Below are 42,770 nucleotides of genomic sequence, written 5' to 3'. Positions count from 1 at the left end.
TTTAATACGTTCTACGCCGAAGCATCGGCGAGCGGCCATTTGAGGGAGCGCGGTTCCAGCGGCGAAACACCGCCTTTCGGACTGACGATCTGCTGCTCGTATCCCATTTTGCCGAAAACGTGCCAGGCGTGGGTTAGCTCCGATAGCCACAAACCAGTAGGCTCGGTCTGATCGGCATAATTGCCGACGTTAGTGACGACCTGCAGTATGCGTTTTGTCATGTTCAAACGTCCTTTCACTATTCCTGGGCGCACATTGCGGACGCATTGCGGCGTTGCTGCAGTCAGATACACCGGCGCCCACGATACGCTCGACTGGCTGAACGATAACCTTGAAGTAAAGTTCAAGGTCACGGTTGCCGGAGGTTGCTCACAGCCCCAAGCGGTACACCTTGTTCACTGTGCCTCGAAAGAGGGTCTCTCGTTCAGTCGGACTTGCGTTAGCTGTCAAACGCTTGAAGGCATTCCAGCCGTTGCTATACGGGTAGGAGCCTTTGTCCACAGGGAAGTTGCTTTCGAACATGCAGCGATCTGCACCGAACATTTCAATGCACGATTCCATCCACGGCTTCCACGTTTCGGCGAGTTCGACCGACGACGGCGGTCGAGCTTCCTTTTCAAAGTCAAAGCCATTGATGCGCATGCCTAGTCCGCCGACTTTGACGTAGATATTAGGCAGTTGCGATAGCTCGCGCATCGAGCGAGACCAAGTTTCGAAGACTTCCTTTCGACGATCTTGATAGGAAGCAATACGCAGCACCCCGCCGCAGTGATTGATGATGATCGGCGTGTTGGGGAATGCTTTTGCCAGATCGAGAAGCTCCGGCAGTTGCGGGAAGAACAGCCACGCATCGTAGGACAGGCCTAGCGGCGCCAATTGAGCCACTCCCTCCCGATAGCTCCGGTCGAGTAGCAGCCCGCGAGGAGCCGCAGTCAGTGGATTCGCCAGCGTCGTATCGGCATCCCAAGTCACCAGGTGCCGCACGCCACGAAAGCGTCCGTCTCCAGCTTTGAGCTCAGCTTCGAGGACTTCCCGCACCTCGGCCCCTCGACGAAGATCTACGTATCCGACCATACCACTCGCCACCTTCGGTTTGGCCTTCTGCAGTGATGCGGTAACGGTCGTCACGTAGTCGATTTCGCCTATCGGACGCATGAATTCAGGACCATCCATACGGTACCGTGTGAGCGCCTGCATATACACCGATGCAATGACGTTATGCCCCGACCGGGCGTCTTCGAGGTATTGGTCCAGCATGTATATCCAGCCGGGTCGCTCGTAGAAATGGTGATGCGCGTCGATGATAGGCATGTCGGGCTCGAGTGCCGCCTCGGTGTTGGAGGCAAGCCATTCCGCCCGAACCGGAAGATAGTTGCTGGTTGTACTCATGCTGTGGACTTCCTCTTTTGCAAATACCTTGTGTTGAGCAAGGGCAGGAATCACGATCGATGCTGCGGTCGCACTAAGAAGCTGTCGGCGCCGGGGTGAATGTCTTGATTTCAACTTTTATTTTCCCTTGTTAAAAGCGTAAAGAGACAAAGTCAGCAAGGTTGTGATGGCGAGTACCACCGACAATCCGAGCATTCCGGCCGTGTAGGTACCGAAGCTGTCCTTCAGATAGCCGACGAGGTACGGACCCGCGAAGCCGCCCAACGCACCGATCGAGTTGATGAGCGCGAGGCCACCGGCAGCTGCTTGTCCGGAAAGGAACCGAGCCGGCAATGTGAAAAAGATGGTGCGGCCCGCGATGGTGCCGATCAACGCCAGCGTGATGCCGACCATGGCCGGAACCAATTGGTTGAAGTAGGTCGACACGCCCAGTGCGATCGCACCTATGAACATACATGCGGCCAAGTTCGCAATGTGACCGCCGCGGCGATCAACCCGCTTAGCCCACCAAAGCAGAGCGATGGTGGCGAAGAAGTAAGGTATTGCGGACACCCATCCGGTCTGACTGACGGTCATCCCGTGGCTCTTCAGGATCTGCGGCAGCCAGATTCCGATACCGTAGGAGCCCATCGTGAAGCCGAAGGAAATCATCGCGAGGACGTACACACGCACGTCTTTCAATGCAGCGGCGAAGTCTTTCTTCTTGCCACTCGCTGCACCTTCACGATCAAAGGCGCTTTGCAACGCTTGTCGCTCCTCCGGCGAAAGCCACTTAGCATCGGCAGGCCTGTCAGCAAGAAGCTTCAGTACGAGGACGCCGAGCACGCATGCCGGCAGACCTTCGACGATGAACATCCATTTCCAGCCCGCGAGGCTGAGGAACCCGTCCATCTTGAGCAGCCACGTCGAAAGCGGTCCACCGATAAGCGAGGAGAGCGGCGTCGAAACGGTGAACCATGCGAGCACTCGCGTGCGATAGTTCGCAGGAAACCAGATCGCGAGGAAGAAAATTACGCCGGGAAAGAAGCCGGCTTCGCCTATGCCGAGCAGCAAGCGAATTACATAGAAGCTGGTCGGTCCAACAGCGAGCGCCGTGGCGGCGGCGAAAAAGCCCCAAGTGATCATGATGCGCGCGAGCCAACGCCGTGCGCCGAAGCGATACAGCGCCAGGTTGCTCGGAACTTCGCACAAGCAGTATCCAGCGAACATGATGCCTGCCCCCCAGCCAAACTGAGTCGCAGTCAGTCCAAGGTCGCGGTTCATGGTCAGCGCTGCAAATCCGACGCTGGTCCGATCAAGGTAGTTGAAAAAGTACGCGAGCGCGAGAAGTGGGATGAAGCGCCACGCGGCTTTCCTAACCGCCTGCTGTTCAAGCGTCGAATCGACGGACTTCTCGCCCGCCAGATTGGAGGATATGGATGTCATGGTTTGTCGTCTCCTTCGAATCACTGGCCGAACTGAGCCGTGCAGGCTCGCCCGGCACTGCAATCCGTTAGTGCTCTTGAGATTAGGCACTCGCCAGTTCGTTGGCCGAGGCGCTTGTCGCGCCCCCTGTCTGTGAGGCTTGGCACCGGACTACGCCTGCCTCGGTCAACTGTCGGAGGTCTTCATGCGAATAACCGAGCTGCATGAGCAGGGATTGCGTGTCTTGACCCAGTGAAGGCGGTGCGGCGCGCAATCGCAGGCGTTCTCCGCCGAGTGTCAGCGGCAGCAGCGCTGTCTTGGTGGTCACTGGCTGGCCGGCCCCACTCGCGTCGGGCGGCAAAGTGACGTCTGCGAGGCCGCCGGTGGAAAGCAGATGCGGGTCGTCGAACAGATCGTGGGGTTTCGTAATAGGCGCGTACGGAAGCCCGCAGCGCTCGAAGACCGCGCTGATTTCGGCCGCAGTGAAGGCTTCCAAGTGAGCGCGAAGCTGCGGCAGCAACCAGTCCCGTGCCTGCACGCGTTGATTGTTGGTGGCGATGCGCTCGTCGCTCTTCAGTTCCGATAATCCGAAGGCGTCACAGAAGAGCGCCCATTGAGTATCGGAGACAACCGCCAGAAATATCTGCTCGCCATCCTTGAGCGAGAATACGTCGTAGACAGCCCACGCCGAGATACGACCCGGCATCGGGGCCGCAGGCTTCCCCGTCACGGCGAACTGCATCATGTGCTGCGCGACGAGGAAAATGTTGTTCTCGAACAAGGCGCTCTGAACCTCCTGCCCGCGTCCAGTGCGTTCACGTTGGGCGAGCGCGGCCATTGCACCAATGGCACCGAACATACCGCCCATAATGTCGTTGACGCTCGTCCCGGCTCGTAAGGGACGGCCTTCAGGGCCGGTCATGTAAGCGAGGCCGCCCATCATCTGTACAACCTCGTCGAGCGCGGTGCGATGATCGTAAGGACCAGGCAAGAAGCCCTTGTGCGAGACGTAGACCAGACGGGGGTTGAACCTCGACAGCGTGGCGTAGCTCAGCCCCAGCTTGTCTACCGTCCCGCTCTTGAAGTTTTCACTGAACACGTCGGCGCCGGCGACCAGCTTGTGCACGATCTCGCAGCCGCGCGGGTCTTTCACATCGACGGCGATGCTCTTTTTGTTGCGATTGAATGTGCTGAAAAAGCCCGCTCCTGAGCCTCGCAGCGATCGTGTGCTGTCACCCGCGATGGGCTCGACCTTGATGACTTCAGCGCCCAGGTCCGCCAACACCATCCCACACGTCGGTCCCATCACCATGTGCGTCATCTCGACGACACGCACGCCGCTGTACGGCAGGGTTTGATTCGCTTGAACTTCGCTCATTGCGCAACTCCCAACAAACAGCCTTCCGGTTGAGGCGCGCTTGGCGCGCGCCCATCTGCATATGTGAAACCTATGGGCAATCCGGCGTCCTGTACATGCCCGTACAGCGCCTCGCCCGGCAGCGCTTCAGTCAGAATCGCCCGAGCCGCAACGAGCTTGTCGATATCCACGCCCGTGTCGTAGCCCATTGCTTCGAGCAAAAAGGCGAGGTCTTCGGTAACGATGTTGCCCGTCGCTCCAGGTGCGTACGGGCAGCCGCCGAGGCCTGCCTGGCTCGCATCGATTGTTGTCACGCCGGCGTCGAGTGCGGCGACCACGTTCGCCAGTCCTTGACCGCGCGTGTTGTGAAAATGGGCACCGCCCGCTTTTTGGCCCACTTCCGATTGCAAGCGACGAAACAGCCGACGAACCTGCGCCGGATTGGCGTAGCCGCTCGTATCAGACAGGCCAACCTCGTCTACGCCGCACTCAGTCATTGCCAAGCACATACGCATGGTCTGGTCATCGGTCACCGTGCCCGCGATCGTGCAACCGAATGCGACTGACACTCCTGCTTCGATCTGCACGTTCGGAAAGCGCTCGTTGCGCAGCCCGACCACGTTGCGAACTTCTTCGATCATCTGCGCCGTGGTTTTACGGATGTTGGCGGTGGAATGTTCGTCGGTGACCGAGACCGGCAACGTGACCTTGTGGACGCCCGCTTCGAATGCACCTTGACAGCCACGCAAGTTAGGTGCGAGGACCGCAACGTGAAGGCCGGGGATCGAGAGAGCGTGAGCCACGACCTCGCGTATGTCAGCCATTTGCGGCAGGAGCTTGGGCGGCACGAAGGAGCCGACTTCAATCTCCTTCAAGCCCGCAGCAGCCAGCGCGGAAATCCAACGCAGCTTGGCCTCGGTAGGCATGACGCTCTTGATGCTTTGCAGGCCGTCACGCGGGCCGACCTCGCTAATCAAAATTCTGGGTGTACTCACGATCGCTCCTTCGGTAAGTTCTGTTACACAGACCTGTGTTCTACTAGAAAGAACTATAGAGCAACCGACGGTCACCGTTAAGAGGGGTTAACCCACGATTTTAGAACTTGAGTTCTGTTGCGCAGAACTGTACAGTGGAGGCATATCATTTGGAGGACTAGCGTGCCTACGCAAAAAGCCGCAGCGGCCGAGCCGCCTGTTGACGCGCCTGAGTCATCTAGCGGCGTCGCCGTATTGGACCGAGCCTTCTCGATTCTCAACGCCTTCGGACCGACCGACGATCGCCTGACGCTGACCGAGTTGTCGCGGCGGACCGGCTTGTATAAGAGCACGGTACTACGCTTGCTCGGGGCTTTGGAACACGGCGGCTTTATACGTAAGCTAAGCGACGGTCAGTACGCTATCGGTCATCAACCGTTGCGCCTCGCGAGCCTCTATCAGCGATCGTTCCCGGTTGGTCCGGTTGTCGAGCCAATACTGCAGCAACTCAGCCGGGACCTCGGCGAAACTGCGTCCTTCTACGTGAGGCACGGGGATCGACGACTAGTCCTGTTTCGCGTGGAGCCGTCGAGGAGCGTACGCGTATCGATACGAGTCGGCGAGGAGTTCGATATTGGAAAGGGAGCGTCAGGTAAAGTTTTGCTCGCCTTCACCGAACCGCTGGACGAGCGTTGGAGAGAGGTGCGTAACCAACTTTGGGCAGTCTCCTACGGCGAACGCGATCCTGAAACGGCTTCAGCGTCGGTGCCGGTATTCGACGCAGTCGGTGACTTTGTAGGAGCGCTCACTCTGTCCGGACCTAAAGGAAGAATCGATGCTCCGTCCGCGATGGACGTTGCAGTTAAGGCTTTGCTGGATGGAGCCAAACAGGCAACGGCAGGGCTAGGCGGAAGAGGCGCCAGGTACGATGCAAGCATTGCCTCGTTTTCTGAGACGTCCACGGTGAGCCATATCAGAAAGGTGGGCGTATTAGCTGAGTGAGAGTCGAATGGCCGCTTCGCCATGTCGAACCGACATGTGTGCACGATCAGGAGCAAGTTCATGAATGACTGCAACTGGCCGGCCGGCTGCGGCCGCATAACACTGGTCGGGACTGGGCCACCCCATGGTCTCGATCAGTGGGCGGCGCCGTTCAACCCTCGCCAAAACCATCGTCCGGATGTAGCGCTTCGAGCGGCTCGAGGATCGTCCTCACCCGCGTGAGCTCCATGACATATTCGTCGATCAGATCGAGCGCGTCCAGCACCCGCTCGGGCAAGGTGCCTTCGCGTCGCGACGGCACCGACGGTGCACTGTTCAACACGGCGTGCGCCATGCTATGGATCTCCAGCAGATCGTCGCGTAATCCCTCGGGATCATGAAGTTGGGTGCGGATGCGATCGACGATATCGACTGCAGCCAGCAGGCGGGTTGTGTCGTAGCTCGATTCGAGCCGCTCGAGTGCGGCGGTGTCGACGTCGCCGAAATAGGTCGTCGTGATGGCCGGGCGTGCAGTCATGGGCGGGAGGCGTAAGTACGGGCAGCATGGCCGAACAGCGGGTCCCTGATCCAGGCTTCCGGCCGACGATCCAGGTGCAGTTTATAGTGACCGAAGCGTCGGATGTTGTGGGTCGGGTACGGGCTCAGAAACTCGATGTCTTCGGCGCGCACTTTCTCGCCGTTTGCCGCCATCTCGCGCAGCGCCTGCATCATGTCCACCGTGTTCTGCAGGATCACGGCCGACGCGACCAGGTCGTTGTAGCGTAGCCGCTTCTGCTGCTCCTCGGGCTCGTTCTCGGCGATCACGTCGCCACCGAACGACAGCCATTTGGAGAAACCATTGTACGACTCGATCTTGTTCGTGTTCGCGGTGACCTCCTGCCGCAATTCGAGGCTGCCGATCCACTCGAGCAGGAACACCGTGCGCACGACGTTGCCGAGTTCGCGCGCGGCCAGGTACAGCCGGTTCTTGCGGCTTTCGGAGCCGAGCCGGCGCAACAGCAGCGGCGACGAGATCGTGCCGGCCTGAATCGACAGCGCGACCTGCATTAGCTCCTGCCAGTGCTGCTCGATCAGCACCCAGTCGATGGTCGCCGTGAACAGCCTGTCGATGTGCCTGTATTTGGCCTTGCTGTCCGGCCGGTACAGGACGAGGTCCTTCCAGTTGCGAATCCGCGGCATCAGGTTGATGCCGAGCAGGTACGTGAACGCGAAAACGGCGGCCGACTGTCCCTGCGTGTCGGCATGGACGGTGTCGGCCTTGACCGACAGGCCCGCTTTCAGCAGCCCCTCGATCACATAGATCGCTTCCCAGACGCCCGGCGGAATGAAGTGCTGGAACACCGCGATATAGTTATCGGCGACGTGCCGGTACGCGACCGCGCCCATTTTCCGGTAGCGGAAGTGATAGCCAGCCAGCAGATTGTTGTCGTAGAAGTCGTACTGCGTGCCGTCGGCCGCCACCGTCTTGCCATCGCCCCAGTGTTTGGGCAGGTCCAGCCGCAGGTACAGTTCAATCAGTTCACGCTGCGCGGCCTCAAGCCTGTCCAGGCTCATATGCCGGCGGTTGACGAACGAGAGCATGTGCGCGGTGACATCCGAGTCGAGATGGCGGGCCGCCTGGGTTGGGCCGAGATTGCAGCCCATTGCGAAAATGGTCAGCAGGTAGCGCTCGGCGGCCTTGCGAATCTGGGGATCGCTCCCAGACAGCGGCCCGAAGTGCCGCGTGAAATGCGTCCAGTGTTCGATGTTCGCGAGGATGTCCAGCATGTTCCGCGTTGGCAGGCGGGCGTTCAGCCGCTCCTGCAATGCGATCGCGCTTGCCGGGATCTCTTTCGCGACGGTTTTGCGCAGGATCGGCTCGCCGTGACGGTCGATCACGACGTGCTCGCGCTTGCGCGGTAATTCAGCGTCGAGCTTGCGGGAAGCGTCTGTCAGCCATTGACGGAGATGGCGCACGAAGTCACTGCCGGTCGTTGGCATGCCGAGCTTGTCGCAATAGTCCGGCAACTGCTGCTCGCATTGCCGCCATGGCAACAGGTGGTCCCGATAACCACAAATGGAACCCGAGCGGATGCGCGCCGATGTGAACAACGCCAGGACAACTTTTGTCCACGCCGCACGCGCCGGTCTGAACGAGCGCTCGATTTTTCACGAACCGTGGTGGCTGGATATCGCGACCGGGGGCAACTGGAAGCTGGCGTCGGTTCATGAGCGCGGTCAACTGATCGCTGAAATGCCGTACACCGTGACGCGCAAGGGCATCTGGCGCCTCTCGACCTTGCCCCCGCTAACGCGCACGCTCGGTCCCGTGATTCCGGCAGCAAAAGGCAAGAGCGACGATGACTGGCGTCATTGCTTCGGTGCAACGCAAGCCCTGGTCGAGCAGTTGCCGGAGTGCGCGCTGTTTCACCAGCGGTTCGACCCGCACGTCTCGGATGCCATGGGATTTGCGTTGCTGGGCTTCGAGGTCGCCGTAAGCTATACGATGCGGATCGAGCCCGGCAGGGCCGAACCGGAGGTGTGGGCCGGACTTCGGCCGAATACCCGCAATCTGATTCGCCGTGCCGGCGAACAGCACACCGTTCGTCAGATAACGGACGCGAACCTGTTCGTCAGTTTCTACGATGCCAATTTGACGCGCCGGAATCGGGACAACGTGTACGGCACTCACGTCATGAAGCAACTCGTCGATGCCTTCATCTCGAGGGGATCCGGCATGGTGCTTGGCGCCTACCAGGCGGACGGCAGCTTGTGCTCCGCCATCGCGGTGATATGGGATCAGCACACGATGTATTACCTGCTGTCGTCGAGAAAAGAAGATGCCCATGGCGGTGTCATCGGCCTGTTGTTATGGAACGCCATGCGCAATGCCAGGGAAAAAAATCTCACTTTCGATTTCGATGGGATTTCCAATGTCGGCATTCTCAAGTTCGTCAGTGGCTTTGGGGGAACCCTGGTTCCGCGGCTTGAAGTTAAGCGGGCGAGAGCGGACTATGCCGCGATGCGAAGCATCGTGCATCTGGGGCGATCCGCATCACGGGCGGTACGCCAGCGCGTACGGCGACAGGAGCGTGGCGAGTGATGACGATTGCGACAACGCGAACACCTTCCTGAACATCGGAGCGGGAAAGCGATTGTCGTACAGCCGAGGACCTCGAGTTGTACCGGCGCAAAACGCGACGGAAACATCCGCATCGCCAGGACGGCAATTCAGGCACGTTCGGCGGCGATCAGATCGATCATCCGCAAGTTGCACGTGTGTCGAACAAACGTGGCAGCAGCGTTTGACGATGTTCCTGAACAACCCGCTTATCCCATCGTATCGCTGCCGTGGGTGATCGTAATGGACAAATCGTGTTTGAGGTAGATCGACGCTGGGATGGTCGCGCAACTGACGAAGCACGGAAAGGCATTGGCGACTGTCTGCGTCGGTACAAGCCTTGGCGGGAAGACCAGCGTACAGTCGCTGGCAAGGAAAGAGCGCGGTTGCGTGATGCCCAACTGCAGATAGTCCCACTGTACCGCTGAAGCACCGTCTTTTATCCACCCAATATCGTCATTGTCAGTTTCCAGGAAACAGGCATGCTCAGCTCACAGGGTTTCGCAATCAGGCTCGTGGAGCAGGCACCGCGTCTGGTAGGCATGAACCGCGCTGGCCTGGACGCCCTGTTTGAGCGCCAGCTTGTCGTGTTGGAAAGCCGACGTCCGGGCACGAGCACCTTTAATCTGACGGCCCGGGCTCATTCAGTTCTCGGTGCAGTGACTCGAACCAGTAGCTTCACACATCAGGCCGGATACCCGACACATTAGCCAAACGACAAGTCCGCCCGTCTCGCAAACGGCGCTCGCCGGGATCCGACAGTTGCGTGTTACGAGGATATTCACTCCATGCTGGCGTCGTTTACAACGACCACAGTTTGGCTGTTGATGTAAAGCACCGGACGCACGCCGGGCGTGACACCGCGCATGCTCCCGAAGAGCGCATCCACAGCCTGGATAAAGCTGCCCGTAAACCTGTCAGTCCGGATCGGGTAGCTGTATTCCGAGTTCCACAACAGAGTCCAGCCGGCATCCTCGCACCATTGAAGGAGAACGTCCTGGAGGCTGGCGTGATCGGGAACCATCCAGACGCGAGACGGGTCACTGCGATCTGACAAACTCGTCGCCTCCCTTCTTGCTGTTGGCTTTCATTAGCACCGCTACCTGGATACCTCAGACGGAACAAGCATAGCAGAAGGGTGAATGCGGGGGAAAGGTCGCACTTTCCCGGTGCCATTCGCATACGGCACTGGCAGCGCGTTGAGATTATTGGCAGGCGCGCTCATAGATCCGGGTCGTATCCGAGGGTCTCCTCCGGCCGATCCCAGCCTCCAGATTAAACGATCACTTACCCTATTTATTAGTTCTGGGTTTCTACGTTCGTCTATAGAATTGCTTCTAAAAATAGACCGTTTGTTGGGGTCGGGGGTTTCGATGAAAAGATTGATGTGGTACGAAGTCGAGGGTTTCGTGCGCAGGCAGTTGCGCGAACCGGCGCAGAAAATCATCACGCCCGAGACGCGGCTGGAAGATCTCCATATACGGAGCGATGACGCCGACCATTTCGTTGATCTTTTCTTTCTGAGGTTCGGAATTGAGCCGGGGGACTATGACAGGAGCCGCTACTTTCCGGTAAAGGGCCCCTGGCCTGTCCGGCTGGTGAGGAAGTTCACATCGGAGCGGCGGAACGGAAGCGTGCGCGTCCCGCTCACCCTGAGGATGCTCACGACCGCGGCCAGGCTCGGCGAATGGCGTACAGAAAGCGTTGAGCGCGCGGAAAGACGATAGCTGCCGCCACCGCTTGCCAGCGATGCCGCAAATTCCTGAAGGCGCCCGGTCCGGTTCCGAGTAGCCCGCCTAGCGAGGGGCATTGCGCGGGCGCCGGGTAGCGACCGGGCGTCGGCCCTCATTTATGCGGTACGGCTGTCCCGCCAGGCGCACCGGGCCACACCGCACGTCGGCGAAGTGCAAAGAGGTCACGGTACACATGGCAGGAGGTTCAGCCGCTGAACAATGGCCGCTACCTCCGAGGGGTGATACCCGACCTTAATGGACATGCTAATAGCGACTCTTGCGTTGAGTCGGGCCACGTCGATTTTCATCAGATAAGAATCCATACGGTGCTCCGCAGCGGCCTGGACATAGGGCGACGGCGTTTCGCGAGCGGCGTTCTGCGTGAGGAACGCCGCGACGAGCAGCACCAGGCCCACGGCTGTGGGCACAGCGCCGCTGCGCTTGCGGACATTGATATGCGCCGAAGCTGACAGCAGCAGATGATAGAACGTGCCGGCATAGGCGAGGTCGCTGAGGGCCACGCCGACGCGAGAGAGGATCGCGGCCACAGCCAGGATCTTCACCACGACGAGGATCGGTACGACATACCCGGGGTCGCCAAGGTCGGCGAGGGCCTGACGAACCGAGTCCCGTTTGCCGGTCTGACTCTTCCCATGGGGAGGTACGCGACGCGGATGGAGGCATGGACCACGCGAGAACCGCCCCGAGGCTGCGAACCAAGCGCGCGCGAAGAATGCAACTGGCGCCAGTGGCCGGAGGCGGTGAGCTGGATCAGATCGCGCTTTCGGACTTCATGCGCTGGCCAACAGCGCTGCGGTCCAGCGGCTGCTCTGTTTCCAGATATCGTGTGATCTCGGCGTTAGTCACGAAGCTCGCTGCAGAAGAGGCCGCGAGAATGTTCGCGGCCTGCTGCGGTTTCGCGATCGCGAAACCCTGCACGTAGTCGACACCCAGTTCCTTGAGCGCGCGTAAGGTCTCGAAGTCTTCGACCCATTCGGCGATGCTGCGCATGCCAAGATTGCGTGCGAGGTTGATGATCGCCTCGACGATCACGATGTCGGCCGGATGGTTACACATCGTGCGCACAAATTCGCCATCGATCTTCAGTGCATCGGCCGGCAGCTTCTTCAGGTAACGCAACGATGTGTGACCCGCACCGAAATCATCGATTGCGATCTTTGCGCCCATGTCATGCACGCGCGTGATGAAGCGCTCGGTATGCTCGAGATCGTGCAGCGCGACGCTCTCGGTGATTTCGATGCACAGGTAATGGACGACGTCCTCGTGGCGCGAGAACAGCACGAACAGCTCGTCGAGGAAGCGTTCGTCATTAAGTGACCCGCCGCTCAGGTTCACGCACACGAAGCGGGTGGTGGAGAGCGATGCGCGGTTCTCGCTGAGCCATGCTAGCGCCGTCGAAAGCACCCAGCGGTCGATCTCGACGATGGTGCCGGAGTCCTCAGCGGCGGCGATCAGCTTCGCGGCCGTCGTCACCGAGCCGTCCGGCGTGCGCAGACGCAGCAGTACCTCAAAGTCGAGCGCTTCTGCTGGCGTGCGCATCGACATGATCGGTTGCATCACGAGGAACAGCCCCTCGGGTAGTCGGCTCTGTCCCAGCGCTTCTATCAGATCGATCTCCGCGGCGCGTTCCTCGAACGCCGGCGCGCCCTTGCGCAATGCGACGAGTCGCGCATTGCCGCCGCGTTTCGCAGCGCGACATGCGCGGTCGGCATAGGCGAGGGCGTCCAGCACCCGTTCACCTTGTGAGCACTCGACTATGCCGATCGATCCCCTGACCTGGAACGCGCGCGTGTCGACATGAAACGGTGCGGAGTTCAACGCGGTCACCAGCTCACTGCAGCACGCGATGGCATCGTCGATCGCCATGCCAGCAAACACACACACGAACTCGTCACCGCCGATGCGCCCGATCGGTACGTGGGAGCCGAGACGTTCGACGAGCCGCGCGGCGACATGCCGCAGGATTTCGTCGCCCGTTCCGTGGCCGAACAGGTCGTTGAACACCTTGAACCGGTCGAGGTCGAGATAGGCAAGCGCCCATGGGCCGCTTTCGCAGCATTGCCGGCCGATTGCATGCTCGACGCCGCGCCGGTTCAGAAGGCCGGTGAGCGGATCATGCTCCGCCAGATAGTGCAGCCGCTCTACCGCTTTCGAACGGTCCGTCACGTCCTCGAGCGAGCCTTCGATGAAGCCGTTCGCGCGAATCGCCCGCAGCGAGTAGCGGCGCGCGTCGGTCCTGGTACCGGCTGCGCCATCGATTTCAATCGACGCCGAGTTGTCACGCTCCAGCAGGCCGGAAAGGACGCGCTCGGCGCCCGGCGCGAAATAGTCGGCCCAGCGATGCGTGGCATAGCCGTGATTAGACAGGCCCAGCATCGTGTGCAGCGCCGGATTGGCGCGGACGAAGCAGTTGTCCCCGTTCAGCGTGAAGAGGCCGATCGGCGTGACGTCATACGTGTTGCGCAGTTCGGTCTGCATTTGCCGGCGGCGCTCGCGCTCTTCGCGCACGCGTTCGGCGATGGCGAACGCGCACAGCATACTCGACGAGAGTGCCGTCACGACAGGGCTATGTGTACCTGCGAGCGCTTTCACACCAAGCGCGGCGGCGAGCACCTCCGACAGCGTCGCGAACAGCACGATAGCCATCGACGCGACGTACCAGAGCACGGTGCGTGAGCGCGCCTTGATAAACAACTGCACAAGGAAGTAGGTCAGCACGAGTATGCAGAAGGTGGCGCTCGCCCACAGCACGGGAATGAAGTGTGCGTAATCCATCGTGAATGCGGCGACCATCAGCACGCAGCCGCCGTATCGCACGGCGTGCAGGCTCCAGCGCAGGCCGATTGCTTTCAGCTCGCGACGAAACAGTTCCACGAAAAGCGTCGTGGTCAGCACGTAATAGGCAGCGAACGTGAATTGCCGCACAAGCGCGATATGATCGGGCGGGATGAGCCGGCCCAGCCATTCGGTGTCGAAGCCCAATGCGTTGGCCGTCAGCCGGAGGTTGCCGACGAGCCATGCGGCGAAGATTACATAAGTCCATTCGCGATTGATGATCGCCGTAACGAACACGAAGATCGCGAGCGTCAGCAGGCCACCGGTGATCAGCGAGGCACTCTGGTGGAAATCGAGGGTGGTGACCTCGAGCTTGTCGCCGCTCAATGCGGAAGCGGTGATATACGCGGGTCCGGAGAAGGTGCCGCGGCACACGATCTGCGCAGGGAGGGCGCGCCCGTCGAGCCTGAGGACGAAGCCGGCCTTGTTGGAGCGGATCCCGCCGCTCGTGCCGTGGCGGTCCCCCATGCCGAGCAGCGTCAAGGCGGGGCCCGCCCGCCAGCAGGATAGCGTCTGCGCATGCCGCGATGGCAGGTCGATGAATGTGGCGCTTTCACTGCCCGGCACAGGCGCGGTGAACATGAACCAGAAGGGCGTTTCCGCCAGATGGGTGCCGAAACGTGCCGTGGGCGCGGTATTGCGCAGGCGGGCGATGGCATCGGCGGGTGAGAATGTCGCCGACGGATCGGCAATTGCAGGGAAGCTGAGCTGGACCGTCCCCGTCGTATCGAACTGGCGTGGCGCCCAGAGCATGACGGCGAGGCTGCCAAGCACAATCACAAAGGGCGCGACGTACACGGAGAACCGCTGGAAAGCCCAGCCGGTCAACCGGTCCCGAAACGCCCACTTATTCCTTGTCATTTGCTGCCCTTCTCCGATGGCGTCCGGTTTCATTGCCATGCTGCGATAGTCGCAAAGTCAGACAGCCAGCAGCGCAGATACGTCTGCACTGATCGCCACCGGCCTGGCTGTCCGCCCGGATCCCCCGGGCGGACAGCCTGCCTTACGCTTCGCTCAACGACTGCGCATGGAGTGAATCGCTTCCCTGCGGATTGTCGCATCCAATGCCGTGGCCGGCTTCGTACTTAGTCGATGCAACGCTGATGTCGATGTCGACGTGATCTGTTTCAAAAAAGAATCCGAAGAACGGATGGTTGACCCTCGCCCAGCGCTGACGGACCCAGTCAACCGGTTTCGCCATCACCCGATGCGGCAACCCGCCAACGTGCGTCATCGACAGGAATTCGTTCTGGCCATATACGTCTTCGAACAGCATCGCTTCGTATTCCCGATCGAGCGGTGAACGGGCGGTAATCAACATCCAGTCGACCCCGTTCTCGGCGCAGTACATGAAAAACGCCTTGCACAGCGCCACCTTCACCATCCGGCCGATCGCCCCGCGCGCGACGCCGAGCCGCGTCGCTTCGGCGAGTCGCGCCTGGCGCAGCCATTCCGGCAGGCGGACCGACTGTTCGACGGCCAGCGGACCGAATGCGTTCGTCTGCACCCGCATGGTGCCGAGCGGGCCGCCATCCAGGCGCGACTGCGCGAGCAGCACGATCGTACCGGGCGCGGCATCCAGCGCTTCGACGCCCATGGTCCCGGCGAATTCCGGCAGGTGGCGCCCATAGGCGGCGCGGCGCATTTCGACGGCTCTGTCGAGTTCCGCCAGACTGCCTGCCACTTTTACCGTAAACGGCAATCTTTCCGTTTTCTTTACGATGCTCCTGTTAAGGCGTTCTCCGAGCGGTGTATAACCCGTATTTTGAGTCAGAACGACTGAATCGATGCGGTCCATTTCAAATCCCGTAGGTGAAGGAAAAAAGATGTCGCGCTCAAGGCGGCAGAGACGCCTCGATGCGACAAACAAGATTCTCATGAACGCAAATGCGGTGTCAGGTATGGCCGGGAAAATCTGGAGAGCGGGTTTGAAGAGGTGCGTTATGGAACGGAAAATGTTACTCGAGAGAATCTGAATCGCCTTTCTGATTGTGGCGGCGAACACCAACGTGAATTGGGAAGCACTGGGTCGATACAGGGCGGGCACCGAACCGCCCGGTTTGACCGACTGAAAGCCTGCGATTCCGAACCATGTACCCGTGGGTATTCCCTGGCTCGAAAGGCCGGCGCAATTCAACCGGACACTCCGGATACTTCTCACAATGCGTCGGTGATGTCCGCAACACGAGCGGCCAGGGTTATGCCTACCCGGAGGCGCATGAAAGCCGGTATTAGCGAGAGACCGTCAAGGCCTTGTTCGCCGGTATATTCTGGCAGCTTGGGCATGGTTAATTCTTCAGGGCACGGCCCAAACGCCCCCGGTCGAAGGGCCAGACGATACACGGGTCCGTACGCCAATGAACCAACGCAAGATGTCAGCTTGTGCATGTCGACGTAGCCTGATTAAACACCAACGGCGTGCGCCCCTGGGAGTCAATAAGGCACAAGCCGGCGTGATACGAAAGTCTTCAATTGCCGGGCAATAACGCCTCTGTTCAACCGATCGGAAATACGGTGCGCACGGTACGATGGAGTCTTCTCTGTTTCGGACAAGCCTAACGAAGGTCCGAACTTCAGCCGGCGCGACGCGCCGGTTTTTTTATTGTGCGCCAGGCATGCGCAACACCTTGGGCATGCAGGTTCCTGCCCGGATCAGAGCGTCCGGCGTCAAGCGGCACCAGGCGTGCATCGGTCCAGTCGGTGATAAAGACGTGGGTTGCGGGCGAAATTTGAAGGTGGAACGTTCGAAGCCTTTCCGTCGCCTGGGGAACGCTGCGACTGTGGCGACCAGCGCGCCTGTGTGGCCAACGACATATTGGGTCTCCGTCGTCATGGAAAGATCCACTGGCGCCGCAATCGGCTGCATACAATGGCGTCGCCGATGTGTTATCCATGATTGCGCGCGCGTCCAGTGCGCAATCGCCGGCGATCGCCCTCACATCCTGCGGGGCCAACAAATAGGCACGGGCGATGCCAACGGGCATGTCCATCCAGCTTTCGAAACTGCTGCAGCGGCCTACCCGGAGGCCAGGTCTCGCTGACGGCACGGGGCCAGCAAGGCGGTCCAGAAGTCCCGAGATAGCGGCAAGCAGCGTCATAATTTCCAGGCGTTTTTGCAGAAAGTGATCGCGCATCGCTGTCGCGTCACGGCGAGGATGATCGACACAGGGGCAAGCGTGGCGTCTTCGCGAAAAGCCCGACAGAGCGCGGGACCGTCCATGCCCGGCATATGCCAGTCAGTGATGAGCAGATCGGGGAGAGCGGCGTCGCCGCTTGGTGCCCACACAACTCCGCGATCGTTCATCTGCAATACGGTGGGCCATGCGTGCGCAATCTCTGCATGAATCTTTCCGGACGAACGTCGCGCGCGGATCGGGCCGCTGAACATCACGTACGGACTGCGACCGGTTAACCGGGAATCATTCCCGGCCTGGCGGGCGCTGGTACCACATGCGACACCGGCAAAGCGAAACCAGGTTTGCCTTAACAGGAAGAAGACGACTTCGAGGAGATCACCATCACCCGGTGATGATGTTTCAAGCGCAAGGCAGGGCGCCGCCGCAGGGGCGGAAGCTATCGATCTTCGCACCTGTACGGGCACTTCAGTCTCGTTCGTCTACAGGGGCCCTCGTAGTGGCTTATTGGGTACGAAGGCGTGAGGCCTGGTCCGAGAGCCCAGCTGGCAACAAGTGCGCGACCCCTGCGACCCGCCGGGTTGTCCACGCCGGTATTGCATGGCCGGGCCAGCCCGTCCTTGATCCATGTCAATCACTCTTCGATAGAAAGAATATTCAAGTACATGATATCGCTCAAGAAAACAGACCGATTGCCGATCAGACACTGGTAAGGCGGTAGAATCGCTGGCGCTGTCAGCCGTCGCATCTGGCTCGCGTGAGTCCGGCGGTACGTCGGCGCCGGCGCGTGGGATGGACTTGCGGCCGGATGTATTGCCGGAATTTTTGGGGGTAGGGTGGAGACCGCAACGAAAACGAACCGGCGGCTTGCGTCCATGGCCGTCCGCCTGTGGCACAGCCGGGTGGCGCCGCACGCGATCATCGGCGGGGGGACTTTCATCGCGCTGGTGATGATTGGTTTATGCGCGACGGTGTTGTACCAGGGACGCCTCGACGCGATGGAGCGCGCCCGCGAGACTTCCCGCAACCTTGCGTTGATCGCCGAACGGGACATTGAGCGGAATTTCGAGCTGTACGCGCTGTCGCTGCAGGCTGCCGGCGACGGCATGAACGATCCCCAGGTGCTGGCGCTGCCGCCCGAACTGCGCCGGCAGGTGCTGTTCGATCGCGCGGCCACCGCGAAAGACCTCGGCTCTATGCTGGTGCTCGATGCGGGGGGCAATATCGTGGTCGATTCCGGCAGCGACGTGCCGCGCCAGGGCAATTTCGCCGACCGCCGGTACTTCACGGTCCAGCGGGATGATCCGAACGCCGGCCTCTATATCAGCGATCCCTACCGGTCGCGGCTGCGCAATGGATTACCCAGCATTGCGCTGAGCCGACGGCTTTCCAATCCGGATGGCTCGTTCGCCGGCATTGTAATGATCGCCGTGAACCTCGAGTATTTCTGCAGGCTGTTCGCGGGACTGTCCCTCGGGCCGCACGGCGCCGTGTCCCTGATCGGCCGCAACGGGATCATGATCATGCGCCAGCCGTACGATGTGCGCACCATCGGACGCGATATCAGCCACGCCAGCACGTTCCGCCAGTTCAGTGCGGCGCCCGAAGGCAGTTTTTCCGACACCGCGTCGATCGACGGCGTGCGCCGCCTGTACCTGTTCAGGAATTTCCCGGACCTGCCGCTGATCATCATGGTGGCTGAAGCCGAGCAGGACATCTACGCGGCCTGGCGGCAGCGCGCGCTGACGATCGGCTCGTTGATGGTCGTCTTTGCACTGGGATTCATCGGGCTGGCGTTTCTGCTCGGCGCGCAGTTGCGGCGCCGGGTCCGCGCGGAATCGGAACTGGAGCTGCTCGCGCGCACAGACGGCCTGACCGGGCTGCACAACCGCCGCACGCTGGGCGAGATCCTCGACCAGGAGTGGCGCCGGGCCCGCCGCACGCGCACCATGTTCTCGCTGCTGTTTGTCGATATCGACCGCTTCAAGGCCTACAACGATGCGTATGGCCATCAGGCGGGCGATGACGCGCTGGCGGCCGTCGCGCACTGTATTGGCCGGAACATCCGGCGGCCCGCGGACAGCGCGGCACGCTATGGCGGAGAGGAGTTTGTCGTCGTACTGCCCGATACTGCGCCGGCGGGTGCCGTGAAGATCGCCGAGCAGATCCGCGCAGCGATCAGCGAACTGGCGATCGAGCACGCGGGCAGCGAATACGGGCGTGTCACCGCCAGCATCGGCACCGCGAGCTGGATGCCGGAGCGGGACGGCGACGTAAGCGCGGTCATCAAGGCCGCTGACGAGGCGCTGTATACCGCCAAGGCCACTGGCCGGAACAGGGTGTCGCCGTTCTTTCCCGGATAATCGCGTCAGCCGGCGTGCTGTTGTCGCCGCCAACGCCGCTGGGCACGTGTGAAGACACGGCAGAATCGGCAAGTGAAAACGGATCATGGCCAGCGGATGTCGGAGACGCTTTCCGATGAATCCGGCAGCCGGCGGCGGCCCACGCGTGCGTGACTGCCGGTTGGGCCCATGACCGGTGAGGACAATTGAAGTATCGGATCAAGATGATAAAAATGCTGCCGGATATCCAGCTTCTGCACGCCGGGCGGCCCAGCTGACGCAATTATGTCGGTTGGCTCAACGGTTACAACAACGGGTGGCGCGTCTGCCGGCCCGGCCGGGGAATCGCTGTGTAGACTCTTCTGGGTCGTGAGCGGGCTGTCGTCACTGTCGTGGGGCGGGCTCGCGCTCATGGCGCAGCTCGAACAGCACTTTGTCGAGCGGCGCGGACTTCTGACGCAGCCCGAGTACGCCGACCTGGTCGCGCTCGCGTGGATGACACCCGGTCCGGTGGGCTGTAACGTGGCCGTGCAGCTTGGCTACGCATTACGCGGCCGGTGCGGCGCATGGGTAGCGGGCGCTGCATGCGTACTGCCTTTCTTCGTCGTGGTGACATTTTTCGCGATCTTCTACCGGTCGCTGTGGATTCGCACGATCGCCTCGCCCGCTCTGCTTGGCCATTTCAACGTCGTTCTCGCGACGTTGATCGGCGTGACCTGGTTCAGGCAGACGCGCATGCTGGCGCGCGGCCGTCTTGAACAGAGCGCAGCCATCGCCGCCACCGCCGTACTCGCGCTCTTGCACCATCCGGCGGTCTATGTCGCGCTGCCTGCCTTCGCCTTCCTTCTCGGCTGGTGTAAAGGCGGTGCCCGCGCCGACCGTTTAAGGTTTGAGGCAGATCGGGCGCAGTGGCCGCTTGCGGCGCTCGTGGCGACGATCGGCCTTTTCGCGCTGCAGATTCCGGGTCCCTGGGAGAAGGCACTGCTATGGCCGCGCCTGGCTGGGGCTGGAATGACCCTGTTCGGCGGCGGATTCTCTGCCTTACCGGTATTGAAGAGCCTGTTCGTCACACCGGCTGTCGGGCTCACCGAAAGCGACTACCACGTCGCGTTCGCGCTGTCCCCGATCTCGCCCGGCCCGCTGCTGAACGTCGTGCCATTCCTCGGCTACCTGATTCAGGGCTGGCCGGGCGCGATCGCGGCAACTTGCGCTCTCTTCGTGCCGTCAGGTTGCCTCGTCGTGCTGGCGCAACGGCATCTGCGACGCGTGAAAACGCACGCACGCTTCGAACGGGGCATGCGCGTGCTGCGCGCAGTGACAACGGCGTTTCTCGCGGTCGCGGTGCTCCATATCGCCACGCGCGTCCCGCTGCAACCGGCCTGTGTGTTCACCGCAGGCTTCGCGCTGGTGGCGTTAGGCCGGCTGAAGCTGCCGGTCTATCTTGTCTACGGTATCGTGCTCGCTGCGTGCGTCGGCGTATCCGCCCTGCCAGGGTAGTGCCAGCAGGTCAGCTTCGGGTTCGCGAAAGAGCCGGCTCCCAACCCGGATGAAGCAACGGTCCGTGAGGTCGACGTGATACCTGCTGTTTGCAGAGCCGCGGATTGCCACAGTGGCCGGCTGTCGCCTGGACCACGTCGGCTTGCTGCGTGAAGAAACGCCTCGTCAGGCGTCAGAGGCGTGCATCGACAGTGCCATCGTAGGCAGGGCAGCCGATCAGCGGCGTGTCCCGGTCTCAGCACTCCGGCTTGACCGGGAGCTTTCGCTGGAGCGGGTCGTTGTAGCGACTTGCGTATGAAACCGACGGGGCTGGATTCGACGCGGTTTCCTGCTCGAAGTATCTGCGACTGGCGGCGCTGTCATGGCGGTCTCAAGCCGCATTTTTTCGCGGTGTCATAGCGCGGCGTTATTGCGTGGAAAGAATCGAAACGACTGACGGGGGATGGCCCCTTGTTGAAGGGCAGGGGTAAGGAGTGCGGCGACTGGGGCCGGGCACTTCGCGTCGCTTCGAGGGTGACGGCGGTTTGCGTCGAAGGCAGTTCACAGCAGTTCCGTCAGCCAACCTTGTCGCTCTCATGCAGCGATGGAGCATATGAAATCCCGATAATCGCTCCCTCGGGCGTTTGTATTCTTGCGATAGTCTGCCCCCAAGGCTCCGTGCGGACGTCATGCAGCAGCGCGTATCCGCTGGACTGCAGTTCTTTTGCGGCGGACACAACGCTTCCTTTGTCAGCGACCTCAAACTCGAAACTGGCATGTGGGACCGGTCGGTCAGAGGGCCATTCCCGTGTGCCAAAGCAAGCTTCGGCGGCTTGAGAGAGCGGCCAGACGCCAAAATGCCTGCTGCCCGGGATGTCCGCGCTGAAATAATAATCGTCGCCTTCGGGATGTTTGAGTGGCAACCCCAAGGTATCGACAAATAACCTGCGGCCCTCTGCGGGATCCGGCGTGATAACCGCTACGCTTGTGACGAACAGAATCTTCATCGGAGTCTTTTTCCAACAGCAAGTACTGGGTGGAAACAATTGAGAAGGCCGCGTACGTGATTTCCGCGCCCACCCCTTGCCAAGTGTAGTAACTGGGCCGTCGTAGTAAACCTCGGGCAAGCGGTGCAAGATCCAGGTGCTTTCAGTCATCGTCCACAATCGGGAGGATTCCCGGAACGGCGGCTGGTAGCCCGACTCGATCGCCGACGATACATGGGAAATAACCCGCCGATGCCTGCTGCATACTCGCCAGCACATCTGCCCTCGATGAAAAACAGAATGACCTCTTCATAAATTTTCGCGCGGATCTGCCGATAACACGGGGAACCGCCTTTGTCCGGGAATTGGGAGAGGCCGGCTATTTAATTTCGACCATAACAAAGAGGATGACCCCCATGCCTGTTCTGCGAAGGATCCTCCTTCTCGTCCCCATTGCCACGCTCGCCGCGTGCTCGGTCACTGCGTCGCCCTACGCCGCTTCAGTCGACAACATCCAGGTGCTCAGGAACGCGTCTCCAGTGGCGGTGCATGTCGGCACCTTCACCAACGATGAAGCCGACGGCGATCACACATCCGTGCAGCTGCGCGCGAACCGGATGCGCTCACCCGTCGGCGATTCTTTCGCCCGGTATCTGTTGAGCGCCGTCCAGCAGGAATTCGGGATCGCGGGTGTGTTGTCGCCGGACGCAAAAGTGGTACTAAGCGGAGTGCTGCTGAAGAACAACGTTGACGCCGGCATCGGTACGGCCACGGGCACGATTTCCGCGCGCTTCATCGTAAAACGGGGCGCCGACGTGCGATACGACAGCGTGAAAAGCGCGACGACGCATTGGGAGTCGTCGTTCGCCGCCGCAATTGCGATCCCGAAGGCAACGCAGGAGTACCCGCTCGTGGTGCAGAAGCTGCTCGCTTCGCTCTACGCGGATCCCGCATTCATGAAAGCCATCCAGTAGTTTCCTTCCATTACAAAGACCAAAAATCATCATGAAGCCGATACACCTTATCCGCGCGATCGTCGTCACTGGCGCACTTGCGTCACTTGCGGGCTGCGCCCACGACATCACGATCTCCGGCGACCCGACAGCATTTACCGCAACCTCGACGGCCAGCGCGGCGCCGATCAACAAGACGATCGGGCTCATCATTACCGATGAACTGCGTACGAAGGAAGTCATCACGCCTGGTGGCGGCGGCGATAAGGTGACGTATAAGCCTTACCGCGATCTCGAGCTTCCAATCTACGTGGAACTCAGCCACGTGTTCACCAACGTTGTGAAGTTGAATACAGCGCCTGATCAGGCAACCTTCCGGTCAAAGAGCCTGAACTACGTTGTAATACCGACGATCTCGACGACTTCCTCATCGCCGAGCCTGCTGACGTGGCCGCCGACCGACTTCTCGGTAACGCTCATCTGCACCGTGACCGACCCAGACGGCAAGCTCGTGACGAAGCACGAAGTGACCGGTAACGGCCATGCGGAGTTCGGCGAATTCAAGCGCAACTTCGGTCTCGCGGCGCAGCGCGCGACGCTTGACGCCGTGCAGAAGTTACAGGCAGCAATGCAGGATGCCCCGGAATTGCGCCAATAAAAGCAGGCAACAATGTTCAGCGTCCGCAGTATTTCGCGGGCGCGCCTGTCAACCGCAGACCGCCGTAATCCTGTTCCGGAACCGTTCCCTGAAAATATGCTGGCAGCTCAAAGAACTGCCGCCTCATCGGTGCGTGCAACGACGGCTACCTGGGTGGCCCGATTCCGTACTGCGCCGAATGAGGTAGACGGTGTAAACAGGAAGAGCAATCAATAAATTTAGAGAAGCGCGGCCCGCTCGGAGTGGTAATCGTACAAGTAAAAGAAAGAGCTGGAATTCCTACCGGCGTTATAGGCAGTCTGGGCGGATTCGCCCCAATGATTCGGGGCCAAATAAAGGTCAGACAGATACGGACGTTAATCCGGTAAGGCGCGGTTAAAAAAAAGCGCCCGCCGTCTCGCGGGAGTGTCCCGACAACGACGGCCGAGAGATTCCGACTTCGCTTTACCGGGAGGGGCCCGCCATGCCGTGGTTCATGAACCTTCGTCTCGCGACGAAGCTGATCGCCAGTTTTACGCTCACCGCGCTGGTCGCGGTCGTCATCGGTCTGGTCGCCGTCGGCCAGATCCATTCGCTGGGCGCCATGTCCGAAAGCGTGTATGCGGACAACCTGACGCCGGTGCGGGCGTTCGGCGCCGCCTCGACGGCCACCGCAGACCACTACCGGCGGATCTACAACCTGACGGTCGAAAGCGATCCCGCCCGCCGGCGTGAAATCGGGCAGAAAAATGCCGCGTCCGCGCAGGTGGTGCTGGATGCCGTCCGTGCCCACCGGCAAACCCGACTCACCGCCGCCGCGCGGGAGCTGCTCGACCAGTTCGATGCCCGCTGGCCCGACTACATGGCCGCCGTCGGGCGGACGACGGACGTGCTCGATGCTCGCGGCCGTGACGAAGCCATCCGGCTGCTGCTGCGCGACGTGCTGCCGGCCTACAACGAGCTCAGGCATCTCCTCGACGCGATCGGTGCGGAAAACGCCGCGACCGCGAACGCGGCCAACCAGCGCGTCCAGCAACTGGCCACGCACATCTCGCATCTGATCATCGTGCTGGCCGCGGGCGGATGCCTGCTCGCCGTCGCACTGGGGCTGGCGGTGACGCGCATGGTCGTACGCCAGATCGGGGGTGAGCCGGCCTATGCGGTCGGCGTGGCCGGCCGGGTCGCCAGTGGCGACCTCGGTATCGACGTGCGACTCAGGCCTGACGATCACGGCAGCCTGCTGCATGCGATGCGATCGATGAAAGAGCGGCTCGCCAGCATCGTGCAGGGCATCCAGTCGTCGAGCGAAACCATCTCGGTGGCCGCAGGCCAGATCGCCCAGGGCAACCTTGCGCTGTCGGAGCGCACCGGGGAGCAGGCCGCCTCGCTGGAAGAGACCGCGTCGATCATGGCGCAGCTGACTTCGACGGTCACGCAGAATGCCGGGCATGCGCGCGAAGCCGGGCAACTCGCCGGTCATGCCTGCGCGGTTGCGATGCGCGGCGGCGACATCGTCGGTCAGGTCGTGACCACCATGCACGGGATGGCTGGCGGTGCCGGACAGATCCGGAGCATCACCGGTGCGATCGACGGCATCGCGTCGCAGACCAGTATCCTGGCACTGAACGCTGCGGTCGAAGCCGCGCGTGCCGGGGACGCCGGGCGGGGCTTCGCGGTCGTGGCGGCCGAGGTGCGCGCACTCGCGCAACGCAGCGCCGCGGCGGCGAGAGAAATCAGGACGCTGATTGAAACGTCGGTCCGCCAGCTGGACGACGGCGCGCAGCTCGCCGGGCAGGCCGGCCAGACGATGGCCCAGGTCGTGCAGGCCGTCCGGCAGGTGACCGACACGATGGGCGAAATCGTGGCGGCCTCCGCCGAACAGAGCCACGGCATCGGGCAGGTGAACCGCGCGGTCGCGCAGATGGACGACGTCACGCAGCAGAACGCGGCGCTGATCGAGCAGGCGGCAGCGGCGGCTGGCTCGCTCGAGGAGCAGACGCACGGCCTGAAGGAGGCGGTGTCGGTGTTCCGGCTCGCGATACCGGCGGGCACGACGCCGACGGACACGGTGGCCCCGCGATCACGACGCACAGTTGCGTGCAATGAACCTGCACAGCTACTATCGCCGGATGCCGTCGGCAGCGAGCCGCCCCTCACGCATGCGCTGCCAGCGCGCGGCTCATGATGCGCCGCCCGGCCAGCCGTCAGGAGCACCAAACCATGCGATTCAGGATCAGTATCCGGGTCCGGCTGATGGCGATGGTCATCGCGGTCTTCCTGCTGACCGCCGCCGTCGCGGCGGTGGGCGTGGTCGAGCTGCGCAGGGCGGCGCAGACCTCTGCCGAGCAGCTGGCCAGACGTGTGGCGATGACGCTCGCCGAACTGATGAGTTACCAGGGCACGGTGGCGGGCGGTGACCGGGAATCAGCCCGGGAGTCAGGCCGGGCCGACAGTCCGCTGGCGCCTCGCCATCGCGCCGCACTGCAGGACATCGTCGACTACGTCCACCGGATCGACCAGCGCGACCTCGAAATTATTGACAGGGACCGGGTAATTGTCGCCGATGCCAAGCACGCGGATGTCGGCATCGCGCTGAAGCTGGCGCCGGACGATCCGGTCGAGCAGACGCTGCGCGATGGACAGCCGCGCACCTTTGTCGAACTGAACGAGCGGCATCCGAGCGGCCTGATGCAGGTGGTCGTGCCGGTGCACGATGCCGGTGACGCGGTTGCCGGCGCACTCGTGTTCGAGTACACGCCGCTGGCCGCGGAGATGAGCGCCCTCGCGCTGGGTTCGCTCAGGAAGGTTGGGGCGGCGGCCCTCGCTGGCTGGCTGGTCGCGGCGCTCATTGCGCTGGCCATCTGGCGATCGGTGTCGCGTCCGCTGCGCGACCTGCAGCGCGCGGCGCTGGAGATCGCGGCGGGGAGGACGGCCGCGCCGGTCTCCGTGACCTCACGCGACGAGGCCGGCCAGCTCGCCGAAGCGTTCAATACCATGACGCAGCGACTCACGCAGGCCAACGCCGAACTCAACGCGAGCAACCAGCACCTGCAAAGCGAACTCGCGGTGCGCCGCCGCGTGGAGCAGGAACTGGAACAGCTCGCGCGTTTCGATGTGCTGACGGGCCTGCCCAACCGCAAGCGCTTCCTCGACCGTCTGGAGGAGGCGACCCGGCATGCCGATCGCGCCGGCCACCAGGTCGCGCTGATGTTTCTCGATCTTGACCGGTTCAAGGAAATCAACGACACGCTGGGGCACGGCGTTGGCGACGAGGTGCTGCAGCAGGTGGCCACGCGGCTGCAGGCGACGCTGCGGCATAACGATACGGTGTCGCGCCTGGGCGGCGACGAATTCACCGTGCTGCTCGAGCAGGTGAGTGGCACTGACCACGTTTCAGAGGTCGCCCGGAAAATCCTCGAGGCCGTACGCGCGCCGGTCATCGCCGGTGGCTGCGAACTGGTGATCAGCGCGAGCATCGGCATCACGCTGTATCCGGCCGACAATCATGGCACCGACGAGCTGCTCAGGCACGCCGATCTGGCGCTGTACCAGGCGAAAGCCGCGGGTCGTAACACCTATCATTTCCATACCGAAGCGCTGAGCACCGCCGCCGCCAGGCGCCTGAAGCTCGAACGGCACCTGCGGCACGCGATCGCGCGCAATGAACTCACGCTGCACTACCAGACCCGCACCGACGCGCGTCATGGTCGGGTGACCGGCGTCGAGGCCCTGCTGCGCTGGCATAGTCCGGAACTCGGCGACATCGGTCCGGCGGAATTCATTCCGGTCGCCGAGGACAGCGGACTGATCCTGCCGGTCGGCGAATGGGTGCTGCAGCAGGCCTGCCGGCAGCAGGTGGCGTGGCAGGTGGACGGTCTCGAGCCGGTCGTGATGGCTGTGAACCTGTCCGCGCGGCAGTTCTGGCAGAACGATCTGGCCGAGACCGTCGAACGGGTGATCAGGCAGACCGGGATCGATCCCGTGTACCTCGAACTGGAGCTCACCGAGGGCATGCTGATGCACGATTCGGCCCACGTGCTGGCGATCATGGAACGGCTGCACGGACTCGGTCTGCGCCTGTCGATCGACGATTTCGGGACCGGTTACTCGAGCCTGAGCTACCTGAAGCGCTTCCCGCTGCACCGCCTGAAGATCGACCGCTCATTCGTGAAGGAGGTCGACTCCGATGCGAACGACACGGCGATCGTGGCGGCCATCCTGGCGCTCGCGAAAGGGCTCAATCTGCAGGTCACCGCGGAAGGGGTGGAGACGCCCGGGCAGGTGAGCCAGCTCGACGGGATGGGCTGCGATGAATACCAGGGTTTCTATTTCAGCCAGCCGGCCGCGCCCGAGGAGGTGCTCGCGATGCTGCGCGCGAGCCGCACGGGCCAGCAGGCGGTTGAGAAAGCGCGGTCAGCGCCGGGCTGACCGGCGCGCCTGCCGTACATGATGTTCCATTTGTGAAGCCACGCTGGATGAGCCATGCAAAAATCACTTCCGGCCGCCGGAATCAGCGGCAGTGCTGAAGCGGGGGCCGCGCTGCAGGGCAATGTCCGGCGGCCCCTGATCTATCTTGCGCGCTCGGCGGACGAGGCGCTGGTCGCGCATCTGCGCGCTGGCGGCTGGAATGTCACAGTGGCACAGACGGTCGCGAGCGCCGCAGCTGCGATCCGGAGCACTGGCCCCGCCGCCGGTCTGGTCAGTTTCGACAGTTTTCCACCGCGCGAGCATGTCGCGCTCGAAGCCTGCCTGGGCCAGCCGGCCGTTGGCTGGGTGGCGCTGACCGCCACGCATCAGGTGATGGGGCCCGCCGTACGTCGCCTGATTCGCGACTACTGTCTCGATTACGTGACGCAGCCCGTACCGCATGAGCGCATCACCCAGATCCTCGGCCATGCGCTCGGCATGGCGGCGCTTGACGGTACGGACGGCCCGGCGGCACCCGGAGCCGCCGTGGCAGGTGACGGCATGCTCGGCACCTGCGACGCAATACAGCGGCTTTTCCGCATGGTCAGCAGGGTCGCGAAGACCGACGCCAGCGTATTCATTTCAGGCGAGACGGGCACCGGCAAGGAGCTGACCGCGCTCGCCATCCATCAGCGCTCGGCGCGTCGCCACGCACCGTTTGTCGCAATCAACTGCGGCGCAATTCCGCCGCATCTGCTGCAGTCGGAGCTGTTCGGGTATGAACGGGGCGCCTTCACGGGCGCGAATGCACGCAAGACCGGCCGGGTAGAGGCCGCGAATGGCGGCACGCTGTTTCTTGACGAGATCGGGGACATGCCGTCCGAGGCCCAGGCGGGCCTGCTGCGTTTCCTGCAGGAAGGCCAGATCGAACGGCTTGGCGCACAGGTTCCGGTTTCGGTCGACGTGCGGGTGATTTCGGCCACCCACGTGAATCTCGAAGACGCGATGGGTGAGGGCAGCTTTCGTGCGGATCTGTTTCACCGTCTGTGCGTGCTGCGTATTAATGAACCACCGTTGCGCGAACGCGGCAACGACATCGAACTGCTCGCCCATCACTTCCTGCACCGGTTCGGCACCGATAGCCCGCACAGAATCCGCGGTTTTACGCCGGCGGCCATCGGGGCGATGCTCAGCTACAGCTGGCCCGGAAACGTGCGCGAGCTGATTAACCGGGTGCGGCGGGGCATTGTGATGGCCGAAGGCAGGCGGCTTACGCCCGCGGATCTCGAACTCGAGGCGCCGCCCGCCGGGCATGGGGCAACGCTGGCCGAGGTGCGGGAAGCGGCCGGACGCGACGCGATCGAAGCCGCCCTGCTGCGCCACCGTGGCCGGCTCAGGGAGGCCGCCGATGAACTTGGCATTTCGCGGGTAACGCTCTACCGCATCATGACCTCTTATGGCATGCGCGGTGTGGTATCCGCGGCCGACGAATCCGGCGGCACCTGCGGCGCCCACCTGGACGGGCCGCTGGAATAACTCCGCCAACGCGGCTCGCTTAGCCCGCCACTCCGGGCATCCGGTTGGCAAGGCTCGCCGGGATGTTGCCATTCCGGCGAGCCCTGACGGACTGACCAGCCATGCCGCCGTCACGCCGGACTGGCAGTCTGAGTCGACGGCGGAAGCTGCGAGACCCGGCATCGAAAGATGGACCGCTTCTCTCCCCGCAGATCATCGGGCCTGGCTAGCTGAAATGCTCGCTCTGTTCAACACGCATCGCGATCCGCACCAGCGTGAAACGTGAACGGACGCCGCATCGATTGCACGATGGAAACGTCATTCCGTTGACGCAGACCACCTCATGCGCCGGTACGTGTTCGTCGTCATGCATTGCAAGGTAAATGCCCGATTGCCTGACCTTCTCGCCAGGCGTGAAAATGTCACCGAATGCTGCTGTCACCTCTGATCTCCTGCAAAGAAACACATCCGCGCGGTGCGACCGGCGCCTGCCTGTCTTACTAACGGCAAACGACGGCAGATGCTGAAGGTCAGGCGCGGATGCGCTGAGCGCCAGTTCACGGCGGGCCGCTGGAACCGTACAGGCAGCCTTTTCCCGGATAGACTTCGAAAAAACTTCCACCGGAATCATCATGCAGCTTTCGGAATTCACGATCAGAGCACTGGGCGGGATGATCGCTGGCGACACCGACGGCTGGCCCTACCGCTCAGGGCCCAAGCTGGTGGCATTCTTCAACCGGTTCGGCGCCCGTGACGTGTATGCGCAGGGATTCGGCCCGCGGCGCATCTTCGCGGCAGACAAGCTGCGGGGGATGAACGGACAGGCCGTGCTGCGGGACATCATCCGGGCCGCGCTTGATCCGGGTGAATGGCTGGATCGCACTGACGGAGCGACAGTGCACGACGCGGCCGCGCAACTGGGGAGGATGCTGCACCACGACGGCTTCGGGGTTGTGCTGGACGGCAACTGGTACCGGGTCCGGGATCTGGCAGACCCGGTTGTGTCCATCGGGACACCGTTTGCCCAGGCGTCGGCGATGGGCGAACTGGTCATCGAGGAGCAGTTCGGAAAATGTCGCGAGAAGATCGACGCCGGGGACTATCCGGGCGCGGTCACGCAGGCCCATGCACTGGTCCTGGCGGTTCTGCTGGATGTCGAGGCGGCGCTTGATCCTGCGCCGCCGCCGCACGATGGCGACATCATCCGGCTATGTAACCGGGTGCGAAAGCTTCTCAACCTGGACGCGGCGCGCCAGGACATTGCGGACCCGCTGAAGCAGGTCCTCACGGGCCTGTCGTCGATTGTGGCCGGGCTGGCCGGCATGCATGACAGGTTGTCCGACGCGCGTACCGTGACGTGCAGGCCCTCACGTCACCATGCGAAGCTCGCAGTGAACGCAGCCAAGGCACTGGCCGACTTCCTGTTTGAGGCGAGGACGTCTCAGGCCCAGCGGAAGCCGGCTGTGCCCACCGCGTCAGCCGGATAGTGGGCGCACGTGCGCCTGGATCATTGGATCGCTGCGGGATCACTGACGCATCCTGGATGCGCCAGCGATCGGGCATGCCCGTGATTTCCATAACGGCGGGGGTTCTGCCAGATCGAGCGACGGCTTCGTCAATGACACGGCAACGGCTTGGAGGAGCGACAGGTGGTGTTGACGCAGGAGCGCCATGAGCGAAACGCATGTCAATCGGGACGCTTCGTTCCATCGGCAGTAGCACACCACATGGATGTGCTGTCACGAAGAGCGCCTGAGCCCGGGATTCGGCTCACCCGAGGCAGCCGCTAGGCCGGCGCTCCAGCGCGGCGTGGATTTCGCCCGTTCGCTGCCCGACACCCGATCGGCCTGCGGACGCTCTACGCGTCGGGGGCCAGCAGCCTCCGCTAACGGCCGGCACGTAGTGCGGTCGGCTCAGCCTTCAATCTGGATGACGCCAGGCGCGTGTCCAGCGTGGCGATTTTCATCGACGCGCTTCACATCGCTGGATGTCCGCGATGATACCTGCCCTCGGATTCGCCTGTCGCACCACGATCAAGATTCCATACCGTATTCCGCATTAAATAGAAATCATTTGTGAAGGTCCGGTTGCGGCCTGAATCCGAAAAGAGATGTTCCGTGAAGGAGCAGACGCTGGTCTGGTGGCGGACCCGAGCCGGATGTGCCTGAAAACTGAAAACCAGAAAATTTCATCTGGCATATTGCATTCGCGAAAACGCAGAAGCTATCATAATCCTAACAACCCATTGCGGAATTCTGATGGTAATTCAGAAAAAATTGCTGACGGTCTATCCTGTCCCGGCAATTAATTCTTTTGCAGAATTTGCGCCGCTCCGTAAACGACAATGCCAGTTCCCCCTGAAATCGGCCCTCATGTCGATCGGCAGATCGCCCCGGGCAGATCAGTTTCAATGGCATGCACACGCGATTAACTGCGCGGATTGCCTTGAGCGCCGCTCACCAGGAAAGATGCATCCGGCTGGTTTTGCCGTCCGGTGGCCAGGGGCGGTTCGACGATGTCATTGCGCGGTCCGTCCATCCGGGGATCGCGTGTGTTCAAAGAAACGCATCCAGAGTCTGCTGTCACGTCCGGCATGCGTATGTGGGACAACAATTTTGATTGCGCAATATCTGAGGTTGGATCAACCAGTAATGTGATTCGCAGTACGTATCAAGTCGATTCGGATATCGGAGGGCTGGGCGTCCGTGCATCTGGGTCCCGCCAGCTATCACGGTTCGCACGAGGCGACGCGACCCTGAGCATGTGTCGCGCCGGATCCCGTTTTTCTCCTTTAGGAGCTGTACCATGGCGCTAGACAATAGCGAGCATTTTCTGGCCGCACAGAAGGCCAACGTCGACGCATTCTTTGCCTTGAACGGCAGGATTCTTGAAGGCGTCGAAAAGCTGGTCAACCTGAACCTGCAGATCCTCGGCTCGTCGCTGGCCGCGACGCAGGAAAACGCCCGGAAGGCGCTGGACGCACGCGACCCGCCGCAGTGGCTTGCGCTGCAGGCGGGTGCCGTCGGACCCTTCGCCGACAGATGGCAGGCATACGGGCGGGAATTCATCAACATCGCCTCGTCGACCCAGGCCGGGGTCGCACAGGTTGCGCAGGAACAGTATGACCTGCATAGCCGGCGCGTGCAGACGCTCATCGGGGAGATGGCGAGAGGTGCTCCGGCTGGCTGCGAAGCGGCGATCTCGGCATGGAAGTCCGCGATCGGCGCGACCTCCGCCTGGTACGACAGCGTGCAGAAAACAGGACGGCAGGCCCTGCTGGTCGCCGAGGATACCCAGCAGGCAGTCGCCGCGACCGGGCAACGAAGCGCACGGACTGCCGACGGGAGGGCATCCGCGGAGGCTGGCGGCAGGCGGTAATACGAGGGCCGGGCGGCCATGCCAGCGTGGGAGATCCGGTTTACCGCCACAGCCAGATGGACAGCGGCTCCGCTTCGGATGCGTCTGCGGCCCGCTTTATGCTCGGACAAAGACAATACGAACAGAAACGGCCAGCGATGGCAGATGACCAGGAACAACAGGAGCTGCGACATATCCGGCAGATGGTGACCCAGCTCGAGCGGCTGGTACAGAATCGCGAACTGCTCGAGGGCAGCCTCGCCGTTACGCAACCCGGCTACTGGCGCAACCGGATCAGCCGGCTGCTGGCGCGGCCGGCGGTGTCCAGAGATACCGCGGCACAGGCTTCCGCTTTGATGGCGAGACTGGATGGGATCGCGGAGGCGCTGAGGCAGCGTGAATGACCGGCAGCCGTGAGAAGGGCGTCCTTAAACAGATTTCTGCCTGAGGTGTCGGGCTGGAGGAAATTCATCGTGAGTGGATCCTGGATGGGCGTTATCGTCGGGTCGTTCGTACTTGCCATTGCCGCGATCCTGGTCATTGGCCATTACCGTCGCGAACATCTGCGCGAGCGGCTGCTCAGACAGATGGACCATCATCTGCACGCGGATCTGCGGCGGAGACGACAGTGAACCGCGCGCGGCCAGCCGCTGAACTCGCACTCACGGCGTCCCCGTCCGAGAACCAGCCGGGGGCCACGTCGCTGAGCCTCACCGTGCGAGCCGCGACCGGGGAGCTCAGGATCGTGGCGGTCTGGCAGGCGCTCGGCGAGCATGCGGCGCAGGCAAGACAGTCCCGCGTTCACTGCCATGCGAAGCAGAACGTCGACGAAATGACAGTCACTTTCGCGTCCATATCGCCTTCGGAGCTGGCCGGTATTGCCCAGCGTCTGAACGCCCTGCCATGGGTTGTCGTCGCCTCCTCTCATCTCGCCGATGTGCGGTGGCCCGGTGTACGCAGCGCAGCAATCACATAGCGGAAATGATGGCCGACAGCCGCCCGGCCGCCGGGCGGCACGCAGGCGGTCCTGCACCGGGATCGGCGGGGACGCGATTTTTACAGGCACCGTGAAATCGCAGGAGTCTCGCTGGCACACCGCAAACGCATGAAGCAGGGGGAGGGTCAGGGCGACCAGTTCACCCCTGTCGATGATCGCGAGCAGGTGACCCGGCTCTACCGCACATCCGCAAATGCTCAGTTTCGCTCAGGTTGTCGATACGACGCTCGGCCCACTGAAGAGCGCAATAGGTCGCCGACTGCCTGTCCTTAAACAGTACCCGGAGCGGAGCCTCCCTGATCCGTGAAGGGTTTTCGGAATCGCCCCGGCTAATTTCTAATGTCGCGCGGTAGCCGCGATATTCCTCTTTAGCAACCGTGCAGTCGACGACATACCCACGGTAATAACACTTCGTAGTGGTCTCGTACATGGAGCGCTTGCGAGGAGATGATGGGCCATCAGCATAGCAAATCCGGTGGATGCCAAACACGTATCGTTGATGATCCAGGCGGGGGCGCGTTGATGCAGGTCAAGGAACAGTTGATCCGCGGGAAAACCTGGATCGCGCTTGATGATACTGCCCGATGGTTGTACGGCTGCCATCGAAAGGCCGCACCGTAACGAAGTTCGATCATATCGAACACCGCTGTCTGGATCAATCCAATGAACCTGCACCACGTTCTTCCCGATATCCAGACCTGCGATCGCATGTATTGACACTAAGCTTTGCCGGAAAGATAGCGAAGAACGACAAAGCGCCAAACCTCGAACGCTCCATTCTCGTTAAATCAAAAAAAGTCTGGCGATTCTGTTTATCGCTGCGAAAACGTTTGCGAAATCCTATTTCGTCTAAACGGCGGTCCGATTGATTCGGATTCGAGCGGTTTTAACGATTCGCGCCCGGGTTTTTGGGGAAATGGTCGTGCGCGCATAAACAGGAACAACTAGAATGCACGTCGCCAAATGATTCTGGAGTTTCCGATGGCAACGCGGAACTATTGCTCTGACGGAGCGTTGTGGATACGGAGATGCCACCGCGAAAGCAATAAGTCTGAAGACGGAATCATACGCCACGCGTTGTTAGTCTGGTGTTGCTGCGAGCGCACCCCCGATGCATCCATCCGGAGCGCGATCGAGCGCTTCGATAACATGATCATCATGGCTTTCCGCACGGGGACATCTGCAGACGCCAGGAAGTTGTGAAAATCGACGTCGTGATATCACGAGTGGGTGCCTGCTCGTCCAGTCGTCAGAATACGCCGGAGCGGGGACCTGATTCCCCCAAAGGTACGAAGTCAATGACAGGCCGACGTGTCTATCCGCCGGCTCTTTATTCAAAACATAAACAGAACAATGACACAGACCAACCACGAACCAGGCGACGAGTTGCGGGTTGTGCTTCAAAGACATATCGGGGCTACTTATCTTGGAGAGAACCACGACTATCCCGCGTTGCGCGTAGTGGGTGCCGGGCTCACTGGGGCGCGCATGGTCGACGCCTTGTTCCGGACAGGCGTTCAGGGCGACGTGCAATTCTTTCGCGCAATCTGGTCCGCAAACGGCATTAATAATCCCCCGAATCCGCGATACGCGCTCGAGGCGGTCGCAGCGGAAGTATTTGACACTGCGGATATCGTAATAATCCTGGTTGAACCGTGCGAAAACGGCGCTCTCGCTGTGGTCCGGTCCATTATGTCGATGGAAAATCGCCCAGACGCATTGGTTGTCGTGCTTTTCTTCGCGCACCCGACTTTTGGACCCGCTAAGATGCTGGCGGCGCTACCCCCAAATGCCGGTGTAACGGTGATCCCGCTGCCCCGTTCGAATTCCTCAGCGTGTGGTAGTGGACTCGATTTGCGTATTGCGGCGATTGTGGATGGATTATCGGAAGGATTCAATGCATCTGCGCCTGGTGCTGCGGACCTGCGCACCATGCTGGAAGTTTTTTCTGGCGTCGGCAAAGCGCACATAGGTGTAGGTGTTGCACAAGGCGAAAACCGCGCGGCATGCGCCGTAGAGCGTGCCGTCAATCAACTGGCTATCCCGAACAGCCAGTTGGCCCCCGGCATCCTGTTGCTGGTCGCGGGTAGCCGCGAGTTGGGAATCTGCGAGATCTCTGCAATCGTCGAAGCTGTGTCCGCTTCCTTTCCCAGCTTTGCCGGCTGCTCACTAGGCGTGAATTATGACGAGCGCATGGGCGATCTGCTACGGGTCACCGTCATTGTTAGCGAGCCTCCACCGCGGCGATTGACCGTCGCTCAACTGGCCAGCAATTCAACAGCAGCATCGGAGGGGAGCCCGAATTACGAAGCGGCGATGACTACGGTGATTGGCAAGTGATGGTGCCCTGAGTGGTTCGTGCCCGATTGCCAGAGCGGATGCGCGGACGCTTCCTGAGATTGAAGAACCCGCGCCGCGCACTCGCGGCTTTACACGGATGATCGAAGTCATCGACCTGGCCATCTGCTGTTGCAGACGGTCGAACTCGCTGAAAAGGTCGGTCCCGAAGTAGAGATCGCTCATGGTCATTTCCTCCTTCAAACCAGCAGGAAGACGAACCGGCCTACGCGCTCCAGTCCATCTGCCATGCTGCGGGCAAACAAATCGAAACACGCAGCGCGCCGGACTGCTGGCGCGACTGCCTGAGCGGAATTCAAGATAGGATCCCGAGCGGAAATTTCAAGGGGGTACTGCGACTTTCTGCTCTTGAATTCGGGTGGCCACATCCTATCTTCACGACGCCCCCGACGGACCATGCGAGGACACCATGGAATTCGAATACGATTGGCTGACCCTTGGCTGGCACCGTATCCGGTTGCGCTCAACAAAGGGTTTCCCGACCGAGACGATGCGCACGGCGGTCGAGGTCATCCGGCTGGCGATCGACAACAGCATGAGCGCGCGTGCTCGGCTAATTGACGTGGCATTTCGGCAGGAATCCGCTTACGAAAGTGCTGTCGGCACCACGTTCGCCGACCACCGGCTATGCGCGTCGCAACTGGAAGCGGCGATCGCGACGGTCCTGGGCCTGCAGCCCGCGCAGATCAACATTTTCGTGACCGTGGTCATGCAGGAGAGGTCGATCTGCATTTCGGTGTATACGAGAGGATGCTGGCCGAAGAGCTCGGCGTGGTGCCGCCGATCCAGTGATCGCGTCGCTACAGCTAGGCGAGCCACTAGAACCATCACGCGGGCCCGCCTTTCCCGGCCGCTCGCAGACGCTGAATCTGCTCCAGCACAACGCGGTGGTCGTAGGGTTTTGATAGTGCGGGGCCGTCCTCGCACAGTCTCGCGGCTCTTCCGACAGACCCGCCGATGCTTCCCGCCAGGAACACCCGAATGTCGGGAAACTGCTCACGTATCCACTTCGCCAGGGAGAATCCGCTGCGATCCTCGCCTCCAACGTCCGCAAGCACGATATCGACGGCCGAAGGCTTGTTGGTGAGTAGGGCTTGTGCCTCTACGCAGTCGACCGCCTCGATGACCAGGTATCCGCACTCGCGAAGATATTGCGCAAGCGGAGTGCGAACGAGTATGTCTGCATCAACAATGAGGATATGAGGTGCATTCACGAATCGCCCTCCGGTGGTCGCAGGCCCAGCACTGAAAAAAATAACGTCATCATGTGCGCGATGTCGTACGGTTTGCGGACGAACAGCGCCATCGGCACGCTCGCGCCAGGCTGAGTGTCGCCGGACGTGAGGATGACGGGAATTCCAGGGTGGTCGCTGGCGATCAACCCGGCCAGTTGTTGACCGTCAAGCACGCCGGACATCTGTATATCGGAAAATAGAAGATCAACCTTTCCTCCGGCGCGGATATAGGCCAGCGCATCGTCGGCGCTACCCGCCTCAATCACGGCAAAACCTGCCGCACGCAGTACTTCGACCAGGGCCAGACGGACAAGAACATCATCCTCTGCGATCAGAATGTGAGCCACGCCTGGCTGCGGCTGCGTTAGTGGCACCATCAATCTCCCGAGCGAAGCACAATCGAATCGCACGTTCGCCGCAATTTTCGTTCCCCCCATTGCAGCTGTTCAGGCGCGCGTCCGGTTGCTGCTGTCGGGCGGCGTGGAGACCACTCGAGTTCGCCTGCCGACGTGCGTTGCGATGGGTTCGGTGTTCGACGCCCATCTTGTCAGACCGAGCTATACCCTGTCCTGATGTCAGGAAGCCCTGTCAGAAACGCCAGGAGAGGGCCACATTATCGATTGTTTGACGCTCGATTCGGAAAGTCATAGATTTCAATCTGACATCTTTATCGCAAGTCCGTCATGAACGGCCAGCGTGTCGGATATGTGCGGGTCAGCACCTTCGAGCAGAACGCCGTGCGCCAGCTCGACGGAATCGGGCTTGACCGGACCTTCACTGAGAAGGCATCGGGAAAGGACACGAAGCGGCCGCAGCTCGACGCATTGCCGACCTTCGTGCGCAACTGCGACACGGTGGTCGTGCATAGCATGGACCGGCTTGCTCGCAATCTGGACGACCTTCGCCATATCGTCCAGGTACTGACCAAACGCGGGGTGCGCATTGAGTTCGCGAAAGAATGTTTGACGTTCACGGGCGAGGACTCGCCAATGGCGAATTTGATGCTGTCGGTGATGGGGGCCTTCGCGGAATTCGAGCGCGCGCTCATTCGTGAGCGCCAGCGCGAGGGCATCGCCCCTGGCAAAGCAACGCGGCGCCTATCGGAGTCGTAAGCCGGCGTTGTCCGACGCCCAGTCGCCGATCTCCGCCGTCGGGTAGACGACGGTGAACGCAAAGCTCAGATCGCTTGCGAGTTCGGAATCAGCCGCGAAACCCTGTACCAGTATTTGCGCTCGACGAGGTGAATCTTGCCCCGCCGAGAACTGCTCACTCCTGACCAGCGATTCCAGCTACTCGCGTTCCCCGAGGATGAAAGTGGGTTGATCCGCATGGCCACGTTGTCAACGGAGGACTTTGCGTTTGTTCGACAGCATCGAGGTGGCCACAACTGCCTCGGCATCGCGGTGTTGGGATGGTCTACCTGCGCTATCCAGGCCGGGTGCTGGGACCTGCCGAGAAGAAAGCCGCGTGCGCCGATCATTGGAATCGTCGCGGCGCAATTGGGTGTTACGCCAGCGGTGTGGGACGTGTACGCTGCGCGTGACGAAACGCGCCGGGAACACCTGCAAGAGCTCCTGGCCCGGCTGGGTCTGGTGCAATTCAGTCGGCAACACTATCGCGAGCTGGTCGATCTGTTATTACCGCTCGCGATGCAGGCCACGCAGGGCATCGTGCTTGCACAGGCCGCCGTTGACGAACTCCGGCGTCGGCATGTGCTGTTGCCGCCGGTACCTGCGCTCGAGAAGGGCGCCCCTATCTGACTCTGAAACACACCGCGTCACCGTTGGACGATGCGATAACTCGGCAGCGGACGGGCTGATTCGGCATATGTTCCTTCGATCGGATGCAGAGACCGGAAACTCGTAAGCCCATTCCCATTCGTTGTGGAAGGCGGAGCGGACTGTCGCGATAAACCGGAGGGGGCGCGCAAGCCATGACGGCGATGACTGTGCAAAGATGCCATCAGTAGTCCTTATATTTACATAATGCAAATTATCACCGACAAACAATGTAGTGGCTATTCGGTAATGTCCGCTTCTAGCCACGTTCAAATGTCCGCTTTTCCGCAGCGTATGCTTTCCGCCCGCCACTTGTGCGACGCCGGAGGCATTGATGGCTGCGACAGAACGGATAACGATGACGATGCGCGCGCTCGACAGGTAAGGTCATCAGGATGTCGTCGACGGCAGGCTCAAGCCGTGGCGAGCCGCGGAACGGCTTCAGTTGACCACGAGGCAGATTCGGCGACCGGTTGCGCGACTTCGCGAACAGGGTCCGCGTGGCCCGGCATCGTGCCGGTGCGCGAAGCCTGCAAAAACCGTCTGGATCCAGTGAAAGCCGAGGGGCGCTCTCGATCATCTGTGAGCGCTATGCCGATTTTGTGCCAACGCTGGCGTGCGAGAAGCTGTACGAATGTCACGGTATCCGGCTTGCCAGCGAGACGGTCAAGCGTCTGATGACGGATGCAGGTCTATGGGTGCCCCGTCGGCAGCGGCCGCTGAAGGTTGTACCAGCCGCGGGCCGACGGTCGTGTGCCTGGGTGAACTGATCCAGATCGATGGCGGCGATTGCCGGTGGTTCGAGGAACGGGCTCCAGCCTGCACGCTGCTTGTGTACGTCGACGATGCGACCAGTCGGCTGATAGCGCTGCATTTCACGGCCATAGAATCGACCTTCAGCTACTTTGAACCGACGCGTGCGTACATCGAACAGCACCGCAAACCCGGCGCGTTGTACAGGGACAAGTACAGCGTGTTTCGCAAGACTGGCGCGAACGCCGATTTGGGCAATCAGTTCACGGGCGGCGCGTTCACTCATCGAGACCGTGCTGGGCCGGGGCATCCGGCTGTCGATGGACGGCAAGAGAAGCTGGCGCGACAACGTGTTCGTCGAGCGGGTGTGTCGCAGCATCAAGTACAAGGAGGTCGATGCTGAAAGCGTAAGAGTCGGTCAGCCATGCCCGGCATTCCGTCGGTGAAACATCGAGCGGTACAAGCGGAAACGGCCACATTCGAGTATGGCCGATCAGACGCCGGATGAGGCATACTTCGTGACGCTGCCTGCAATTAAATCGGCCACACGATTGCTCGAGACGTTCCACTTTAAAATCTCCGACGAGTGTTCGAACGAGCGAGGTCACCTCTGTGAATTGTCGTTTTCGCGAAACAGCCCCTAATCGTCCGCGCGTCACCGATCGTCCAGTAACATAAAATTATCCGGGAAAGGAAGCGAGCACGCAGCTATCATCCTGTCCTCCGGTTCCGCCGGTTTGTATCCGAGTGGGCAGATCTTGTCGAGGCAACTGGGAAATGCCAGAGAAGGAAAATGTGAACCCCAATAACGACGTCACTTCGGCGTTACGTGCCTTGATCGACGGATTCATTCATGAGCGCCTCCAGATCAAGCTGGACAAGCTAGGGGATGGCGAGGACGACAAACGCCAACGGTTACTGGAAGAGCACCGGCGCGAGGCATGGATCGCGGATGCGGCGCGGCGGGTGCGGCAGATTCAACTCGCCAGCCACACTCTCAAGCCGATCCACCCCGACGCGCGCGGGACGAATGTGTACATGCGCGAAAGCCTCTGCACAGAGCGGGCGCTAGTGGGAACCCATTCGCTGACCGATGGCCGTACCGATGACGTGGTGGGAAACGCTGCAGCACTCGACGTTTATAAATTCCTCAAGTTGTCGCACGACGGCAAGACGCTATCTGATCGCACATTGGATAACGACCCGGCACTGATTGCTGCTTTATCTGACGAGCCGGGTCAGGCCAGGTCTTGGGCCAAAGCCTTTGCCGGAATCGCCGAAAGCAAGGTTGCTTCAGCGTCGCACACACTGGCAAAGCAGCTCTATTTTCCAATGCCGGATGGTGGATACCATTTATTGGCCCCCCTCTTCCCAACAACACTGGTGCATCGTCTGCACGCAACGCTTGAGGCCGACCGCTTTTCCGACGCGGCCCGCGAAGCACGCAAGGCACGGCAGGAAGGCAAGTCGTGGCCCAACGGCTATCGGGAATATCCCAATCTGGCGGTGCAGAACTTCGGCGGAAGCAAACCGCAAAACATCAGCCAACTAAACAGTGAGCGCGGTGGCCTCAATCATTTGCTACCTTCGCTGCCTCCAATGTGGAGAAGTGGGTCGGTCAAACCGCCGCTGCGACACCAGTCCGTGTTTGAGAACGACGGTGCAATCGGCGTCCTGCATGAAGTTCAGGATCTCAGAAAACGGCTGGCGCGAAATGAGTCCAACATCCACGGGCGATCAGTGGACACGGTGGAGGATATCGTTGCCAATGTGCTCGATCTAGTCGCCCAGATTCGAGCGCTTCCTGCCGGCTGGAGTACAGCGGACGAGTGCAGTCTGGACGCGGTCGAACGACGGTGGCTGGATCCCGGAGCGGTGGCGGAGCCCGGTGACGCGGTCTCCGCTGACTCCAATGGCGCGCCGCGGACGCCGCCGGATTGGCGCGACGAGATCGCCCGTCGTTTCGCCAACTGGCTGAATGCGATTGTCGGCACCGATCGCACATCAATAGGCAACCGGAAGCAGGGCGAATGGAACAAGCTACTTGAGGGGGCTGTTCAACGACTTCGCGAGGATCTTGCCGACGACAAGCCTGAGGATTGTGGGGCTGTGGTCGTGCTGCCGCGCTTGCGGGTACAAAATGCGAACGCCGTTTCCAGTCCATTCACCTGGGGCTTTCCCGCGCCCAGCGCCTTCACCGGCTTCGTCCATGCCCTGCAACGGCGTCTGAACACGAGCGGGCGCGACCTTTGCCTTGAAGGGGTGGCGATCATCTGCCACGACTTCGAGCCGCAGGTGACTCGAACATCAAGCCGCCGGGCACAAGTGTTTCGCCTGGCTCGTCACCCGCTGGACAAGGACGGCTGCACATCGGCCATCGTCGAGGAGGGTCGCGTGCACCTCGAAGTCAGCCTTGTTATCAAGGTCTCGGGCGACGGCTGTCCGTTGAATGAGACGGACGGCAAGGCGCTGTCTGTGGAGATCCTGTCGATTGCGGAAGGGCTACGGCTAGCCGGCGGCAGTATCCTACCTCATCCCGAACGCGGCAGGCATCCACCGGAGTGGGTTGGCTGGCCAGGCGATCATGAAACCCGCCTCAGGCAATTCCGGATGCTGCGCCGGCGCCTTCTGCCCGGCTTCGCACTGGTTAGCCGGGAACCACTGCTGGCCCATCATCTGGATATTTTGCACCAGTCCAGCCCGCACGCCACGCCACTCGATGCGTTGCTGGACCTGTGTCGCCTGAACATCGAGCCGGAGATGCTTGAGGGCAGCGACGGCAAAGTCGCCTGGAGCGTGCGTCGCCCGTACCGTGGCTGGCTGGTGCCGTTGCCGGTGGGCTATGCCGCCATCTCGCAACTCTACGCCCCAGGCGAAGTGAAAGACACGCGCGACAGCAACGTGCCCTTCCGTTTCGTTGAAAGTGTGCTCTCACTTGGCGAGTGGATCAGTCTGCATCGTGTCTCCCAACTCGAACAGCTCTTTTGGCATCACCACGCACAGCCCGACGCAGGCCTTTACCGGCTG

General features: G+C 61.4%; 31 protein-coding genes and 7 pseudogenes (1 of these 38 cut by a window edge). 20 read left to right on the top strand and 18 right to left on the bottom strand.

The features are described 5' to 3' along the window. Positions 1-14 precede the first annotated feature (14 nt). The 5 genes and pseudogenes from ACOCG7_RS34705 to ACOCG7_RS34685 all read right to left on the bottom strand — a co-directional run. Positions 15-221, bottom strand: a pseudogene (locus ACOCG7_RS34705) (type 1 glutamine amidotransferase domain-containing protein); the annotation flags it as partial. Between the two features lie 148 nt (positions 222-369). Continuing rightward, entirely contained in the window at positions 370-1,389 is a 1,020-nt protein-coding gene (locus ACOCG7_RS34700; RefSeq protein ID WP_421380879.1) for an amidohydrolase family protein, read from the bottom strand. Between the two features lie 117 nt (positions 1,390-1,506). Then, on the bottom strand, positions 1,507-2,814 hold the full coding sequence (locus ACOCG7_RS34695; RefSeq protein ID WP_267600974.1) for an MFS transporter: 1,308 nt from the start codon (positions 2,812-2,814) through the stop codon (positions 1,507-1,509). Positions 2,815-2,896: 82 nt separating this feature from the next. Then, complete coding sequence (locus ACOCG7_RS34690) at positions 2,897-4,171, bottom strand: CaiB/BaiF CoA transferase family protein (protein WP_421380876.1); 1,275 nt, start codon at positions 4,169-4,171, stop codon at positions 2,897-2,899. Beyond that, entirely contained in the window at positions 4,168-5,145 is a 978-nt protein-coding gene (locus tag ACOCG7_RS34685; protein WP_421380873.1) for a hydroxymethylglutaryl-CoA lyase, read from the bottom strand. Before ACOCG7_RS34685 ends, ACOCG7_RS34690 begins: the two co-directional genes overlap by 4 nt. Positions 5,146-5,307: 162 nt before the next feature. Here ACOCG7_RS34685 and ACOCG7_RS34680 point away from each other — a divergent pair, with 162 nt between their 5' ends. Further along, positions 5,308-6,126 carry an IclR family transcriptional regulator gene (locus ACOCG7_RS34680; protein ID WP_421380870.1) on the top strand — a complete coding sequence of 273 codons (819 nt, stop codon included), beginning with the start codon at positions 5,308-5,310 and terminating at the stop codon, positions 6,124-6,126. A 151-nt stretch (positions 6,127-6,277) separates the two neighbouring features. Here the strand turns inward: ACOCG7_RS34680 and tnpC are convergent, their stop codons facing one another. Further along, complete coding sequence (gene tnpC, locus ACOCG7_RS34675) at positions 6,278-6,643, bottom strand: Tn3 family transposase post-transcriptional regulator TnpC (RefSeq protein ID WP_421380867.1); 366 nt, start codon at positions 6,641-6,643, stop codon at positions 6,278-6,280. Then, positions 6,640-8,253: pseudogene (locus tag ACOCG7_RS34670) on the bottom strand (Tn3 family transposase); the annotation flags it as partial. The pseudogene ACOCG7_RS34670 and the gene tnpC, both read right to left, overlap by 4 nt. Here ACOCG7_RS34670 and ACOCG7_RS34665 point away from each other — a divergent pair. Further along, entirely contained in the window at positions 8,183-9,208 is a 1,026-nt protein-coding gene (locus tag ACOCG7_RS34665; protein ID WP_421380864.1) for a GNAT family N-acetyltransferase, read from the top strand. The pseudogene ACOCG7_RS34670 and the gene ACOCG7_RS34665 overlap by 71 nt on opposite strands. 799 nt (positions 9,209-10,007) lie before the next feature. Here the strand turns inward: ACOCG7_RS34665 and ACOCG7_RS34660 are convergent. Continuing rightward, entirely contained in the window at positions 10,008-10,250 is a 243-nt protein-coding gene (locus ACOCG7_RS34660) for a TcpQ domain-containing protein (protein ID WP_421380861.1), read from the bottom strand. Between the two features lie 361 nt (positions 10,251-10,611). Here ACOCG7_RS34660 and ACOCG7_RS34655 point away from each other — a divergent pair, with 361 nt between their 5' ends. Further along, positions 10,612-10,953 carry a DUF1493 family protein gene (locus tag ACOCG7_RS34655; RefSeq protein ID WP_421380858.1) on the top strand — a complete coding sequence of 114 codons (342 nt, stop codon included), beginning with the start codon at positions 10,612-10,614 and terminating at the stop codon, positions 10,951-10,953. Positions 10,954-11,285: 332 nt separating this feature from the next. Here the strand turns inward: ACOCG7_RS34655 and ACOCG7_RS34650 are convergent. The 5 genes and pseudogenes from ACOCG7_RS34650 to ACOCG7_RS34630 all read right to left on the bottom strand — a co-directional run. Beyond that, positions 11,286-11,594 (bottom strand): annotated as a pseudogene (locus ACOCG7_RS34650) (DoxX family protein); the annotation flags it as partial. 136 nt (positions 11,595-11,730) lie between these two features. Beyond that, positions 11,731-14,676 (bottom strand): putative bifunctional diguanylate cyclase/phosphodiesterase, encoded by a 2,946-nt coding sequence (locus ACOCG7_RS34645; protein WP_421380855.1) that lies wholly within the window; start codon positions 14,674-14,676, stop codon positions 11,731-11,733. A 142-nt stretch (positions 14,677-14,818) separates the two neighbouring features. Next, positions 14,819-15,952: an N-acyl amino acid synthase FeeM domain-containing protein gene (locus tag ACOCG7_RS34640; RefSeq protein WP_421380852.1), complete on the bottom strand. Its 1,134-nt coding sequence runs from the start codon at positions 15,950-15,952 to the stop codon at positions 14,819-14,821. A gap of 436 nt (positions 15,953-16,388) precedes the next feature. Beyond that, a complete protein-coding gene (locus ACOCG7_RS34635; RefSeq protein ID WP_421380849.1) occupies positions 16,389-16,949 on the bottom strand; it encodes a hypothetical protein in 561 nt (186 codons plus the stop codon). Next, on the bottom strand, positions 16,910-17,416 hold the full coding sequence (locus ACOCG7_RS34630; RefSeq protein WP_421380846.1) for a response regulator: 507 nt from the start codon (positions 17,414-17,416) through the stop codon (positions 16,910-16,912). Before ACOCG7_RS34630 ends, ACOCG7_RS34635 begins: the two co-directional genes overlap by 40 nt. A gap of 408 nt (positions 17,417-17,824) precedes the next feature. On the opposite strand from ACOCG7_RS34630, the gene ACOCG7_RS34625 reads away from it, so the two are divergent. Continuing rightward, positions 17,825-19,312, top strand: a complete 1,488-nt coding sequence (locus tag ACOCG7_RS34625; RefSeq protein WP_421380843.1) for a sensor domain-containing diguanylate cyclase — start codon at positions 17,825-17,827, stop codon at positions 19,310-19,312. Between the two features lie 264 nt (positions 19,313-19,576). Then, positions 19,577-20,788, top strand: coding sequence for a chromate transporter (locus ACOCG7_RS34620; RefSeq protein WP_421380840.1), 1,212 nt, complete (start codon positions 19,577-19,579; stop codon positions 20,786-20,788). Between the two features lie 554 nt (positions 20,789-21,342). Here the strand turns inward: ACOCG7_RS34620 and ACOCG7_RS34615 are convergent. Next, complete coding sequence (locus ACOCG7_RS34615) at positions 21,343-21,774, bottom strand: VOC family protein (RefSeq protein WP_421380837.1); 432 nt, start codon at positions 21,772-21,774, stop codon at positions 21,343-21,345. 395 nt (positions 21,775-22,169) lie between these two features. Between ACOCG7_RS34615 and ACOCG7_RS34610 the strand changes: the two genes are divergently transcribed. The 5 genes from ACOCG7_RS34610 to ACOCG7_RS34590 all read left to right on the top strand — a co-directional run bounded on the left by ACOCG7_RS34610 (position 22,170) and on the right by ACOCG7_RS34590 (position 29,286). Continuing rightward, positions 22,170-22,727: a hypothetical protein gene (locus tag ACOCG7_RS34610; protein ID WP_421380834.1), complete on the top strand. Its 558-nt coding sequence runs from the start codon at positions 22,170-22,172 to the stop codon at positions 22,725-22,727. Between the two features lie 31 nt (positions 22,728-22,758). Then, positions 22,759-23,364, top strand: a complete 606-nt coding sequence (locus ACOCG7_RS34605; RefSeq protein WP_421380831.1) for a hypothetical protein — start codon at positions 22,759-22,761, stop codon at positions 23,362-23,364. A 463-nt stretch (positions 23,365-23,827) separates the two neighbouring features. After that, complete coding sequence (locus ACOCG7_RS34600) at positions 23,828-25,528, top strand: methyl-accepting chemotaxis protein (protein ID WP_421380828.1); 1,701 nt, start codon at positions 23,828-23,830, stop codon at positions 25,526-25,528. Between the two features lie 35 nt (positions 25,529-25,563). Further along, positions 25,564-27,771 carry a putative bifunctional diguanylate cyclase/phosphodiesterase gene (locus ACOCG7_RS34595; RefSeq protein WP_421380825.1) on the top strand — a complete coding sequence of 736 codons (2,208 nt, stop codon included), beginning with the start codon at positions 25,564-25,566 and terminating at the stop codon, positions 27,769-27,771. Between the two features lie 54 nt (positions 27,772-27,825). Further along, a complete protein-coding gene (locus ACOCG7_RS34590; protein ID WP_421380822.1) occupies positions 27,826-29,286 on the top strand; it encodes a sigma 54-interacting transcriptional regulator in 1,461 nt (486 codons plus the stop codon). 205 nt (positions 29,287-29,491) lie between these two features. Here the strand turns inward: ACOCG7_RS34590 and ACOCG7_RS34585 are convergent, their stop codons facing one another. Next, on the bottom strand, positions 29,492-29,899 hold the full coding sequence (locus tag ACOCG7_RS34585) for a hypothetical protein (protein ID WP_421380819.1): 408 nt from the start codon (positions 29,897-29,899) through the stop codon (positions 29,492-29,494). On the opposite strand from ACOCG7_RS34585, the gene ACOCG7_RS34580 reads away from it, so the two are divergent. The 5 genes from ACOCG7_RS34580 (at position 29,898) to ACOCG7_RS34560 (ending at position 35,959) form a co-directional block, all read left to right on the top strand. Beyond that, a complete protein-coding gene (locus ACOCG7_RS34580) occupies positions 29,898-30,752 on the top strand; it encodes an abortive infection family protein (RefSeq protein WP_421380816.1) in 855 nt (284 codons plus the stop codon). The two genes, ACOCG7_RS34585 and ACOCG7_RS34580, sit on opposite strands and share 2 nt — an antisense overlap. Positions 30,753-32,070: 1,318 nt before the next feature. After that, complete coding sequence (gene phaP, locus ACOCG7_RS34575; RefSeq protein ID WP_421380813.1) at positions 32,071-32,643, top strand: TIGR01841 family phasin; 573 nt, start codon at positions 32,071-32,073, stop codon at positions 32,641-32,643. Positions 32,644-32,780: 137 nt separating this feature from the next. Further along, a complete protein-coding gene (locus ACOCG7_RS34570; protein WP_421380810.1) occupies positions 32,781-33,026 on the top strand; it encodes a hypothetical protein in 246 nt (81 codons plus the stop codon). A gap of 69 nt (positions 33,027-33,095) precedes the next feature. Continuing rightward, positions 33,096-33,254: a hypothetical protein gene (locus tag ACOCG7_RS34565; RefSeq protein WP_421380807.1), complete on the top strand. Its 159-nt coding sequence runs from the start codon at positions 33,096-33,098 to the stop codon at positions 33,252-33,254. Between the two features lie 1,718 nt (positions 33,255-34,972). After that, positions 34,973-35,959, top strand: coding sequence for a hypothetical protein (locus tag ACOCG7_RS34560; protein WP_421381105.1), 987 nt, complete (start codon positions 34,973-34,975; stop codon positions 35,957-35,959). A gap of 114 nt (positions 35,960-36,073) precedes the next feature. Here ACOCG7_RS34560 and ACOCG7_RS34555 read toward each other — a convergent pair. Then, positions 36,074-36,232 (bottom strand): annotated as a pseudogene (locus ACOCG7_RS34555) (Hsp20/alpha crystallin family protein); the annotation flags it as partial. A 154-nt stretch (positions 36,233-36,386) separates the two neighbouring features. On the opposite strand from ACOCG7_RS34555, the pseudogene ACOCG7_RS34550 reads away from it, so the two are divergent. Then, a pseudogene (locus ACOCG7_RS34550) lies at positions 36,387-36,769 on the top strand (hypothetical protein). A gap of 35 nt (positions 36,770-36,804) precedes the next feature. Here ACOCG7_RS34550 and ACOCG7_RS34545 read toward each other — a convergent pair. Both ACOCG7_RS34545 and ACOCG7_RS34540 read right to left on the bottom strand, forming a co-directional pair. Next, positions 36,805-37,191, bottom strand: a complete 387-nt coding sequence (locus ACOCG7_RS34545; RefSeq protein ID WP_421380804.1) for a response regulator — start codon at positions 37,189-37,191, stop codon at positions 36,805-36,807. Further along, entirely contained in the window at positions 37,188-37,559 is a 372-nt protein-coding gene (locus tag ACOCG7_RS34540) for a response regulator (RefSeq protein ID WP_421380801.1), read from the bottom strand. The genes ACOCG7_RS34545 and ACOCG7_RS34540 overlap by 4 nt, the downstream gene beginning before the upstream one ends. A gap of 336 nt (positions 37,560-37,895) precedes the next feature. On the opposite strand from ACOCG7_RS34540, the pseudogene ACOCG7_RS34535 reads away from it, so the two are divergent. The 4 genes and pseudogenes from ACOCG7_RS34535 to csy1 form a co-directional block, all read left to right on the top strand. Then, positions 37,896-38,456 (top strand): annotated as a pseudogene (locus tag ACOCG7_RS34535) (recombinase family protein). Positions 38,457-38,459: 3 nt separating this feature from the next. Next, complete coding sequence (locus tag ACOCG7_RS34530; protein WP_421380798.1) at positions 38,460-38,972, top strand: DUF4158 domain-containing protein; 513 nt, start codon at positions 38,460-38,462, stop codon at positions 38,970-38,972. Positions 38,973-39,348: 376 nt separating this feature from the next. Continuing rightward, positions 39,349-40,041, top strand: a pseudogene (locus tag ACOCG7_RS34525) (ISNCY family transposase); the annotation flags it as partial. A 479-nt stretch (positions 40,042-40,520) separates the two neighbouring features. Continuing rightward, on the top strand, positions 40,521-42,770 hold the 5' portion of the coding sequence (csy1, locus tag ACOCG7_RS34520; protein ID WP_421380795.1) for a type I-F CRISPR-associated protein Csy1. The gene runs 45 nt beyond the window's last position; only the first 2,250 of its 2,295 coding nucleotides appear in the window; its start codon is at positions 40,521-40,523; its stop codon lies beyond the right edge, outside the window.

Source organism: Paraburkholderia sp. DD10, assembly GCF_049177125.1.
Classification (GTDB): domain Bacteria; phylum Pseudomonadota; class Gammaproteobacteria; order Burkholderiales; family Burkholderiaceae; genus Paraburkholderia; species Paraburkholderia terricola.
Note: the sequence above shows the minus strand (reverse complement) of the source record. Positions and strands in the feature narration are given on the sequence as shown.

What these genes read in the sequence shown, in the direction of transcription:
- ACOCG7_RS34570 (WP_421380810.1), top strand. Translation starts at nt 32,781, where the DNA reads ATGGCAGATGACCAGGAACAACAGGAGCTGCGACATATCCGGCAGATG.
- ACOCG7_RS34620 (WP_421380840.1), top strand. Translation starts at nt 19,577, where the DNA reads ATGTCGGTTGGCTCAACGGTTACAACAACGGGTGGCGCGTCTGCCGGC.
- ACOCG7_RS34635 (WP_421380849.1), bottom strand. Translation starts at nt 16,949, where the DNA reads ATGCGCGATCACTTTCTGCAAAAACGCCTGGAAATTATGACGCTGCTT.
- ACOCG7_RS34600 (WP_421380828.1), top strand. Translation starts at nt 23,828, where the DNA reads ATGCCGTGGTTCATGAACCTTCGTCTCGCGACGAAGCTGATCGCCAGT.
- ACOCG7_RS34615 (WP_421380837.1), bottom strand. Translation starts at nt 21,774, where the DNA reads ATGAAGATTCTGTTCGTCACAAGCGTAGCGGTTATCACGCCGGATCCC.
- ACOCG7_RS34695 (WP_267600974.1), bottom strand. Translation starts at nt 2,814, where the DNA reads ATGACATCCATATCCTCCAATCTGGCGGGCGAGAAGTCCGTCGATTCG.
- ACOCG7_RS34700 (WP_421380879.1), bottom strand. Translation starts at nt 1,389, where the DNA reads ATGAGTACAACCAGCAACTATCTTCCGGTTCGGGCGGAATGGCTTGCC.
- ACOCG7_RS34560 (WP_421381105.1), top strand. Translation starts at nt 34,973, where the DNA reads ATGACACAGACCAACCACGAACCAGGCGACGAGTTGCGGGTTGTGCTT.
- ACOCG7_RS34660 (WP_421380861.1), bottom strand. Translation starts at nt 10,250, where the DNA reads ATGGTTCCCGATCACGCCAGCCTCCAGGACGTTCTCCTTCAATGGTGC.
- ACOCG7_RS34645 (WP_421380855.1), bottom strand. Translation starts at nt 14,676, where the DNA reads ATGACAAGGAATAAGTGGGCGTTTCGGGACCGGTTGACCGGCTGGGCT.
- ACOCG7_RS34665 (WP_421380864.1), top strand. Translation starts at nt 8,183, where the DNA reads ATGGAACCCGAGCGGATGCGCGCCGATGTGAACAACGCCAGGACAACT.
- ACOCG7_RS34605 (WP_421380831.1), top strand. Translation starts at nt 22,759, where the DNA reads ATGAAGCCGATACACCTTATCCGCGCGATCGTCGTCACTGGCGCACTT.
- ACOCG7_RS34690 (WP_421380876.1), bottom strand. Translation starts at nt 4,171, where the DNA reads ATGAGCGAAGTTCAAGCGAATCAAACCCTGCCGTACAGCGGCGTGCGT.
- ACOCG7_RS34585 (WP_421380819.1), bottom strand. Translation starts at nt 29,899, where the DNA reads ATGATGATTCCGGTGGAAGTTTTTTCGAAGTCTATCCGGGAAAAGGCT.
- ACOCG7_RS34610 (WP_421380834.1), top strand. Translation starts at nt 22,170, where the DNA reads ATGCCTGTTCTGCGAAGGATCCTCCTTCTCGTCCCCATTGCCACGCTC.
- tnpC (WP_421380867.1), bottom strand. Translation starts at nt 6,643, where the DNA reads ATGACTGCACGCCCGGCCATCACGACGACCTATTTCGGCGACGTCGAC.
- ACOCG7_RS34655 (WP_421380858.1), top strand. Translation starts at nt 10,612, where the DNA reads ATGTGGTACGAAGTCGAGGGTTTCGTGCGCAGGCAGTTGCGCGAACCG.
- ACOCG7_RS34625 (WP_421380843.1), top strand. Translation starts at nt 17,825, where the DNA reads ATGGCCGTCCGCCTGTGGCACAGCCGGGTGGCGCCGCACGCGATCATC.
- ACOCG7_RS34590 (WP_421380822.1), top strand. Translation starts at nt 27,826, where the DNA reads ATGCAAAAATCACTTCCGGCCGCCGGAATCAGCGGCAGTGCTGAAGCG.
- ACOCG7_RS34580 (WP_421380816.1), top strand. Translation starts at nt 29,898, where the DNA reads ATGCAGCTTTCGGAATTCACGATCAGAGCACTGGGCGGGATGATCGCT.
- phaP (WP_421380813.1), top strand. Translation starts at nt 32,071, where the DNA reads ATGGCGCTAGACAATAGCGAGCATTTTCTGGCCGCACAGAAGGCCAAC.
- ACOCG7_RS34595 (WP_421380825.1), top strand. Translation starts at nt 25,564, where the DNA reads ATGCGATTCAGGATCAGTATCCGGGTCCGGCTGATGGCGATGGTCATC.